The sequence below is a fragment of the Ruegeria haliotis genome (assembly GCF_013377785.1).
Classification (GTDB): Bacteria; Pseudomonadota; Alphaproteobacteria; order Rhodobacterales; family Rhodobacteraceae; genus Ruegeria; species Ruegeria haliotis.
Map to the genome: position 1 here is coordinate 1 of NZ_JABXWT010000018.1, position 57671 is coordinate 57671.

Genomic DNA, 57671 nt, shown 5'->3' on the forward strand with positions numbered 1-57671 from the left:
TCGGCCGCCAAGCGCGTCCCGGCTTTCTTGTTGCGCACGACGATGCCCATACTCTGCCAGCTCGTCAGGGCTTCGCGAGCCTTTGCCCGACCAATTCCAAGGCGGCGTGCGATTTCTACTTCCGGCGGCAGACGGTCACCAACTTTCAAACCTTCCGCATCAATCATCTCGGAAAGCGCATCCAGAACATCCCGGCTGGTGCTGCCGGGAGGTAACTCTTTAAGCGAGTTGCCTGCCTCTTCGCTCTGTTCCTGGGGTGGCAAATTTTCTGTCACGTGTGGCCGCCCCGAATCAATGTTCTTCCAACACTACACATAATGTCCGACAAAATATACTATAATGTCCGACATTATATGAAAAGGATCCTATCAACGGCTGCCAAAACAGTCTTGCTTAGATCAGAACTGAGGTAGAATGGCCCCAGACTGCACGCTTTTTTTGTTTTTGAAAGCTCAATCCCAAAATGGGAGAAATGGTGCGTCCAACTGTACGAAGCTCGTAGGTCGGCACCGCCAAGACCCGACATTCGCCAATTCGACGTGCGCGGCGATGCGGTTTCGCCAGTCCGAAGTTCACCGTAGCCAAAAAATCTGAGAGTGAGCGAATTCACACAAAGCGGGACAAACAAGCTGCTCGCGTTTCCAGAGGCAAAGTCGGCATGCAGCCCTATGCAGTTATCGACCATCTCGCAGCATTACGATCATGCTGCTTGTCAGAACTGCACCAAGCAACCATTGAATGCGCCGCCAACTAAAGGCGGAACAGGACAATCCCGGCCTGGGCCTGTACAGAGGAAGAAAGTGCGGATAGTTCAAGCTTTGCTCATGCTCGCAGCAAGAACAGAATGGCGACGCAGTGGAATTCGCTAATCCCGTTTGAGCCCGCGTATCGCGGCGCGCAGCAAAACACGTGAGTAGAGTTTGTGAAAACCCATCAGGGTGCGAAATACAAACCCTATTCCGCCTGCCTTTCCGGTTTGCGCGGGCTTCGGGACAATCGCAGATCCGAACCACAGCTTTGATGCCCCGCCCTGAGCCGGCTCAACCATCAGCCAGGTTCTTACCCGTCCCTTTTCCACCTTCATCAGCAACTCTTGCTGTGTACGCTGCACGGTTTTCCAGCAGGCTAGCTGGTCATTTTCCGCCAACGCCAGGGCGGCGACGTCTTTTGCGAACGATGGCTTGAAAGCAGCGAGTGCCAGCAATGCGCGCTCGATCCGGAAGACGGGTGAGTCAAACATCGCCATGATGTATTCGCTCGGCGATGGAACGAAACCCACGTGCGCCACAAATGCATCTGCGTGATAACCCGGCCTTTTTGCAAACTGATGCAATAGACTGCCTTCGGGAATGCTGTGTTCTTCAACCTGTCTCACTCGACCCGCGTCCTTTTTAGATATGCTGCCACGAGACTGTCGAACGCGACACCCAGCTTTTTACCTTGCGCCGGCAGATCATTCTGCCAGAGCATCTGTGTCCCGACAAACGCTGCATACTCCAGTTCAGCCAGAACCCGCGCGCTTGCTGCCTCAATCGCGGCGGATTGCGCATGAAGGCTGGCTAGAAAGCCAATGCGCTTCTCATCTATCGCTGCAAGCTTGGTTCCGACCATCCGGTTCTGGTAGCCAAACAGGCGCATGGCGATTTCGATCCGATGATCCAGATCCATGACCAGTATATTCAATTGCTCGGCCTGCGCCCCGGACGCGGCCATTACGTCGTCTGTGTGTGTCTTTTCCCAATAGGCGATCAGATCGGCTACAAATGCCGCGTGATCCTTGAAGTGAAAGTAGAACGCCCCTGTAGTGCGACCCTGTGCCTTGCACAGGTTTGCGAGTTTCACCCCATCCGGGCCAAGTTGGGCAACCTGCTCCAGCCCGGCTTTCAGCCAGTCTTCTTTTGAAAACCGCACAGCCATTAGAAAAGGCTTCCCCAAAACCCAAAGATCGCAATGGGGACAAACAACCACCCTTGCGGCAGTTCGGTGAATGTTAGATCAGCCTTCGAAAACTGCCGCAGGCCTATGCCCCAAAGGGCAAAGAGTGTGGCCATAATACTGCCCATAAAGGCAAGATCATTGCTTCCGCCCCAAAGAGCGGGCCACAGGAACAATAGACTCATCAGACCAAGGCTGATCGAGACAAGATGCCAGCAGTAATACGCCACGTATTTGGGCTGCTTTTCCAGATCGCCTGCAGCCAGCAACGGGCGCGCCACCTCAGGCCCGCCCATGAAAACGTGGATGAGGGTAATGATGGCGGACAGGCCGCCGGCTGCAAGAATGGGATATGCCATGGCAAACGCCTCTGAAATTCAACTTCGAACCTCCATAACCTAACTTATGTTTTGTTAGAAAGTGTAAATCTTCGCATCAATATGGTAAGCTCAATGCGGCAGTCAGATAGCCAAACGACCAAAAAGTGTAGCGTTTACAGTTAACGGCAACTCTCGCTCATCAAGTAACGGCCCATAGATGCCATTTGTCACTCTGACAATGTCGAAATGCAGCTTCTTCGAAGCAGACGCAGGAAAGCCGCATTGACTACGGAACCCGGGCGACCCACCATGCTGATATGGGTACTGCCAGAATGAGGAGTGCCAGAAACAAGAATGCGGTTGAGAGTGAGGAGGCATCCGAAATAAAGCCAATCATGGCAGGCCCCAGGAGAATTCCCGCGTAACCGGTTGTTGTCACCGCAGCAATGGCGATGCCAGGTGGCATTACCTTCTGCCGACCCGCGGCGCTGAACAGTACTGGCACAAGGTTCGCTGCACCCAGCCCGATCAGAACAAATCCAAAAAAAGCGGCTGGTACAAACGATGCGAATAAAACGGTCGTGATCCCCGCCATTGTGATCAATCCGCCCAGAACGAGAGTTGCGAACCCACCGATCCTGCTGACCAGACGATCCCCGGTGAGACGGGCAGCAAGCATCGCAACTGAAAAAAGGATGTAGCCGACACCGGCGTTTTCTGCGGAGGCGAGGTCTCTGTCGATGATCAGCAGCGCTCCCCAATCCAGTACCGCGCCTTCGACCAGAAAGATGATGCCTGCGAGAACCGCCAAAAGGAGAACGATGCCCCGAGGAAAGGCAGATGGTTCGGGCTCTTTCCCCGCTACATTCAGAAACCTGGATCGGGCAGCCAACATTGCAACAAGCGCAGTTGCGGCGCCAAATGACGCGCAGACGGTCGCCGGTACGGAAAAGGACAAGAGTACCGTAATCAATCCGGCCCCAAAGAAGCCACCGATGCTCCAGTGAGCGTGGAAATTCGACATCAGCGGCCGTTTCTCCTGGTCTTCAACTTCTGCTCCATGGACATTCATGGCCACATCGATCGTCCCAAGGAACGCGCCAAAACCAAACAGCCCGGCCCCCAGCGCCCAAGGTGTCTCCGCCAGTGCCAAAAGAGGCAGCATAGCGGTCAATCCGAAACCGCCCAGAAGGATCAATGGCCGCGCCCCACGACGCGCAGAGATCACACCAGTCGCAGGCATCGCGATGATCGAGCCGAGTCCGAGACAGAGCAGCAAGATCCCAAACCCCGCCTTGTCGGCCCCGACGTTCGCCTTGAAGAAGGGAAACAAAGGCGCGCAGCAGGCCATTGCGAAGCCTGCAGCAAAAAATGCGAGGCGTGTCGCCAGACGCGCTGGAGCGGTCGCCGAGAAATTCGGCGTGATGGGCGGGGTTACCGGATTCCCGCTGTCTGTAGTCAGTGTCATGTATTCAGGACCAGTCTCGTAGTGGCGAGCCGCAAGGTGCTGGCAGCATCAGGAGCGGCATCTGAGACAATCGCGTCAATCTCTGCCAGAGCAAGCGTGTGATGGCGAGCTCGTCGCCCGATTTTCGTACTTTCTGTGACGACGATTGTACGGGCGGCCGCATTGTGCATCGCTCGTTTCATTTGCGCTTCGTCATGGTCGTCGGAACTAAGGCCAAATTCCCGATCGAGTCCGCAGGCTCCCAGAACGGCGATGTCCGCCGAGACGCCTGCAACGCGATCCAATACGTTTTCGCCTGTTGCGATCCCACCCTGCGGGCGCAGAGTGCCACCGAGCAAGAAGACGGCGATCCCATTGTTTTGGCAGGCAATAGCGACCCACGGCGATGGCGTGATCACCATTCGTCGGTCCTGTGCAGGCAGGTTTTCCACGACGCCCAACACCGTGCTCCCCCCGTCCAAAAGGAGCGTTTGCGCATTACCAATTTCCCGCACAGCTGCTTTGATCATGCCCGGATTTACCGGGGCACCTTCCGCAAGCCGAGTGTGCAAGGGCGCTGCGGGTGGCGCGACCGGGATCGCTCCGCCGCGCACGCGCTGCGCCTTGCCGTTTGCCTCTAGCGCGAGAATGTCGCGACGGATCGTATCAACCGATACCCTGTATTCATGCGCTGCGTCGGCGGCCACGATTTGGTGACCATCGCTCAAACGCGCGGCAAGCTCCGCCTGTCTTGTGTCTGGTATATTCAGCTCCATGCAAATTCCCGCAAAATATTGCATGAAACTGCATAATGTGATCCTCTGATTTAGTCAACATGCTAGCTGGATAAGGTAATCGGAAATGAAACTGACGCATTTGGCAGTTTGGACTCGGGATCTGGAAGAGGCGGCTGCATTCTGGCGAGACTATTTCGATGCGGAGGTCGCTGAGCGCTACGACAGCGACAACAGGTCAGGCTTCGCCTCGCGTTTCGTACAGATCCCAGGCAACGATACGTGTATTGAGATCATGGAAGGCCCTTGGGTCACTCCACATCCCGGCGAAGCTTGCGGGTGGGCGCATATCGCGTTTTCTGTCGGCACAAATGAACGGGTCGACGCAATTGCAGATCGATTTCGCCTTGACGGGTTGCTTGTGTCCGAACCACGGCGAACGGGAGATGGCTACTACGAAGCCGTCGTTCGCTCACCTGACGGCACATTGATAGAAATCGTTGAGTAGACTGCCCTTTCGTGTGCACGGCCAAATCCTTGTGACCATTTATGAATCTGGCTCTGAGCAGCCGTGTCAGAAACGGACCAAAGCCACCGTTCATCCTCGGGTCGCAATGCTGCGGTCGCAGCCCGCTTTCCGGACATTCGCTGCAGAAGCGAAGACACAACCCCATGTCGATTTCCACGTCTTTTGGGTTGTTCTGGCGCGCGCCATTGATGCGCAAGTTTTCATATCACACCGCCGAGCGATCACCCACTGCTTGACCAAGAATCCAGTCAATACCCCGCAGAAAGCCATCTATTGTCAGGGGATTATCTTCTCCGCTGGAGGCAGAGAGTACAAACCCATGTGCGTAGTCGATCAGCACATGAACAAGAACGTCACCGCCATCGCTGTTCTCAAGATGGTCCGTGCTGGCCTTTAATTCCACAGCCACATTTATGAGGTCCGCGCTCATGAGTGTCACATCGTCCAGGATTGCACGGAGTAGATTGGCGTTCTTCAAAGCGTACCCATAGTAAGTCGCCATAATGCCGCGGGCGCGTTTGACCGGAGTGCCTCCATCCACACCATCCAGGACCCCTGCAAATGCAAGTTCTACCAGATCGGACAAAAGCCGTTTCTTACTACCTGCGTGATAGGTCACGGCCATCGGAGTGACGCCAAGCTGATCGGCAAGTATGCGAAACGATAGCGCGTAAACACCTTTGCTTTGGACGATCGGCAATGCGGCCTGCAGGATCATTTGTTTCGAAAGGCGCTGCTCGGTCTTCGGCGGCCGCCCTGGTGGAGAAGCTTTCGTCACGTGGTTCTCAGCTTGTATTCGAGATCCACCAAACCGGAGGGAAAGTTGTTGACCGAAACCAGTTCCAGATCAACGTCACCTTGTGTCTCACCAAATAACCGGATTCCGTCACCAATGAGGATGGGAACCAAGGTTATCCGCATGTCCTCAACCATCCCGGCTTTCAGGAAGGAACGAATGATGGCACCGCCATCCACATAGACGCGATTGAAGCCTCGCGCGTCAAAGTTCTTCATCAAATCCGCGGGTGCTTTGTCTGAAACCTCTAACTTATCGCGTAGGTCTTCAGGGATGTCGTTGGCTGTCATCGAGCGACTGAGAACCACAACAGGTTTTGTGTAAGGCCATTCTCCGAAGTCCCGAACCGTCCGATACGAACCAGAACCCATCACGATTACATCGACACCGTCCTGAAAGGCCACAAACCCGTGATCTTCATCCTTGGTCGGTTGCTTTTCCAACCAATCGAGCCGGTGGTCAGGCCGTGCAACAAAGCCGTCTAGGCTCATCGCCATCATGATATGTCCAGTAGGCATCGTCCGGGTCTCCTTCAATTTATTTATACAGCATATAATTTTGATCCTGAAAATGTTCAAGAGAGGGGTCATTGTCAGGATTGACCCTGAATCCAGTCAGCGAAGGCCTGCACTGCTCCGGTCGAAACGGCGCTATGCGGTTGAACCAAAAAATAGCCGTAGTCCGGCAGAGCGGTAATGGACAGACGATGAAGTTTGCCCGCCGCCAACTCATCGCTCACCAGATCATCCATGAGCGCCGCCCCCTGGCCATTGATCACCGCCTGCACCCGCACATTGGGATCGGGTACAATCAATACGTCGCGTCGCACTTGCGGCGGCAGATTGGCAATGTCCAACCAATCAGACCAGGCGTTGCTGTCTTCGCGATCGTGTAGCAACGTTAAGTCAGTGAGTGCTGTCCTGATGCCCAGTCTTTCCACGTCTCCCGCAACATCAACGTTGCCGACAGGAAAGGGCGGCATGGGCATGAAAGGAGTCACGGTGCCGTCACTCCATTTCCCGTTGCCCCACCTGATTGCAAGATCCACATCCTGCATCTCATGCTCCGAGAACTCGATCATCGGTTGAATGCGAAGCTGCACGTCCGGGTGGCTTTGCATAAATGACATCAGGCGTGGCGACAGCCAGCGTGCAGCGAAATAGGTCGAGACCCCAACAGTCAAAGAGCGCGTTGAGATCCCCTTCAACGACTGAATTCCGGTTTCGATTTCTTCGTATCGGGTCTGGCAGATGGCGAGCAGTTTTAGTCCTTCGCCGGTGAGTGTGACACCGCGCGTTGTGCGCTGGAACAGGATCATCCCCAGATCGGCCTCAAGCGTTTTGATCTGATAACTGATCGCGCCCTTTGTCATATTAAGAGCCGACGCCGACGTCGAAAAGCTGGAGTAGCGGGCGATCTCGGCAAATAGCCTGAGCAAGTCATGGTGATGAAAGCGGGCAGTCATAGGCATAGCGTATAAAATATTTGCACGCTGCGAAAAGAAAATTTCGATTTTCAAACAAATTTCTAGGGTCGAAAATCACGTTCAAGCTCGAGAAGCGAAGAGATGACGTTGGACCCTTTGAACGCAACAGCAGACAAGTCAACACCGACAGAGCAACGCAACCGTGCGCGCCGTGGCCGCTTGTCTCGTCGTAACGCACCTTCTGAGCGTGCGCCGTTCACGGGTCGCAAAATACCTGCATACAATCTGCTGAGTGACACGGCACTGACCCGGATTGAAGATCAAGCCGATTGGATTCTAAGCAAGATTGGCATTGAGTTCCGGGGAGATCATGCCGCGCTGGATCACTTCGCCCAAGCAGGTGCACGCATCGATGGCGAACGCGTGCGGTTTGAACCAGGTCACGTCCGCGCGCTTTGCGCCAGGGCCCCGAGCAAATTTCAGTTGCATGGCCGAGACCCGGCCAAAACAGTGACACTTGGCGGTGACAACGTTGTGCTGATGCCTGGATACGGCTCTCCCTTTGTCAGCGATCTCGTGAAAGGCCGACGCTATGCGACACTGGAGGATTTCCGCAATTTCGTCAAACTGGCCTACAGCGCGCCTGCCTTGCACCATTCCGGCGGCACAGTTGTCGAGCCAACAGATATACCGGTGAATAAACGGCATTTGGACATGATGCTGGCGCATCTCACCCTCTCGACAAAGCCCTTTATGGGGTCTGTGACGGCACCCGACCGCGCGCAGGATAGTATCGAGATGGCACGCCTCGTCTTCGCCCGCAACTTCATGGATCGCCACGCGGTGATGCAGGCCAATATCAACGTCAATTCGCCGCTGATCTATGATGACACCATGTCCTCGGCTTTGCGTATCTATGCAGAGGCGGGCCAATGTGTCTGTGTTTCGCCAGCGATTTTCGCGGGTGCCATGGGGCCACTTTCACCGGCGGCAGTGGCGGCGCAAACACTGGCCGAAGCAATGGTTGGCATCGCACTTGCGCAACTGGTGCGTCCCGGTTGTCCGGTGGTGTTCGGCTCGTTCCACTCCACGATGAACCTGCGCACAGGAGCGCTGACATTTGGATCGCCCGAGGCGAACATGACTACGATGGCACTGACACAACTGGGACGAAGGCTTGGCGTGCCCGTGCGCTCAGGCGGTGGGCAAATCACCGCGTCGAATGCACCGGACGGGCAAGCGATGCAGGACAGCACCGGCGCCATGTGGTCCACACTTTTGTCCGGAGCCCATCAGATCTGGCATGCGGCAGGCTGGCTCGAAGGTGGGCTTGTGATGTCCTACGAGAAATTCATCATGGATCTCGACCACTGCGGCGCGATGCTGAAACTGTTGCAGGGCTTTGCAACCGATGATGAGGCCTTTGGCCGCGACGCCTATTTCGAAACGGGCCCCGGCGAGAATTTCCTGTCGACCAGTCACACGCTTCGGCACTACACGACGGCGAATTTCGAACCACAAATTTCTGACGCTGGGCCCTATGAGACCTGGTCTGAAAATGGCGCGCTTACAGCGGATCAACGCGCCACCGCACGGTGGCATCAGATGTCGAACGAATATCAACGCCCCGAAATGAAACCCAGCATCCAAGCAGCGCTTGAGGACTTTGTCTCGGAGCGCAAGGCGCAGATGCCGGACGAATGGTACTAGAAAGGAACATCCATGACCGAAGAACTCAGCCGCACATCCGCCCTTGCCTCACGCCACACCGCGCTTGGCTCAGGGCTTGAGGGTTGGAATTGTATGGGCACGGCCTGGACCTATGACACTGACCCCAATGATGAACATAATGCAGTCCGCGAACGCGCAGGCATGTTTGATATGTCGCCTTTGAAGAAGGTGTTCGTGCGCGGTCCTGACGCTCAGGCGGTTCTTGATCACCTGACCACGCGGGATCTGTCGAAGATCACACCGGGGAAGTCGGCTTACTTATGCGTTCTTACAGAAGAGGGCGGGATCGCCGACGATGCCATCGTGTCCAACAACGACGACAACGAGTGGATGATCGTACATGGTTCGGGTGACACCATGACGCTTTTGAAAACTTCGGCGGCAGGGCGTGACGTTCAGGTCGAGTTTACCGACGATTTGCATGACCTGTCCGTGCAAGGACCAGCCTCGCTGGATATCCTCAACGCCAATGTCGACATTGACCTGGCCAATCTGGGCTATTTCGAACACGCGCCTGGTGTGCTCTTTGGTCATCCCTGCCGTATCTCGCGTACCGGATATTCAGGCGAACGCGGCTACGAGATCTTTGCCGATGGCTCGGTGATCACCGACATCTGGGACAAACTGGTGGAGGCAGGCGTCATGCCCTGTTCCTTCGCCGCTCTGGACAAGGTGCGCATCGAAGCCGGGCTATTGTTTTATGGCTACGACATGACCGAGGAAAACTCCCCGTGGGAGGTGGGCCTGGGCTTCACTGTCAGCAGGACAAAGGGCGACTTCCGCGGCAAGTCGATGGTCATGACCTCAAAGGGTGCCGAAAAAGTCAACAATGTTTGCCTGGATATCGACCACTCGGACATGGTCGAAGGTGGGGAAACCATGTCTCTTAACGGCGAAGAGGTGGGCGTGATCAACAGCCCATGTTTCTCGCACCGATTGGGCAAATCCCTTGCACTTGCACATGTTCAGCCAGGGATTGCAACTGGAACCACTTTAAAGGTCTCAGGAAATGGATTCGCCACAAACGCAATCATTGTAACAAGCCCAATTTATGATCCCGAGAAAGCTCGCACACATAGTTAGAGCGGTCCTTGCAAGCAGCGAGGGTGCTTTTGCTCTAGGTTTTCTTCGCTGCTTTCTGGCTATTACCCCAACTCGTCGATCGTATTTTGCGCTATCCAGCAGCTGCCAATAGCTCAATGACGCCCTTCGGAAATGCTGGCCCAAAGCTGCCGTTCACCCGAGGCAACCACCGCTGCGGTGCGGCCCGTCAGACCAGCCTTTCGCTGCAAATGCAAATTCTGGAGTTGGTGGAACCAACGATCGGCGGACGAAGCGGGCTTTGACTTCACTTGTTGGTCCAAGCGTTTTTGTCCTGGGCTGAGTAACCTCTCAACTGTAGTTCATGAAAATCCAAATCGGCCTTTTGGCCTGCGCACTGCAACGTCGTTCAAGGCTCGGTGCCGACCTTGGAGGTTGTCCAGAAATCCCTCACTACGGTTCGCGGAAGCCTACAAACCCTAGCTCAATCCGGACGATGAACGCACCCTCCAATTTTGGGGGGGCGGCCTCCCAAAAGTCGAACTTGATCAACGCTGCGGCATATCGGATTGCCACGCGATCGCAACGCGCAAAGTGCGGGATTACTGATGTAGCAATTGCAGACCAGCGCGACTAGGCAAGCTGGGCCACTTTAGCAGACCGATTGATGAAAACACTGGCTAGCTATCACGGGAATAATGGAATTTGGTTTTCTTGTGATCTAAATCTGCGGCACCGTATTGTGCAGAAACGCGGAGCAAAACGTGTCCTGATTCCGCAGCAATCGACGTAAACGGAATGTATGTTAAAGTCCCAAAATGACCTACGAATTCGGCGAGTTGAAACTAGACCTCGCCCGTCAGGAGCTTATCCGGGGCGGGGCCAGGGTCGATGTCGAGCCGATGGTGTTCCAACTCATACATTTCTTGATCCAAAATCGAGAACGTCTTGTGCCGAAGGAGGAACTGTTCACGCTGCTTTGGGACGACCGTGCCGTGTCCGATTCCGCCCTTTCGACCTGTATCAAATCGGCCAGGCGCGCAGTCGGCGATACCGGCAATCTGCAAGAGATTATCAAGACCGTTCACGGAAGGGGATTTCGCTGGGTTGCGCAGGTGCAAAGCAACGAGTCGGCTCATGTAAAGAAACCGCCGACTGATCTGGATGGCGGTGATGATGTTTGGGTCGAAGCGGCCCGACGTCCCTCAATCGCGATATTGCCCTTTGAAACGGTTGGAACCAATGAAGAAGCCAAGACACTTGGAGAGGCCATTCCGCACGAATTGATTGCGACCATTGCAAGGTTGCGTTGGATTTCGGTCATCGCCAGAGGGTCGTCCTTCCGGTTTCCCTCTACTTTGGACGATTTCGGAAAGATACATCATTGCTTGGGCGTGAAGTATTGCGTAACCGGCAATGTCGAAGTCTTGGGACGGCAAATCTCGATCGGAGTCGTTTTAACGGACACCGAGGACGGCGAGGTGATCTGGGCCGATCAATTCAGGTCCAGCATGGATGACATTCACGAGGTGCGCGAAAAAATTCTGGCCCAGGTGATATTCGCGATCGAAATCCAGATACCGCTGAGCGAAGCCACCAAAGCACGTCTGCGTTCACCCGAAAACATTGATGTTTGGGCCACATATCATCTGGGTCTGCAGTCTCTTTACAAATTCGATGCGAACGAAAATGACATGGCGATTTCAATGTTCGAAAAAGCCATCTCGCTGGAACCCAGCTTTGCGCGCGCCCATGCTGCATTGTCGTTCGCGCATTTCAAAACAGCCTTTATGCACTACTCTGAAAATCGCAATGTCGCTGTTAACGCAGCGCGGTCAGCGGCGGAGAAGTCGATCGAGCTTGACCCAATGGACCCGTTTGCCAATTTCAGTATGGGCCGATCTCTTTGGCTTGTAGGCGATCTTGACGGGGCCAAAAGCTGGCTGAACCGTTCAACCACACTTAGCCCGAACTTCGCGCAAGGGATTTACGCGCGCGCCTGGACTGAGACCGTGTCAGGTGCTACCAGCGTCGGACGGCGCCTATCTGACGAGGCAAGGGTTCTAAGCCCGCTTGATCCGATGCTATATGCCATGCTTGGCACACGCGCGATGAGCCACGCGATTGAAGGGCATTACGATGAAGCCGCAGATTGGGGTGTCAGGGCTGCCAACGCACCCGGAGCCCACGACCTAATCGCGATGATAGCTGTCTTCACAAATGAACTGGCTGGAAACCACAGTAAAGCGGCGGATTGGGCCAAGCGACTTAGGGCCAGCCGCCTGGGTATCACCCAAGAGCATTTCTTTCGGTCTTTCCCTTTTTCGGACAATGCTATTCGCGAGCGGTTTTCGACCGCGCTGAGTCGCCATAATATCCCCGAAATCTGAGGGCACGGCGGCATCCCTCAGCCTATTCCACACAAAATCCTCAAGAACTGCTCAAGACTGGCTTACCATTATGATGCAGGCTTGTTTGTGAACTCGGCGCTCACATTGGCGCCGGTCGGGTTAATACATGAGGGAATGCGATGACCGAAGGACAGCTCAGAACAACTCAAGGAAATGGACGCCTCTATGACAGCGTCCTGGATACCGTTGGCAACACCCCGGTGATCCGTATCAACAACCTTGGGCCGAAAGGCGTCAACATGTACGTCAAATTCGAAGCGTTCAATCCAGCGGGCTCGGTGAAGGACCGGCTGGCGCTCAACATCATCGAAGCGGCGGAACGCAGCGGTGCGTTAAAACCCGGTCAAACGGTTGTTGAAGCCACCAGCGGCAATACAGGCATCGGATTGGCTATGGTTTGTGCTCAAAAGGGCTATCCATTGGTTGTGACGATGGCGGACAGCTTCTCGGTCGAGCGTCGGCGGCTGATGCGGATGTTTGGTGCCAAGGTTGTACTGACCCCACGTGCGGAAAAGGGGCTTGGCATGTATCGCAAGGCGGTCGAACTGGCGGAAGCACATGGTTGGTTGCTTGCACGTCAGTTCGAAACCGAGGCGAATGCCGAGATTCACGCATCAACAACTGCGCAGGAAATCCTGAGTGATTTCAGTGGTAAGCGGTTGGATTACCTGGTTACGGGGTATGGCACAGGCGGCACCCTGACCGGGGTTGCGCGTGTGCTGCGCAAGGAACGTCCTGAAACAAAATTCATCCTGTCTGAACCGGCGAATGCGCAGCTACTTGGCAGCGGTATTCCCACCGATCGGAATGAAGATGGATCTCCTGCAGGCAGTCATCCCGCTTTTGAACCCCATCCGATCCAGGGCTGGACGCCGGACTTTATTCCCGCGGTTCTGCAAGAGTCGGTAGACAACAATTACTATGACGAGTTGCACCCCGTGCCCGGTCCCGATGGTGTGGAATGGGCGCGGAAACTGGCAAGTAAAGAAGGCATCCTGACCGGCATCTCGGGCGGCGCAACTTTCGCAATAGCGATGAAGATGGCAGAAAACGCGGATCCCGGTACCACGATTCTGTGCATTTTGCCGGATACCGGCGAGCGCTATTTATCGACACCGCTATTCGAGGGGATTGCCGAAGAGATGACCGAGGAAGAAGTCGCCATCTCCCAGTCCACTCCTGGCGGCCAGATGACCTAACATGTCAGACCCCCTGGACATTCTCAGAACCGGATTTGCCCATGCCGAGGCTTATCGTAAGGGCGTTTCAGCGCGCTCTTGCGGGCCGGAGCGCGATTACGCCGAGATGCTGGAGAGCTTTGGCGAGCCGCTCCCGGAGCGAGGCCAAAACGGCGAAGCGGTCATCAGCGAACTGGTTCAAAAGGGCGAGCCCGGTCTGACACCTATGGTCCACCCACGGTTCTTTGGCTGGGTGCTGGGCGGGTCGGATCCCGTGGGCGTCGCGGCGGACTGGCTGGTCAGTGCGTGGGGGCAAAACGCGGCCTTTCACGAATCCTCACCGACTGCATCGGCGCTGGAGGAGATTGCCGGGCGATGGCTGCTCGACATTCTCGACCTGCCCGGTCAGGCCGCGGTGGGTTTCGTAACGGGCGCCACGGTTGCCAACTTTACGGCGCTGGCTGCGGCGCGCGGGGCAATCTTGCGGCGGTCTGGCTGGGATCCGGATGCCGACGGGCTTTTCGGAGCGCCACCGATTACAGTGTTTGTCGGTGATGACGCACACACTTCGGTGTTTTCCGCCTTGGGCTATCTCGGGCTCGGCCGTAACCGGGTTTGCCGGGTCCGAACAGACGCACAAGGCCGGATGGAGCCGACTGATTTAGAACGGCGGGTTGACGAGACGGCAGGTCCAAAAATAATTATCGCCCAGGCCGGGCAGATCAACACGGGAGCGTTCGATCCCTTCCCCGAGATCGTGAATGTCGCTCGAGAGGCGCAGGCCTGGCTTCATGTCGACGGCGCGTTTGGCTTGTGGGCGCGCGCGCACCCAAGTTACAACCCCCTGACCACGGGTGTCGAGCTTGCAGATTCATGGGCCGTCGATGGCCATAAATGGCTGCAAACACCTTTTGACAGCGGCTATACAATCGTACGCGACACTGATGCGTTGCGACAGGCCATGCAGATCGACGCCAGTTATCTGCCTCCGCAAACCGGGGAAGATCGCATCCCATGTTTTCTGGTGCCGGAATTGTCCCGACGGGCACGCGGCGTCCCAACCTGGGCAATGTTGAAAACGTTGGGACGAGACGGGATCGAGGAACTGGTTGATCGTCACTGCAGTGTCGCGAAACAAATCTCAGCAAGGTTGGACCGTATCTCCGGTGTCTGTGTGCTTAACGAAGTTCAATTGAACCAGATTATCGTCGAGTTTGGTGCTTCGGATACCACCAACGAACAACGCGGGATGTTAACTGAGGCGGTCATTACGCGTATTCGCGACTTAGGTGTGATTTTCGTCGGTGGCGCCCGATGGAAGGGGGCCTGGGTCATGCGTATTTCCGTGATCTGTAACGCGACCGGCCCGACCGAGATCGATGCCGTCGTCAACACTATTTCTTCCGCCTGGGCGGACGTTCGGGCGAATACAGTTAAGACGGAGTTGTCGTCGTGACCGAGGCGCGCATCGACCGCAGATTGGCCGCCATCCTTGTGCTGGATGTCGTTGGCTACACACGGTTAATGGGGCGCGACGAAGAGGGCACGCTGGCCGCTCTGAAGCATCTGCGCCAGACCGTGATTGCCCCACAGGTGGCTGCCTACCGTGGCCGGGTCGTCAAGACCATGGGGGATGGCGCAATTACTCTCTTCGGAAGCGTCGTCGACGCGGTCAACGCCGCCATCGCGGTGCAGTCTGTGCTTACACGATCGGATGAGCACCATGTGGCCGGAGAGAAGATTGAGCTGCGAATAGGCATAAATCTCGGCGACGTCATACTCGAGGGTTCGGACGTTTATGGTGATGGCATCAATGTGGCGGCGAGATTGCAGACAATCTCCCCACCGGGTGGGGTCATTCTGAGCTCGGGCGCCTATGATCAGATCAAAGGCAAAGTGGCCGAGGAGTTCGCCTCGGGCGGCGAGCGGCAGTTGAAAAACGTCTCCCAGCCAATACGCACGTACTTTTGGCCTGCCGATACGATGGTCGGCATCACAGGGGAGGTTCAAGTTCAGGAATTTCCTGACAAACCTTCGATCGTCGTGCTTCCATTCGACAATATGTTAGGTGATCCGGGGCAAGACTACTTCGCGGATGGCATTGTCGAGGCGCTGACAGCGGATTTGGCGCGCATTCGAGCGTTCTTCGTGATCGCGCGAAACTCGGCCTTCGCCTATAAAGGCTCGCACAAGAATGTCGGACAAATAGGTCGGGAACTGGGTGTCGCGTATCTATTGGAAGGTTCCGTGCAGCGGGCGGCCGGAAGGTTGAGGATCACGGTCCAGCTGATAGAGACCAAGACCGGAGCCCACCTGTGGGCTGAACGCTATGACGGGTCCGAAGAAGATCTATTCGAACTTCAGGACCGGATCACTGAACAAGTGGCCGGCGCGATACTGCCATCCATTCAAAAAGCCGAAATCGAACGGGTGCGGCGCAAACCTCCGGAAAGCCTTGGGGCCTATGACTATACGATGCGGGGCATGCGGCACGTTTGGATGCTGGACAAGGACGAGGCGGCCCTGGCACTGGGATTGCTGAACAAAGGATTGGAAATCGACCCCAATTACCCATTGGCCCTTGCGTTGTCTGCATGGTGCTGGGCTCAACATTCTGTCTATAACTGGGTTACCGATATAGAGGCCGCTAAGGCCAAAGCACTGGAGCATGCAGAACGCGCGGCAGCGCTGTCTTCGGAAGACCCTCTGATCCTTGCCGTATTGGGAACGGTGCATACGTTCGCCCGCAATTACGACGACGCGCGCGTGCTGCTGGAGCGGGCCATCAACCTAGACAACAATTCTGCATGGGCCTTTTCAAGGCTCGGCTGGCTCGAAGTCTATGCGGACCGTCCCAAATCAGCTCTGCCCCATTTTGAACGGTCCATCAGGTTGAGCCCGATCGACCCGATGAACTTTAACAATTACGTCGGGATCGCCAGCGCACATCAGGTTACAGAAGAGTATGCCGCGGCGGCCGATTTCTTCCGGCGCGCCCTTATAGAGCGTCCCACAGCCCACTGGATCCACCGCAACCTTGCTCCGGTTCTTTTGGCCGCCGGGCGAGAGCGTGAGGCGATGGTATCGCGCGTTGTTTTGTTCTCGGAGTTTCCAGACCTAACGATCAAAAGCTATAAAGAAGCGATGGTGTTTTCTTCTGGAGCCCTGGAGCGGATATCGGTGTTTCTTCGGCGACTTGGGGTTCCAGAGAGATAGACTATTGGGGCTTGTTAAAAGCTTTGAAGGGACTCCCGTCATTCGCCGCGACCGAGAAATCCAGCGAAACTCATAATTACACTCTGCGTAGCATTTCCGACTTTGGATTGGCATCGAAGATCCTGCTCAAGGCACAATACGCTCACTCCCAGAAGCCTCTCCTTCACGCAAAGTCATTGTGTGCGAGGTGCCGCTTGCCTCCCGAACATCTGGAACAGCAGATGAGTGCAGCCGACCCATTGCTGCCCTTCGCGGCTGGTCTTTATTACTGCAATGCAGTTCACCAAACCAGACATCCGCTTTAGCTGAAAAGTCTAGAGTGTTTCTGCGTACCAAAATAGAGTGAAACAGGATCGACTATCTAGTTACAGTATCAAACCTGCTCACGACTTATAGGTCTTATTTTTTTCGCGCGGTAATAATGATCTCAACGCTGTAGTCGGGGGTGGCCAATGCGGCCCCTCCACACGCACGCGCGGGCGCGTTGCCGGGGGCGACCCAACTGTCCCAGACAGCGTTCATTTCAGCAAAGTCATCCATTGATGAAAGCCAGATGATCGCCTGCAGGATATGTTTCTTGTCTGAACCGGCCTCAGCCAGCAAGCTGTCCACTTGCGCCAGAATGGTTTTGGTCTGCTCGGTCACACTTGTTCCGGGCACAGCCACCTGACCGGCGAGATAAATCATCTCTCCACAGGTGACGATCTGGCTCATACGATAAGAGCTTTTCAGGCGTTGAATTTGCGACATATCTTGTCCTTTCAGGTTGATGGTCAGAAGCCAAAGCTCATGACAAACGCCACGGCGATAGCGAGAAGAAAAAGGGTTTCGGCAACAAGGATAATGCCGTAGCTGGGTTTGACGCGCAGAATGGTTGCAAGGCTGGTTTTCACCCCAAGGGCAGAGATTGCGATCACCAGACACCAACCGGACAGGGTGGCAATTGCGTCAGTGATCACCTGTGGCACCAGCCCGGTGTTTGTCAAAATCGCGAGCGCGACAAACATGACAAGAAACCACGGCAGGGTGATCTTCTGGGATTGTGCGCCACGAAAGCTCGCCATGACCACAATCATCACCACCGGCAACAACGCCACGCGCACCATCTTGACGAAGGTCGCAATCACCCCCGCCTCTTCGCTGATCGAATATCCTGCGCCGACGACTTGGGCCACGTCATGAATGGTTGCACCAATCAGAAAGCCGCTTTCCAGATCGCTCATGCCCAGGGCCCCAAACAGGATTGGGTAAGCAATCATAGCGATCGTCGACAGGGCGGTGACGCCGATTACGACAAACAACGTGTCCTGCTCACGGTCATCTTTTGCGGGCAGAACCGAGGCAATAGCAAGGGCCGCAGAGGCGCCACAGATTGCCACCGAACCGCCCGCCAGCAGGCCAAAGGCCAGTTTGCGACCGAAGAGAAAAGAAAGGACCGCCCCGCAGGCAAGCGTCGCCATGACAAATCCGACGACCGCGCCAACCGCGCCCAACCCAACGCTTTCCACATCCCCGATGCTCAGACGCAAGCCCAACAGGCCCACCCCAAACCGCAGTAACGTTTTGGCCGAAAACTCCAGCCCCGGTGTGAATTTCTGATCATCGTAGAGAAAGTGAAACGCCATGCCGATCAACAGTGCGAAAAGCATCGCGGGCGCGCCGTAATGTTCGGACAGAAAGGTCGCAGCGGCGGCGATGACGCACACCAGAAGAATGCCACCAAAGTGGGTGTCCCAGCGGGACTTGATCAGCGACACCATGGTTCGCTCCTGAATGCGGGAATGTGAAAATGGTGCGCGCAGTCAGCGTGAGGTCACGCGCACCTATTGTTTTTGGCGTTAGCCAACCCAGCGTTTGCTGTGGTCAAAGGCAGCGTCATAGCCGAAGAGAGCCGCCGAACCGCCAGTGTGCAGGAAGACGACGCGTTCGCCTTTCTTAAGGTGACCTTTGCGGATCAGATCAATAAAGCCCGCGGCCCCTTTGGCAGAGTAAACCGGATCAAGCAGGATGGATTCCAGCTCAGCAAACATTTGAATGGCTTCGATGCCGCTTTGGGTTGGGATGCCATAGCCTTCGCCGACATAATCGGTGTTGGCGACCACATCTTCGCGTTGAACAACACCAGCACAGCCCAGTTTCTCGGCCGTGGTGCAGGCCAGATTGAAGACGTTTTCTTCCTGTTTCTGCTTGGGTGCTCGTACGCCAATGCCCAACAGCGGGATCTGTGCGTTCATCGCTTTCAGACCCACAATCAAACCTGCCTGCGTACCGGCGCTTCCGGTGGCGTGAACGATATGATCCAGCTTCAGGTCGCGATCATTGGCTTGCGCCAACATCTCAAACGCGCAGTTCACATAGCCGAGCGCGCCTGTGGGGTTCGAACCACCACCGGGAATGGTGTAAACTTTTTTGCCATCTGCACGCAGCTTGTCGGCGGCGGCTTCCATCTCGGCGTTCATATCCAGACCACCGGGGCGTTTTTCGGTGGTGGCACCATGCAGGTGATCCAGCAAAACGTTGCCGTTATTGTTGTAGTTGGCGTTGTTGGACCCGGTGCGATCTTCCAGAAGGATGTGACAATCCATGCCCAGTTTCGCCGCAAAAGCTGCGGTTTGGCGGGCGTGATTGGATTGGGTGGCACCTTGTGTCATGACCATGTCTGCACCCTGAAGCTCAGCCTCGGCCATCAGGAACTCAAGTTTGCGGGTCTTGTTGCCGCCAGTAGACAGGCCGGTGCAGTCGTCGCGTTTGATCCAGATTTCCGGGCCGCCAAGTTCTGCGGTCAGACGATCCAGTCGCTCAAGCGGTGTTGGCAGGTGGGCGATGAAGCGGCGGGGGTAACGGGCGAGATGCATCGGAGACTCCTAAGTTGGTTTTTCTGCATCTTATTCTGGCGTTTTCCACACATCTAATTCGAAATTTGCGCATTAACATGCGCATCTTGCATAATCATGACGCGCTGCTATGTTGGAAATATGCAGCTGGATTGGATAGATGACATATTAGCCGTGATTGACACCGGGTCACTGACGCGCGCGGCCGAGCGGCGTTTTCTGACCCAATCAGCCTTCACGCGGCGGGTGAGACTGATTGAAGAACGGATTGGCGCCCCCCTGTTTGACCGGTCCTGCAAGCCTGTCACTATCCTGCCAGGCGTGCAGGCAATGGAACCTGAGCTGCGGGAACTTGGCGCACGGCTGCGCCGCCTGCAGCACGATTTGAAATCAGCAGCCGATGGTGGAACGCGGGATGTTACCTTTGTGTGCCAACACGCCATTACCACCACAATTTCCCCGTGGGTCGTAAGGCAACTGACCCAGTCACAAGACATTTCTGTACGTGTGCGATCAGGAAATCGGGACAATTGCCTGATGTTGCTTCTGTCTGGTGAGGCCGATTTTGCCATAACGTACGAACGCCCCGATGCCTCCGGTCCTGCATTGCCACAAGCATTTGAGATACGGCGACTGGGCGGCGATACATTGGTCCCGGTGGCGTCCCCGGATCTCGTGAACAACGCGGATGAACACGAGATGCCGTTCATTTCATATCCCCCGGATGTTTTCTTAGGGCGCGTGTTCAGTCAGTGCATTTTGCCCTTGTTACCCGAAGGTGTCTTATTGTCACCAAAGGCGGAAACCGCGCTGACCCTTGCCGCTTGCGAATATGCTCTGGATGGCATCGGGGTTGCCTGGCTGCCGCTGACTTTGGTCAAACGGCATTTGAAAGAAGGGCGTTTAAGGCGGTTGAATGACCTGCCGCTTCAGGATCTTGGCATCATGCTGATCCGCCTGTCTGATCAACAGGGCGACGGGAACGCCCAAATCTGGGCCGATCTGACAACAATCCCCGAACTGTCCGTGGGGCTATAGCGCGTTCCAGACCTGCTCGCCGGTTTCATCCAAACGGTCAAGCGAGCAGAACAATGACAGGGTCAGCGAGGCCTGCCAGTTTTCACCCCCAACCTGTATCACTTGCCCGGAGGCCAGTTCTTCCGACACCACGCTTTCGGGCAGCCAAGCAACCCCGCTGCCCGATAACATGCGCCGCTTGATGGCCTCGGTCAGCGCATCCATATAGCGCAGTGCCAACGGGGGCGACCGCGTTCCAATGATCTGATCAACCACGGATCCAAGGAAGCTGCTTGGGTCATAACCCAAATACGGGATCTGTACCCGCCCCGGATTGTCCAAATCCCAGCCCCCTTCACGGGCCGCATTGGTTTGTGCGACGGGGATCATCTGTTCAGAACCAATATCTTTGCGCGCGAAATGCCGCTCTTCGAAAACCGGTTGCACATCCTTGTGCCGATAATAAAGCAGAAAGTCGCAAGTCCCGTCCGACAGAAGCTGACAACAGGTGCTGAGGTTATCTGAATAAATCCGCACGCGCAGGTTTGGAATGCGATCTTCAAATTCAGCAATGCGGTGCGACAGGTAGTTGACCGAAATCGTGTGCAGGACGGCAAAGCGCTGAAAGGCCGTACGGCCCTGTTCCTGCGCGCGCAGGGTTTGGCGAATGTCCGTCAGGTTGGCGATTGCCTCTTGCGCGACCGGCAAAAACTGCTGACCAGCCTCTGACAATTGCACTGGATAGCTGGAGCGTTTGATCAACGGGATCCCCAACCAGTTTTCCAGCGATTTGATCCGCCGACTGAAAGCGGATTGCGTGATATTGCGTTCCTCTGCGGCCCGGGTAAAATTCAAAACACGCGCGAGGCAAGTGAAATCTCGAAGCCAGTTAATATCCAAATCATCCTCCAATTTCACCTTAACGTACTGCAAAAGAACAACTATGCAATATTGGAATGATCTAATGCTGCATTTGAGTTGGCATTGATCGCGCCGTTTCGCCTAGCGTTTGTGACAGGTCAGCCCAGACCAGCCACATGTGTCTCTGGGATGAAGGCCAAGGGTGTGGCGGTGAGGAAACCTGTCAGATAAGCCCGCTTAATGGGAGGAATATATGAACTTTTCTATCAAATCGACGACGGCTATGGCTGTCGCTTTAACCGCCGGTCTAACCGCTGGCACAGCCACTGCTGAGACCACGCTGCGTCTGAGCACCTATGTCAACGAGTCGGACATTCGATATGGAGGCTTTACGCATTTTGCTGCTCTTGTCGCAGAAAAGACCGGCGGATCGGTCAAGGTCGAGGTATTCCCGTCTGGTACATTGCACGGTTGGTCCGAGGGGGTCGATTCTGTACAAGGCGGCGTTTCGGACATCAGCTGGATCAATGCCGATAACCGTCTGCCTTGCTATGCAGTTACGTCGCTTTACCCGGCTGAAGTCAGCTTGGAAGATCAAACCGGTCTGGATGCCGCTTACGCGGGCCTGATCAAGGATGAAGCCGCAAATGCGGGCCTCGTACCGCTGTTCAATTCAAACTATTCCTATGATCAGGAATGGTGGTTCGAGGAGCCGATTGAAGATCTTGGTAAGCTGGACGGCAAGCTGGTCCGCTCGATTGGGCCTCTGGTCAGCATGATGATCGAAAGCTGGGGGGGAGAGCCGGTTTTTGTTGCCCCAAAAGAGGTGTTCCAATCTGCTGAACGCGGCGTTGTTGATGGCATCAACATGGGCGTCGCGACCTACAGCTCTTGGAAGCTTTGGACCGTTATGCCTTACATGGTCAACGCCAACCTGTTCTATGGCAACATTCAGTACATGATGAACAAATCCAAGTTCGATGGGCTGACTGCGGACGAACAAGCGGCCCTGACGGCAGCTGCGGCTGAGACCGAAACCTGGTTGCAGCCACGCTATGAAGCATGGGTTGACCAGCAGGTCGGCAACGCCGTGATGCAAGGTGGCGGTGCTGCAGTGTCCATTTCGGATGAACAGCGTGCAAGCCTGATTGCCAGCGTGAAACCCCAATGGGACGAAACGGTGAACGAGGCCTGCGGCATGGAAATGGCCGACAGCATTCGCGCCCTTCTTGAAAGCCATGCTCCCTGATCGGTGGCTTTCATCGGTGGCCCTGACGTCCCGGGGCCACCGACCCTCTCTTTCAAAAATCTGAGGTCTGTCATGGATGACGGAATTGATTACCTGATCCGCCGAATCGAACGAGCGGTCGTATGGCTTGCTGGTGCCGGTGCGGTTGTGGTGCTGATCCAGATGCTGTGGATTTCTTACGGCGTGTTTGTGCGCTATGGGCTTGGCAAGCCAGACCGCATGGTCACAGAAGCCACCGCACTTTTGCTGTTTCCCGTGGCCTTTGCCGGGTTGGCCTATGCGCTGCGCGAAGACGCGTTTCCGAAAGTAACAATGATCACAGACCAGCTGCGGCCCAGTCTGCGCCGCCTGTTTGATATCATCAATCATATCCTGATGTTCGCGGTTGGCAGCTTCTTTGCCTATGCGGGTGTCAGTGCGACGATCCGGTCGTTCAATTCCGGTGTCGCTTCAGAAATTCTGCACTGGCCCCGTTACCTGTTCTGGGCCCCCGGCGCGCTGGCGCTGGTTCTATTCTCATTCTATGCCGGCTTGCGTCTGATCCGCCTGATCCGCAACCCGGCCCCGTCAGGAGAGTTCTAATGGAGTGGTATGTTGTTGGCCTTGGCCTGCTTGGCCTGTTGATGTTGTTCATTTCAATTGGGCTGCCGATCCCCTTTGCCCTTGCCGCAGCATCTTTGCCTTTCCTGTGGCAGATCCAGGGGTGGGAGACGTCAATCGTCTCGTCAGAACTTAAGCTCTGGGGTGTCTGGATTGACTATATCCTGCTGGCCGTTCCGCTTTTTGTGTTCCTTGGTGAGCTCATAGGAAAGTCCAATATCGGTCCAAACCTTTATCAATTTCTGCACCAAGGCGTGCGGATCAAGGGGTCTGCTGCCTATGGATCTATCGGGGCAAGTGCCGGGTTTGGCGCGGTCTGCGGGTCGTCGATGGTTGGCGCGCTAACCATTGGGGGTGTTGCCCTGCCTGAGATGTTGCGCCTTGGCTATGGCAAGCGCCTGTCCAGTGGCGTTCTGGCTGCTGGTGGAACGCTCTCTGTCCTGATCCCGCCCAGCTTGATTCTGCTGTTTTACGGCATCGTGACCGATCAAAGCATCGGTGACCTGTTTATCGCGGGCGTCGTTCCCGGCCTGATCCTTGTGTCCAGCTTTGTGGTGGTGGTGCTGGTCTGGGGCATTTTGAAGCCGCAGGATATTCCCAGCAGCGAAAACGCCACAAAAATGCCGATGATGATGATCATCAGCACCGTAGGTCCCGTGGTTCTGATTGGTCTTGTGATCACCGTTGCAATTTATGCCGGTATCGCCACACCAACCGAAGCCGCCGCCGTGGCCGCCTTGTTGACGGTTGTCCTGGCCTTCTGGGTCGGTGGCCTGACTTGGAAAGGGTTCAAGGATTCCATCTTCGCCACCATGCGCACGATGGGCTACTTGGGTCTTCTCCTGTCCGCCGGTGTGCTGTTTGGCTTTGTGCTGACGTATTACCGCGTGCCGCAACAATTCACCGAACTGTTCTTGTCGTTTGATTTGTCACCCTACACGGTGCTGGCCATTGTTTTAATCTTCTACATCATTCTCGGCATGTTTCTTGAACCTGTTTCGATGACCTTCATCACGCTGCCGACGATCTATCCGCTGATGAATGCAGCAGGCTTTGACCTGATCTGGTTCGGTGTTGTCTATACCATCACGATGGAGATTGCGGTGCTCACGCCCCCTGTCGGTCTAAACTTATACGTCATACAGGCCATAGGAAGGGAACAGGTCACCATTGGCGATGTCATCATGGGTTGCCTGCCCTTCATCGGCGCCATGATTCTGCTGATCTCGATCCTGATCGTTGCGCCCGATGTGGCCCTGTGGCTTCCGGAGCAGATGCGCTGATGTCGGTCCTGCCTTATCTTCGCGCCGGGTCCGGTCCGGTTTTGGTGCTGGTGCACGGCTATCTTGGCGGTGCAGCACAGTGGGAAAACGAAATCAAAGCCTTTAGCAAAGGCTTTGATGTCATCGCCCCCAATCTTCCCGGCTTTGGGGAAGCGGGCCACCTAGAGGGGTGTGCAAGCATCAGCGGAATGGCCTTGTCCGTGCTTGAGCTGCTGGATCATCTGGGGGTTTCCGAATTCACGCTGATGGGCCATTCCATGGGCGGAATGATCGCGCAGGAAATGGCAGCCCTTCGCCCTGATGTGGTGCAAAAACTAGTGCTTTACGGGACAGGGCCCCTGGGCCTGATGCCGGACCGGTTTGAACCGATCACCGTGTCAAGCGAGCGATTGCAAAGCGATGGGGTCGCCAAAACCATCGCACGTATCGGGGCCACGTGGTTCAAGGCAGAAAAGGCGGCACCCGGCTATCCGCTTCTGATAGACATCGGCGCACAGGCCAGTGACCAAGCCGCCATGGCAGCATTGGGGGCAATGGCCAACTGGGATGGGCGCGATGCGTTGGGGCAACTAACGATGCCAACGCTAGTAATCTGGGGAGATTCCGATAAGTCCTATCGCTGGCCGCAAGTGGAATCTTTGTGGACAAATATCCCCGAGGTCTACTTGTCAGTTGTGCCCGGAACCGCACATGCCGTGCATCTGGAAAAGCCTGTGCTATTTCATTCGATCGTTGATGATTTTCTGAGGGTTTAGGTGCCAGTATGCCAATCTGAAATCGAGCGCAAACAAGTGGAATTCGACTTTGGAATGGTATGCCTGATTGTCAATTTGCTCGGCTAAATAGGCATATATGTTTAATCTCTGCATTCCGACAAACCTTGCACAATGTCTGGTTTGGAAACGTCCTAGTAAACTTTTGCACTCGCAGAGAAAGTCCGCTTTCCTGAAGGACTTACCACTACCGCGCGGTCCCGCAGTGATGACGCTTGTTCGCATCTGAATGGCCGCTTCGGCGATATCTCACAGTGAGAATGCGCCTGCGGCGAATGACCGGAATCCGCCCATTCTTTAGAAAAGCAACGTGTTCTGGCGCAAAAAGTAACGGCGCAGCCAGCTCCGCCGCACTTGTTTTGGGGCCAGCGGGATTTGGACAAGCCAAACGCCCCTGGCCATCAGGGGTAAGACGCTGCCTTCCCCCTCGGGCAACCCTATTAGACAACACCGTGTCCTCGGCTACGCCTGCGGGCCGCACCACTATTGTCGAATAGCATTGCCTCGCCCCCATCCGCGTTCGCCACGTGGCAGATCAGCAGGAACAGGCGCCTTCGGCGTATGATCTGCAAATCAGCCCTGATTTTCCCAAAAGGGAAGTCAGGATCATTGAAATCGGTCTAGGTGCTGGACGAAGGAAGTGAGGCGAAAATGGCAAGGTTCTGTCGCTGGTGGCAGAACTATGTGTCGCCTTACAATTGATGTGGAACGTCACAGACCTTTGACTCAATCGACGACCAAAACCTCAATAAATCTGAAAATCGCGTCATACAAATCTGACCCAAACGTCAAGCATTTCTGACCCAAAGCGGATAGCGACCATTGATCGACGCTGCAGCCAATGTCTCAAAGAAGCCCGATGCTGTGCATCACATAGACAGCGGGTAAACGCAGATAGCTGGCATTGGAATTGCAAGGACGGACCAAAGCGGACTTCAATTGGAGAAAGGAACGCTGCGGTGCAACTCTCCAAAAGCGGACGTTGCAAGAAGCCGCGCATTTCGACCGAAACCCACGCTTGTTCTGCGGACACCGCTACCGTTAACTCGCTACGATAGACTGGCAACCGCGCCGACAAATTCGGCCCACCGTTCGCGATCCACAAACCCATAATGTCCTGCGCCCGACCACTCATGCGCTGTGCAGTTGGGAAGTTCGGAGCAAAGGTGTCGAGGCATTTCCGGTGAGATAATGTCGTCGGCTGTCCCATAGAACATTTTCACAGGTTGCCGGATCTCCTTTGGCGAAAATCCCCAATCCCAAAGAGCCATCGTCATTTCGAAAACACCTTCCTCGTGTTGAAGGTAACCAAGACGAAAGTTCTCTTCGAACAAGGCTTGCTGCTCTGGATTGCGGAGTATTGTTTTGGCTTCGTTGGGCATTTGATCAACGACAGACTCCACATATGAAGGGATGTCTTTCAAAGCACTCTTAGCGCCCATGCGCTCTGCCCAGCGGATCAGAAAGGTCAGATGGCGCAGTTTCGCGATGGTTTTCAGATCCTTCAGTACCAGCATTTTGGTAACGCCAGGCTCATCGAATGGCGCCACAGGAGAAGCGAGAGCGACCTTGCGCACACGTTCCGGCATGTGAAATGCCACAGCCAAAGCGTGGGGGCCGCCGCCGGAATGGCCCGCTACGTTGAAGGTATCCAGGCCAAGGTGGTCAGCCAGGTTCTCCATATCGGCACCCCAATCGACCATTTTCCGATCCTTCTTCGGACTCGACCCTCCGACACCGGGCTGGTCTGCTGCAATCCATCGCACTCCAAGCGAAGCAGTTAGGCTGTCGTCGGGTTGACGAATTACGTGAGAGTCGGAAAACCCGTGGCTAAAAATCACGGGTGTTCCGTTTGGGTCGCCGTATGTGCTGAATGCGAGCGTTCTACCATCTCTGAGAGTTATGTGTTTGGTCACGTTGTTCTCCTAAACCGAAATAACCTTGAGCTGTGAGTTCATTGGACTGCCAGCATAGATTTGGTACGAAGATAAGAGCCGTTCTCACTCCTAAGCACCATAACTATTGGTGCGCATAATGAAACTCAGATGTCCGTTCGGGCTCACTCCGAACAGAGAAGCCTAATTGGTGACAACCAAATCAAGTGCTTGTGGAAAGCTCCAACTTCCTGGAGCTTTCGCCGTTATGTTTGCATTCATACCTAGTCGGAGAATGTATACTCACCCAGATCACACAGGTTCAGCGAATAATCTTCGGCTTCGGAACCATCGGCAAAGATACCACGGATATCATAGACACAGGTCGTCAGCCCGTCTGCGATATCCACACCAATTTCATATCCAGGGGCCAGATAACCACCCGCCAAAAGATTTGCTTCCCAATCGTCGGATGATGCGGGGGAGACGTTGAATTCGACCAGGTCGTCGCTGCTGTCGTTGTAGAGCAGGAATTCCAGGTCTTCCGCCTGAGCCGGCGAATGAACCGCCAATGCCGCCAAGGCTAGTGCCGCAGATACTAGAGTTTTCATTGTGTTGATCCTTTTGTTTGATCGGTAAATTGGGTGTGGGCCACCTTTGACCGTGAGTGATGATGTGAGTGAGTGGTGCGGTGGCCCACAAAAGACGGTGCGAAGGGGCCGGCACCGTCTTTGTCTCGTGGAGAAGGGTTCAGAATCGGAATTCGAAACCCAGTTGGCCAGCAACGCCATAGTCATCAGAGCTGCTGTCAAATCCGCTCTGAGCGGACACTTCCCCGAACAAAGTGGTGGTTGCCGTGATGTCCACGTGGCCACCCAGCGTCAAGGCAAGGTTGTTCCGGCCGCGTTCGGTCAGAACCGTGTCGTTGCCAAAGGATACGGACGTTTCATCATCAAACGCATAGTAGTAGTCGAACTGGCCAAAAAGGACACTGGTGCCAAACTCACGCTCAGCCCGTAGACCGATGCGCGCACTCAGAGTATCGCCGTCAGAGACCGTTCCAGCCGCACCGCTTGAAACATCATTGAGATCGTCGGCATCAACGCTGCTATAGAGAAGTTGCGCCTGAGGGATTAGGTTCAGCCCGTTGTTCAGAGCAAACACCTTGCCGACCTCGATCGAGGCGGCATAGCCATCGCCATCCGTATCGACCTCCTGTCCTCCGGCAAGGCGGGTTGTGCTGTCGAAGAACGCATAACGCAACTGGCCATCCAGATAGAGTTGACTATCGGCCAGCCACAACGCGCTCAGCGTCACATCGTAGGCGTCGGTGTCGATCTTGCCGTCGGCCAATGACGTTTCGCTGTCCGTTGAAAGTGTCGTTGCACCAAACTCGAGCCCACCAATCAGGGAACCATTACCGATCTCGGCAAATGGCAGGCTTGCGCCGACACGCAAGCCACCGCTGGTCGTTTCATTTGTGCGATCACCTGACGTATAGCGGTCGCGTCCACCTTCAGCGTTCAACCAGACCAGCGGTTGATCCGTAGAGCTGAGTTCGATCAGGGATCGGCTGACGGAGTTAGCGTCTTCCGCACCTGTTCTACCAGTCAGGCGGCGCAACGCCCCGTCCAACGCAATCTGGTCGCTGAACTGCTGGATGCCGGCCGCAAGGAACGCACGGTTCGGATTCAGGTTCACCCCACCGTTCGCAGTGAAAGGCGTGAGAATGAACTCGCCGGTTGCCGGATCGTAATCGAGCAGGAAGGTATAGGCACCTCCAACAATTGCGCCTTCTCCGCCTTTGGTCACAAAATCACCGTTCACCAGACGGAAGTCGTTGGCAGAACTCGTGTCGGAAACCGTGGCAAGCGCATAGGTCTGGAGATTTGCAAGAGTACCGGATTTCTGAACCTGCAGGCCTTGTTGTGCTCCTGCACTGTCGCCTGTCACAAGCAACTGATCGTGAGTTCCGGCATCAAAATCGACATCAAGCGCCACAGTGCCAGACCCCGTCAGGTCGCCGCCAATCGTCAGACGATCACCCCCGCGACCATCCGCCAACGTGATAAGACCATCGTTGTTGACTTCTCCTACAACACTGACCGCCCCTGATCCGCCAAACCCGGCCTGGAAACGGCTGGTCACGTCGGTCCGCAGGTTGCTGTTCAGAGACTGGTCTGCCTCCCCTGCTGCGATGGTCGATCCGTTGTTTGCCGCGAGAGAAATAATGCTTGATGCTGAACTGTCCAGTGTCAGGACACTTCCATTGTCTGCCGTCAGGTTTTCCCAATTGGTGAACAGAGCGCCATCTATATTGCCGTTGAAGGCCGAAAAGGTCAGCGTGTCCTGCGTGCCAATGCCGCCGTCGAACAGGGTTGCCGCGCTGATATCCGCACCCCCTTCAATCGTCAGCGCGTCGGTACCGTCACTCAACAGCACCTCACCGGCAATCGCTGATCCCGACCGCAGAATGACATGGCTATTGCCGCCATCACCGTCGACAATCGCCTCGCCAGACAAAGAGGAGACAGCCGCACCGCTTTCAAGAGTGATCACGCTCGACCCGGCGGTCGTCCGGGTCAGAATCCCGGCACCAGTACCGCCAGAAACAGCGCCAGACACGGTAATCGATGTCAGGCCTGAACCAAAGTTTTGGGCGTATATCCCGTTTGAAACGCCGCTGATCATACCAGTGGAGGTGACTGAAAGATCGGTACCATTTTCATTCAGTGCGATCACACCATTGCCAGTGGTGCCAGTGACATCAGACGTCGAAATCGTCAGAGCGCCACTGCCTCGGTTAACGGCTACAAGTGCGGTAGTGCCAGTGACTGTCCCCGAAGCGGTGATCGACAAGTCTGTTCCTGAGGAGCCATTATAAAGGAGCATTCCCTCCTCGGTCGCTCCTGTGACGTTGTTGACGGAAACCGCCAGTGCGCCAGTGCCCTCGTTTAGTGCGTTAATCCCTTTTGCGTCCGCATAAATCGTGCCGGTGGAGGTGACAGAAAGGTTTGTGCCATAGTTAGCCAGATTCACCCCATTCAGACTGGTTGATGTCACATCCGCGACCGAAACGGTCATAGCACCGGTGCCGGTGTTTCTTGCGGAAATCCCATTATAGTTACTCGTCACCAGTCCGGTTGTCGTGATCGAAAGATCGGTGCCTTCGTTTCCGGCGAAAATACCTGAATTGTTGGCGGTTCCGGTGACGTTGGCCGCAGAGATCACCAGCGATCCTCTGCCATAGTTACGAGCATTGATGCCGTACCCATCATCTGTGCTGATCGCGTCTCCGACGTCGATAGCTACACCTCCGGTCGTTCCGCGGCTACTTGCGTAAATTGCATCACGAGCACCCGTCACAGTACCCGATGCCGTAACCGACAAGCTGGTGCCGGAGCCATGGTTTTCCGCCCTTATTCCAGAACTGTTGGTCCCGGTGACTTCCGCAGTTGTGATCGTCAGTGCGCCCGTGCCATCGTTGTATGCGTCGATACCGGTGGAGTGGCCCAGAACCGGTCCAGACGCCGTAATGGTCAGATCGGAACCACTGTTTTGCGCAGAAATTCCTTCCGCGCCCTGGCCGACCACCTCTTCAACAGCAATCGTCAATGCGCCGCTGCCGTTGTTTACAGCCCCAATCCCCCGATTGCCTCCGATGACCCGATCAGTTGCAGTAATGGAAAGATCGGTGCCGGTATTCAACGCGGAAATGCCATCCCCTGTTGCACCTCCGGTGACATTGGTCGTCGAAATTGACAGCGCTCCGCTACCGATATTTTGAGCGAGGATGCCAAAGTCGCCGCCTGAAACGTGCCCGGACGTGACGATAGAAAGGTCGGTGCCAATCGTATTTTGGGCGAAGATGCCATGGCCGGACCCACCGGTGACTTCCGTGGCATCAATCGACAATGCACCGCGATTGTTTACGGCTCCAATCCCTCGATTGCCTCCGATAACCCGATCAGTCGCAGTTATGGAGAGACCGGTACCGGTATTCAACGCGGAAATGCCATCCCCTGTCGCACCTCCGGTGACACTTGCCGTCGTGATTGACAGCGCGCCGCTACCGGTATTTTGAGCGAGGATGCCAAAGTCGCCGCCTGAAACGTGCCCGGACGTGACAATTGAAAGGTCGGTGCCAATCGTATTTCGGGCATAGATGCCATTACCGAGGGTTCCGGAGACATCCGTTGCTGCAATCGTCAGGGCTCCGGTGCCGTCGTTTTGTGCCTGGATCCCGTGCGCAGCACCGCTGATCGTGCCAGTGGATGTGACCGACAGGTTCGTGCCATAGTTCGCCAGATTCAGCCCGTTCACGCCGGTTGAGGTCACATCCGCGACCGACACAGTAAAATCACCGCCAGCATTTCTTGCGGAAATCCCATGCAAGTGGCCTGTCACCAACCCGCTTGTCGTGATCGAAAGATCGGTGCCTCTGTTGCCGGCGAGAATACCCGAATTGTTGGTGCTTCCGGTGACGTTGGCCGCAGAGATCACCAGCGCTCCTCCGCCATCATTGTTGGCAATAATGCCGCTCCCATCAGTTGTACTGATCGCGTCTCCGACGTCGATAGTCATACCTTCAGTTCCGCGACTGGTTGCGAATATCGCATTAGTTGCACCCGTCACGGTACCCGATGCCGTAATCGACAAGCTGGTGCCAGAACCCTGGTTTGACGCGCTTATCCCAAAGCTGTTGGCACCTGTGACGTCCGCAGCTGTGATCGTCAGGGCTCCCGTGCCGCTGTTGTTGGCGTTGATACCAATGGAGTCGCCCTGAACCAGTCCAGTCGCAATGATGGTCAGATCGGAACCTCTGTTTTGCGCGGAAATTCCTTCCGCGCCCTGACCAACCACCTCTTCAGCAGCAATCGTCAATGCTCCGCTGCCATTGTTTGTGGCTGCTATACCCCGATCGCCACCGATGACCCGGTCAGTTGCAGTGATGGAAAGATCGCTACCGGAATTCGTCGCTGAAATGCCGTCGCCTGTTGCACCGGAGACACCTGCCGCCGAGATTGTCGTCGCACCGCTACCGGTGTTTAGCGCAAATATGCCAGACCGGCCCCCTGAAACGATCCCGGAGGTTGTGAGTGAAAGGTCCGTGCCACGGTCATTCCTGGCATAAATCCCATCATCCGCCGCCCCGCTGACATTCGCCGCAGTAATCGAAAGGCTTCCTGGCGACAGCACACCGTAATTTCGAGCGTAGATACCATTGCGCGCTCCGCTGAGCGTGCCGGTCGTGGTCACCGCCAAATCACCGCCGCCATAAACGACTGTCCGAAGCGCGTCATTGGACCTCGAAATGATTGTTGACTCATTGTTGTCGGTAAAGGTCACGCCCGTATTACTGAACAGGTCAATGGCGTTTGCAGAATTGAAAGGCTCAATGCCAAAGCCAGAAAGCGTTTCTACAGATATGGGCGCACCGTTGATGATCGTCACACTGATGTCGTTGATCGGATCAGCCGGCCCGGAACACAAATAGATGCCGGGGACCTCTAGACCACAGCTACCCGCAAACGCAGAGTCTGCAGTCAGTAATGTGGTCGCGCCAAGTGCCGCAGCAGAAACGCCCGAAAGTATGCGCCCTAATGCCGGAGCGTAACTTGCCACTTGTCCCTTATACTTTGTCATCCGACCGCCACGTAGAAGGATCGCTGGATAGTGTGGCAGGTTCGTGCTTGGATTTGTCTTACTCATTATGTCCGTACCAATTTTGATTTTATTGTTGAGTTTTCTATGTTTGCTTCGACAGGGTGATCAGCGTTGCGGCCTCAGAGGTGCCGGGCGCAACGGCCATAGGGCAGAGATGGCCTGGCAGAAGCTCAAGGTCGTAGAGCTCAGCCACCGCGCCATCTATCCGTAGCCAGTCCACACATGTCCTGGTCTCAAGATCTATTATCTGGATTCCGCACCATGGCGTGCTGTCGGCTTCGGTCAGACGGGCCTCAAGCTCCAGCCCCTCGAACCGCTTGTAACGGGGCTTGGACAAGCCGACGAAGGCGTGACGACCATGCACGGCCAGACCACGGGCAAAACCGGGACAAAAAACATGCGGCTCAAAACGGCCCTTGCCGTTCCAGTCGAACTCCACTGTTCCCAACTCGCCACGCCCGGAATTCAGCAGCCACAACCGTCCGTCATACCATCGCGGCGAATGCGGCATCGACAAGTTGTCGCAAATGATATCCCCCGTCTCGACGTCAATAACGATGCCCCCATCCGCACGTCGGTCGCGCCAGCCGTCGATAGTGTCCGACCGGCTGACAGCTGTGACGTATCGGGGGTGGCCGTCCTTCATCGCCAGCCCGTTCAGGTGGCAGCGGTCCTCATCCACTAGCGATGAAATAAACGGGGGCCGCCAGACTTCACGAAAGCTGTGGCGCGAGTCCGGCGTTGCGAGGCAATTGTATCGCGTGTTGACGAAGATCGCACTGCCCGAGGCGTCAATGCCTAGGTCGTGCAAATCAAGCTGCCCGGTAAACTCGCTCTGACGCGGCATGAAGGCGGCGTCGAACAGATCATTCACGCGCTCTTGCGGGTCCAGCACGTTCTGCAAGTGCAGAATCTGATCGTCTGCTGCCAGCGACAACCCATGCACTCCATGACGGTGAATGCCCATTGGTCGGGGGAAAGCCATCTGATGGATGTTGATCCCACCACCCGGCTTGACCCCCACCATGTAAAGGAACCCTGACTGGTAGGAGGTAAAGGCGATGGACAGCCCAAGCCCTCCAAGCCGGTCGGCCAGACCCGCTGAGACCGAATAGTCAACTTTGGGTGTCGTCGGAGAAGTATCCGCTGTGTTATTTTCAGCGGCTGCGCCAGACTGAAATTGTTCGCAGAGAACATCGCTCATCGCGCGTCCTCCGGCAGAAACCAAGCCGCAACGGCAAGGTTGTGTGAACCAGTGTTGCCGCCTCTTATGCGGCCGAAAGATGACCTGCTGCGTCGCATCTCAAACCCCTGAGTACCGGATCAGCATCCGAACCAGTAAATCCATTGCCGTAGAACGGATTGGGTTTCGAGCAGGCATTCGCGGAGTTGGACGCAGCGGTACCATTTATGAACGGAATGAACTTCGGCCTTGCGTAGGATACCAGATACAGGCGAATGCACTTTGTGAGGGCAGGAAATTTTAGCACCCATCGAAACCGTGAATACGTAGAATTCAAACTAAAGGTTCGACGAGAAATCCATCTCGCAGGAAGGCAGTTGTCCTCATTCAGTGGCAATGTGGCTCAATTATTTTGAGGCCCTCGACCGCCGGTCTGGAGACGCAACTGACGCAGACGAAAGACTAGACTTGGAGCGGGCCCCGAGCCGTAAAAAAGCAGTGCTTTGAGTTGGCAGGAACTGTTGAGAGTTTCATAGCTCACAACTTTTACCTTCCTGTAGGTCCGGTGAAAATCCAGTTTCCCGGCTTTAGCCTAATGCCGCCGCCTGTAGCGACGCCCTAAGCCTCTCCCAGTCCCTTTCGGTCGGTGGGGTCGTCCCTTGAAGCTCAGACTTTCTTTCCCGCAACCCTTCGCGATAGTCTGTCGGGGAAACGCCGTAGTGTTCCATGAACGCTCGGGAAAATGCAGGGCGAGTAGAGAAACCTGTTTTGTAGGCAACGTCACCAATATTGCAGTTGGCATCGGCCCTTAACAGGCTCGCGGCTTTTTCCAATCGTATCAATCGAATAAGGCGCTGGGGCGCGTCCATTTGCTGGCAAATCTGGTACAATTTAGAACGTGATATTCCGATTGCCTTGGCAATCATTTCCGGTGTCAGGTCACGACGATAGAAGTTCCGATGGATGAAATCTACTATGGTGCAAAGGACGGTTTCATCCCGGATTTCGCGCGTTTCGAGTTCCTGTATCCACTGGTGTCGGAACGCATCAACGGTGAGGCGATAGAGCGTATCAGAAAGCGTTTCGATTTCGCGATCATCCGCGTGCTTCAACTCCCTGAACACGCCAGTAATTGCAGTTTTGAGTATTCTGGTGACCGGGCTGTCACTCAAGACCATGTTGTGTAGCTGCGAGATTCCGGGAACCTCTTCCGAAACCTTCTTCCGGTTCAGATTCAACGTGTAAACCGTCACCCCTTTGTGCTGGTAGAAAAACGTTCGCTCGGTGTCGAGCGAACGTAGATCCCCTGTCCTGGTAAGCGCCAAACCTTCGGAAAGCGGCGTCGACAGATCTTCCCCCTTGATCCGATAATGCACACCAAATGCGTTCATTTCCGTGCGTACCATCCCACGCTCCGATCTGTGGAAGAAGCACGGCGTATTGCATTGGTATCTGTAAATCCAGAATTTCGGAGTTCTGTTATATTCGGCAATGAGGCTAAATGGGTTATCAGCAGGTCCAGGGCGGTCGACTTCAAGCCCTGCCGAGTCGAACAGTTGCTCGCGGAAAAACGCGTACTGCTGCTTTTCGGGCAGCAAGTTGGTGTCGAATTTGAGGGAGGTTAACGTGCTTTGCTCTACCATCAGTAACCTTAGGCGACAGTACCTTCATCACTTTGAGTTCGGAATATACTCAATTCTTCAAGACGGGCACAATAGTGCAGCGAGGGAGCAAAGAGTATGTCCAATTCACAGGTTGGGCTCTCCACTGCCATCGATGTACGCCCTGTATGCAAACCTGTGAAGTGAGATCGCCCCTTGAGTAAGGCCATCGTCGTCTCAGTTGCACACGCTACGGTGCAACTGAGACGAAGCAGACTTTGGACCGGGTACTTCATTCAACCTAGCCGCCAACTCGAAGGTGTTTGGCTTTAAATGTGTAGACACCCCGCTGGCCTCAATGTGCCATAGTGGGCAGGTTATCGTGCATGCCTTCGTTCGGTATGCCCCCATCATGGTTTGAGCAGAAGGTTAGGGGCTTCTTGGGACAAAGCGAAAAAACAGATGAAGTCTTTTGAAGGATAGGCATCCGTTTGATGCTTGTTGCGCGAGAATTGCGATGTGCGACAAGACAGATCGCTAGATCTTTACGCTCAAGAATGATTGCGGATATGCGGTAAGAGCCCTGAGCTGCCCTTGATCGCACGACTGATTTTGCCAGCGCAGCACGTCGAGAACAGCAAATTCCGGACATTCTAGATCATGCCTCAGATGACTGTTGCGCGGACAAATCTGCCATTCGGCCTCGCGGTCCGAACAGCAGGTTTTTTCCAAGCAAGTTTGATTAGCTCATAGCGTTATGCATAGTCAGGCGCGTCCAACGTTTCGCCGTTCATGTTCCCTTCGATGGCAGCGACGTAGGCCTTTGCAGTGTCTGCCGCCGATAAGCCCGTGCTTGAATCCATGCCCATCATCTCCATCGTTTCCTTGACGAAGACCGGGCTGACGGTGTTTACCCGTAGGTCGCGATCAAGTTCGAGTGCCGCTGCCTTGGCAAAGGATTCCAGCGCCCCATTGGCGATGCTGATCACCACCGAGCCCTGCATCGGTTCTCGTGACAGTATGCCGGCAGTGAGCGTGAACGATCCAGCATCGCTGATATGTCTCTGTCCAACGCGGACAAGGTTGATCTGGCCCATCAGCTTGTTGCCAAGCGCAAGATCGTAAGCCGTGTCGTCCAGCTCGTTGAAGGGCGCAAAACCGGCAAGCCCGGCGGTGCTGATCACGGCGTCCACGGTGCCGATGGCCTGGAACATCGCCTCGATGGAGGCTTTGGAACCAAGATCGACCTTCACGTCACCGTCGCTGTATCCGGCGCTGATGATTTCATGGTTGGCCGAGAGGACATTTGCGACTGCGCCGCCGATGAGGCCGGTTGCGCCTACGATAAGGATTTTCATGGGTATTCTCCGATAGTGAAGGGCTTCGCGTTGCTGCGTTTTGGTCGCAACGCGAAACCGTGAGCAGGGTTAAGGTTTGACGCTGTAGTCCAGTTCCAGAGGGGCTGGTCCTTCAGCCGGACCGACGAGCTGTTCGATTTGTAGGCGGAAACGCTCGACCTGATCGCGCTTCAGCATGAACCGGTGGAAGTCTGCGGGAGAGGTGTTGTAGTGCAGGTGAGATTTGTAGCCATCGGGCGATTCAACATCCATGCGCACCGGGAATTGCAGCCACTCGCCCTGGAATTCCTCAGAGAGCATCCAGTTCAGGTAGAGCTTGGCCGCCGCCTTGTTCTTGGCATCGGTCGGGATGGCCGCAGTCTGGAACCAGGTCAGGAAATAGTCTTCTTCCGGCAGCACGAGGCGGGTGTCGCTGCCTTCAAATGGCACGAATGCCCAGGATGTTGTGAAGCTCGCACCGTACCAGCCATTGTCAATCGCAACATATGGCATTGACGTACCGCGCACCCAGGTCGGCTCTGTCGCGACGAGTTTTTCCAGATAGTCCCAGCCGTATTTCTCTTTCAGATTCCAGAACTGGTACAGAACCGCATCATCGGTATGCGGGTAGGTCAGGATGACTTTACCTTTCAGCGCGGGATCCAGATAATCCAGCGCATCGCGTGGAGCGTCATCTTCATTGATCAGGCCGGAATTGAATACATTGGTGAAGGCCACGCCGAACAGGCCGATCCAACGCCCGTGCGGATCTTTATAATCCGGGTAGACCTTCTCCCAGTTCTTCGGCTTGTATCTTTCCAGCAACCCGTGCTCAGCATAGTAGTCGTAGTCATGCAGTGTTTGCAGTTGGATGATGTCCGGCACTTCCGACTTGTCCGCATCATTGCGGGCGTTGTCGTAACGCGATGCATGATAGAAGCTCAGATCAACGCTGTGTGTGACTTTGATTTTTGGAAAACGTTCTTTGAACATATTCAGATAGTAATCAGCCTGATCGTCCTTATCGCCACCCGCCCGGATGACAAGTTCACCGCCTTGGGCAACGGCGTTGGCATATAGCTCGTCAAGCGACTTGGTTTCGATTTCTGTTGCAAGCGCAGAACTTGCGAAAAGCAATCCTGCAACAGCACTCATGAGCACGTGTTTCATTGGAGGCTCCTTTCTATGGGTTGGGGGGCTACGCTGCGATTTCTTTGCCGGTGGCGTATTCGTAGGACCGGCCAAGGATGGATTTGATGATGGCCAATTCGGCCTCGTCACGTGGCGAATAGACCATGACCAACCCGACAGGGCGGCGGCCCAGATCGACTAGGGTGTGATGTTCACCCCAACCTTTCTTGACCACTTCCAATGCGTCAGCTCTGGGCAGTTGCACATGCATGCTGCCATTGTCGGGTTTGGGATGGATGTGGGCGAACTCGCGCCCGATCATGAAGGCATCATGATTGCAGGCGGCACCGTCGTGCATGACCATCGCGCGAGCGCCGGGAACCGACACAAGGCTGTGGGCTTCATCAACGCCGGGAAGGGAAAACGCCCAGTCGCGCATCTGGTCAACGATGCCGTCAGATCCGTGTTGAGTGACTTGAGCGTGCGGCAGGCCATGTGTGGTTTCCGGCTTGGGACCAACACGCTCAGGCAGGTTCAGGGAAGTATTCATCTCGTGTCTCCATTGTTCGCTTGAACAACAGATAGCTTGTTACAATGCGCAAATTAATTCACAGTTCAAGCAAGGAGAGCTTGCATGAATGCACAGAAAATCGACTGGAGCGATGTCCCTTTTGTCCTTGCCGTATGCGAGGCAGGCAGCCTGTCTGGCGCGGCGCGCCAGTTGGGGGTCAACCATTCGACCGTTTTTCGCAGGATTGAAGGAGTTGAAGCCCGGTTAGGCGTCACTCTGTTTGAACGGTTGAGTCACGGCTATATAATGACAGCGGCTGGGGAACACTTCTTCCGAAACGGGCTTCACCTGCGCGATGGTATGAACAGTATCGAACGGGAGTTGGGTGGTCAGGACCTGCGATTGGCAGGCGCGTTGACAGTGACAACAACGGATACACTGCTCCACTGTCTGACCCCGGTGTTTTCAGAGTTTCAACGAAAGTACCCAGACATAGAATTGCGGCTCTTGTCTGGCACGCGCCCTCTGGATCTGATGCAGCGTGACGCAGATATTGCATTGCGCCCGACAAGCGCCCCGCCGGAACACTGGATCGGTCGCAATCTGACCAATCTCGCCTATGCTGCTTATGCGAGCGGAGATTACCTCGATGCAATGCGGGATCAGCCGACAAGCGAGCACCGATGGATCAGACTGAACGACAGTCTCAACCAATCGCCGATGAGCCAGATCACCTTGCAGCACAAAGCCGAGGGAGCGCCGGTGACTGTATCCAGTTCTCTGATGGGTGTCTTCGACCTGGTTCGCGGCGGCCTCGGTTTTGGAGCACTGCCATGCTACTTGGGCGACGTTTACTCTGACCTAGTTCGGGTTCACGATCCCGACGAAAAGTTCAATTCAAATCTCTGGATGCTGGCACATCCTGATATCCGCAGGAGCGCCCGAGTTCATGCCTTCTTCGAATTCGCAACAGCAAGAATTCGTGAGGCTTTAGCTTACACTGACGAATCGTGAAGCCGACATTCACTGCAATGCAGAACATGGAAGAGTTGGGCTCACTGTCAGATTTCGCCGCCATCTATATGAATGGCTGCTGTCGCTGACGCGTCACAAAAGGGTAGGCCCGCAGAAGACAGGCACCTGTGACAGATTGCAGTGTCGCAAATGGGTCGAATTACAGCTTATGTGACACTTTCTTGGCCGGATGGACCCTAAAGTTTCAGGCTAACTGTGGCGTTTTCGCTTCATGTTCTTAATAACGCCCAAATATGCAGCTTCGGACCAGTTGGGCCTAGGCACCGCACAACCCCCGCGGCCTCCTCCTTGTCAGGGTTTTCCAACGCGAGCCACGGTCTGCACAAGCCGATATCGCACACCATGGCCCGCATCGAAAAACCTTAAACAAAGCACCATTTCGCTTCGTTTGATCCAAGGGCTGAAATGGCGCGCTATGCGGACATTGCCATATCCAACTCCTGCAAAAACTCAGTCCGACGCCCACACTGGCGATTTGCCGATCTTCTCGATCAGATAATCAATAAACACCCGAACTTTAGCGGTCAGCACGTTGGATTTTGGATAAACCAGCCACAACACAGATTGATCATCGACATCAAACTCCGGCAACACTCTGACAAGTGAGCCTTTGCGAATTTCATCGTGAACGCTCCACATCGAGTTCATGGAGATGCCAGCCCCTGCCACTGTCGCTGCTTTTTGGCTCAGACCGTTGTTGAGAACCAGCCGACAGCTCGCCGATTGTGGGTCAAAGACGCCTGTCTTTCCGTCCGCAGTTCTCAGGTTGCGCGCAGATTGGTCCTGAAACCCGATCAGCGCATGATCTTCCAGGTCAATTGGCTGTTGCGGTGTACCGTGACGTTGGAGGTAATCTGGTGACGCGCAAAGAATGCGGCGGTCATCTGCCAGCTTGCGGGCCTTGAGGCTGGAGTCCTCCAAGGCAGAATTGCGCAATGACAGATCAAAACTACCTTCAATCAGCCCGACCATACTGTCGGAGAGGTGCAAATCGAGCTTTACGTTCGGATGGGTGTCCAGAAACTCCGGCAGTATTGGCGCGACATACATCTGTGCGAAACTGCTGGGGGCTGTGAACCGCAATGTGCCGCTGGCTTCGGAGGTTTCCAGTCCGAGGGCTGCGCGTGCCGCTTTTTCCTGTGCGAGAAGTTCTCTGGCAAAAGGCAAAAACTCGGCCCCCTCGGTGGAAAGACTGACCTTGCGTGTCGAACGGTGCAACAAATCAGACCCGAGGTTTTTCTCAAGTTTGGCAAGTCTCGTGCTGGCAACCGCAGGGGCTAACCCGAGACTGCGACCTGCCTCGCTGATGTTCAGCTTCTCCGCTGCCCGAACAAAAAGGCGAACACTTTCAAGATCCATGATTATATCCAAAATGCGAATACTGAACTCACTTATATGCTGTTTCATCAAAAAATGAAGAAGCTATGTTTGCTTTAATCGCGAACAGGAGATCATTCATGGCGTACGACGGCTTCACAACATTCAACGTATCTACCCAAAACGGAATTGCTTGGGTGACCTTTGACTATCCCCCGGTCAACATTCAGGGTTTGCCCATGTTGGAGGACTTGAGCAAACTGGCAGATGCGCTGGAGCAGGACCGCGATATTAAGGTCGTCGTGTTCAAATCTGCGCATCCTGAGATCTTCGTGGCGCACGCTGATACCAATTTCCTGAAGGACATGTCGACCACAGCGGTGGATCGCGCCGAGATCGAGGTGATGGATCTACAAGCGACACTGGATCGGATCAGCAAGCTGTCCCAGGCGACCATCGCTCAGATCGAGGGCTTTGCGCGTGGCGGAGGCCATGAGTTTGCCTTGGCTTGTGATATGCGATTTGCGGCACGCGGTAAGGCCAAGTTCATGCAGATGGAAGTCGGCATGGGCATCCTGCCCTGTGGTGGGGGCGCGTCACGCATGGCCCGTCAGGTTGGACTGGGTCGCGCACTTGAGATCGTTCTCGGCGCCGAGGATTTTGATGCTGACAAGGCCGAAGCCTACGGCACGATCAACAAAGCGCTTGATGCGGACAAGATTGCGGATCACGTCAAAGCCCTCGCTGAACGGATCGCCCAGTTCCCTGCCGAGTCCATTGAGGCCTGCAAACGCACAGTCTATGCGTCAATCGATCTGCCGATTACCGAAGCGCTGAAGGAAGAGGCTTATTGGCTCTATCAGTCGATGAGCAAGACACCGGCGCAAAAGCGGTTCCAATATGCCGATGACAACGGTGCGCAGTTCGACATGGAAAACCAGCGTGCCTGGAACGATCTGGTGATCGGCATTCAGGATGTGAAGTGAACACGAACACAGCAGCGTCAGGCTGACAACCGGCCTGACGCGCAAACATCAACTCACAGGATAGTGCAGATGCCACGGACTGGAACCGTCAATTATCATGTTCACCGCGACACACGGCAGGCATTTCATATTGATGCCGGAGGTGTGGTCGGAAAGCTGATTTCACCTGAACTTGTTGCGACAGATATCAACGTCTGGGATGTGCGCAACGGTCATACTGCGGTGACGTTCGCCACGGATTGCGTCAGCTTTGTCCAAGAGCCGACGCAGGTAGCTGAGTTTACCGAAGATCAACACTGGAAAACCGACTATGACCGCGAACTGACTGAGCTTCTCAAACGGGAAGTCGAGGCAAAAGAGGTGATCGTGTTCGATCACACCGTACGGGTAGACGATTCAAACTCAGACCGTAAACCCGCCTGCAATGTGCATAGTGATTACAGTGCGCAAGGTGCGCAACAACGCCTGGTCGACATTCTTGGGCCTGACAAAGCAGCGGAATGGAGCTCAGGACATTATGGGTTCATCAATGTCTGGCGACCTATTGAGACGCCGATCAACAGCGCACCGCTAGCATTTTTGCGCCCCTCAAGCGTGGCGGACGAGGATTGGATCCTGATCGACCTAGTTTACCCCGACCGTCTTGGTCACATCATGGGGCTTGCTGCAAACGACAGGCATGAATGGACTTATCAATCAAAGATGACGCCCGATGAAGTGACCTTCTTCAACATCTACGACAACAAGGGCCTCCCCTCTATCGCACATAGCGCGATTGATCTGGTCGAGGATGACTGCCTTCATGTGATCCGCAAAAGCATCGAGAGCCGCACACTGGTTCGGTATTGACCGATTCGCGCAGGAGAAACCTTATGCTCGACACGACGCAACAAGAGACTTTCCCGGTTATCAATTGGGCCTACAATTCCGTGTTTCAGAAAGACAAGCTGACGGTCGGCTTGGTCGCGCCGCTGGAGACCTATGCCAACAGCGCCATCCCAACCATGCGCAATCAACTCGCCCGCATAAAGCTGGCGGAAGAACTGGGCTTTGCCGCCGTGTGGTTACGTGATGTCCCTTTCAGCGTGTCGAGTTTTGGCGATGCAGGTCAAATTTTTGATCCGTGGGTGTATCTCGGGATGTTGGCGGGTCAAACGCAGTCGATTGCTTTAGGACTGGCCAGCGCCATTCTGCCCTTGCGCCACCCTGCACATGTGGCCAAGGCGGCTGCCAGCGTGGATGTGCTGTCCGGTGGCCGCATGCTGCTGGGGGTCGCATCCGGCGACCGGCCCGACGAATATCCGGCGCTCGACATGTCCTTTGGTGATCGTGCTGATCGGTTCCGCGAAGCCTTCGCCTATATCCGCGAGATGGCCAAGGATCGCCCGGTGCATCAGGGCGGCCATGGCGCGCTTGACGGCTCAATCGACATGCTCCCTAAGCCCAGTGGCGCAAGGCTTCCTATGTTGGTTACAGGCGCCAGTCAGCAATCTCCGGAGTGGATCGCTAGCAACGGCGATGGCTGGATGTTGTATCCGCGGGATACGCCCACGCAGGCAAAGATCATCGCCGATTGGCGCGCACGCACTATCGACGCTGGTCGAGACGAACAGCCGGTGATGCAGCCGTTATATGTCGATCTGGTTGAAGGCAGCCACGCGCCGCAGCCCATTCATCTGGGCCTCAGACTTAGTGCGCATGATCTGGTGGCCTATCTGAAATCGCTTGAGGGCATCGGCGTCAATCATGTCGCCCTCAACCTGCGTTTCAATCAGGCCGATATGACAACCACGCTGAACCGGTTGGCCACGGGCGTGCTGCCGGGCTTCACCTATTGAGGGACATACCAAATGACAAAGACCATCCTCATCACAGGCGCGACGGACGGCATCGGGCTGGCTACCGCCCGCGCTATCGCCGCGCTTGGGCATACTGTCCTTTTGCATGGGAGAAATTCTGAAAAACTGAATGCTGTGCAGATGGATTTGACACGTTCAGGACAAGTCGGTCCTGTTCACAGCTATGTTGCTGATCTCTCACGCATGGAAGAGGTCGAAAACTTGGCTCGGACCGTGGCCGACAATCATCAAAGCCTTGATGTGTTGATCAACAACGCGGGGGTCTACGAAACCCCTGTAACGCGAACGGTTGATGGGCTGGATACCCGATTTGCCGTCAACACCTTCGCGCCATACCTGCTGACCAGACGCCTTTGGACTCTGCTTAGTACGGCCAAGGGGTCTCGGGTTGTAAACTTGTCTTCGGCGGCACAGTCCCCCGTTCAGATCGACGCTCTACTGGGTAAGTCCACCCTGTCTGCGGGCGCTGCTTATGCCCAAAGCAAGCTGGCGCTGACTATGTGGTCATCCGAGATGGCTTTAGCTTCGGACGGTGAAGGCCCAACTGTCATTGCGGTCAATCCGGGTTCTATGCTCGGCAGCAAAATGGTTAAACAAGCCTTCGGGGTTGCGGGTGGCGATATTTCTCAAGGTGCGGACATACTTGTTTGCGCGGCCCTGTCCGGTGAGTTTGCAGAGGCTGACGGAAAATTCTTCGATAACGACACGGGCAAATTCGCATCACCTCATCCGGACGCACAGGATCGTGGGAAATCCAAGGCCGTGATGGATGCGATAGATGGGTTCCTCGCGAAGTGACTCAATTGGTCTTTTGATTGACCAACGACTGCTAGCTGAGCAGTCCTACCATTCGGGCAGGCTGCAGTATCGGTCAATAAAGGGCTCCCCTTCATCTCTCGCGGCGCGTTGTCCGAACGCTGGCTGCCGAAGCGCGAATGTCGGCGCATCGAACAAACACAGATAAGTATCAGAGGGATAGCCCGCAAAGCCAACGGCGGGTTTCAAACTGCCCTCACCCTCGATCACGCTGCACCGGCATCGTGCAGCAGTGAGCCCACTTTGACCGATGCTGCAAGCTGCACGAATGGCGTCTCTTGGGCTCTGTGGAGTATAGGCCGAGCTAGTTTTGTGGGTTCAGTCCTAGTACCTTGCGTAACTGATCACGCGTATGATCTATGAAATGGAACGCGCGCCATCCGCAACGAACTGCAGCTGGGACGTTCTTTGGACAGTCATCGACTAGAAGCATCTGTTTTGGTTCCACTTCAAGAACATCTGTCACATGTTTGAAAAACGCCGGGTCCGGCTTACGAACGCCCATTCGACCAGATGCGAACACATGCTCAACACGGTTTCCAAAACCCATCTCTCGCTCGATGAAGGCTGCCCGGCGGGCCTCATTATTGGTTACAATGATCTGACGAACGCCGCGGCTGCTCAGCATATCCATCGCCATTGTAACTTCCGTGTCCGGCAAGGCGTCATTCTTAAACCAATATGAAATAAGCGCGTCAGCGCCTTCGGTATAGTTGACGGTGCGGGCCCACTCTTCGATGCGGTCACGCAAATCCACCTTGCCGGTGATGACTTCGTCAAATCCGTTGCGGAAGATTATTTCTGTAAAGTCATTCAGCGAATGACCAATATCGATCTCGAACCTATCAGCCCAGATGAATCTGCCGTTCACAATGTTGCGGTTTAGCACGCCGTCGAAATCCCAGGCGACAATGGTACGGGTGTCAAAAGTTACACTCGGTTGATTCATACTTTGAGGCTAAGTGACTGTTGAGACGAACACCAGAGAGAGCACGAGGGCGCGGAAGCGGACTTTTGCTCGGTAGCAGTGAACTGCGGCTCTGACCGCCTCGCTAATTGCCTGACGAAGTCTCGCTGCGCCCGGCACGAATGGCCGCTCTTTACGCTGAATTGCCGTGCACAAGATGATGCGCACGCGGCAAAATCTGTGGTGCGAGAGCGCGCAGCGAAGAAATCTAATTCACAGGTTGGGCTCTCTCCTGACCTCGAATACGGCACGGCATCTGGTCGGTAGCAGCGTTGGTGGCAACTAGGACGGCCCAAAGGAGACCTTGCGCAACCTCATCGATGCAACGCTGCATTCTCCAAAGAGGACGTCGGTCGATCTCGCAGCGATGGAGCGCCCCAAACAAACGCTAGGCCGACTTTGCCACAATACAAAAATTCGCAAAATGACTAATTTACCGCTCTCAGCTATGTCAGCGACGCGAAAAACGCGTCCAGAATTTCGAGGTGGTCCTCGGGATCGTCTCCTTCTGAAACGGCAAGTGCGGCCCTGTCAAAAAGTGCAGAGAGTTGGACGGTCAGGGCATTGATCGGCAGGTGTTTGATCTGCTGCGTTTCCATCGCTTCTGCTAGGCCCAGCCGCAATGTGTCGGCCGAAGTTTCCCGGTCGATCTTGTCAAGCTCTACTTGCCCAACGACAGCCGGACCATCAAGTAGCATGATCCGAACACGGCCCTTGTCTGACATCGCCTGTAGATAACCGCGGCTGCCCTGCCGCAAGGCGTCAACCGCTGAATCCGGTTCTGCCTTTACCGAAGCCGTGATCTCGTCCGCGACCGCAATATACTCTTCCCTAACAACTGAACGAAAGAGCGCCAACTTGTCCTCGAAGTGATGATAGAGCGCGCCGCGCGTGACCCCCGCCGCTTCAACGATCTCAGGCGTCGAGGTTTCGGCATAGCCTTTGTCGGAAAACAGCTTTCTCGCAGCGCTCAAAAGCGCTGACCGGGTTGCTTCCGTGCGTGCCTGATTTGATCGCGGCTTACCTTTTTGTTGCATGCATACAGCCTGTATGTTTATAATACTTACTACATACAGACTGTATGTATCATGATCGGGAGAAGCAACATGAAATGCACCCAGTACTATCCAGTGATCCAAACCAACGACGTCACAGCGACGAAAGCTTTCTATGTCGACAATTTCCGCTTCTACGTGAGCTTCGACGCAGATTGGTACTGCCATCTCCAGTCAAGCGAAGATCCGAAGGTCAACATCGCGATCCTCAAAGGAGATCACGACACCATTCCGACCGAGGGGCATGGGACGATCAATGGCTTAATCCTGAATTTCGAGGTCGAGGATGTCGATGCTGAGTTCCAGCGCGTTCAGACAGCAGGTTTGCCCATCCTCAAGACTTTGACGGACGAAGACTTCGGCCAACGACACTTTATCACACGCGATCCGAACGGGGTGTTGATAGATGTCATCAAACCGATTTCACCAGTCGGCCAATTCGTCGATCAGTATGCGTCCGAAGCGCTGCCCACATAGAATGCCAGCGTAAGTTACGAGATCCGCCTCTCACTGCCGGTTCTCGCATTCAACTGCAAACATTCGCACGTTGTGCAGCTTCGATCACAAAGGCTCTTAGCCGACCTCCGATGTTCAGCGGCATCTGCGGCTAACGAGACCTCTACGCAGTCGTTCGCGGCCACCTCTTGCCTACTGTGGCCGCCATTTGAATTATGAGTTCGAAAAGAATCGCGAAACTCCCTCGATTATCATCTCATGTTTGGCGGCTCGCACAGCGCCACCATTTGAACAGATAACCTCATCACCGGGTTCCACTTTCGCTAGAAGCTCATAACCTCCGGGCTTGCACAGGCCCAAAAAATCAAAATGCGAAAGTGTTTCCGGCTCAATATAGAGTGTATTGGCCTCTGGAAGGGCCGCAACTAGAGCGCGAGATTCAATGTCGAGCGTCAAACCTGAATTCATGATAGGGGCCCCGAGCACCAACATAGGTCGGTCAATTTGACGAATGCTCGTTTTGGAGAAGCTCTGTGTTCCACCAAGATCAAAAACTGCAAATGCCTTGATCCGGGGGTCGGACAGATCAGCCTCCATTTTGACACGATCTTCGGGTGTTTGCGCGATTTTCCAATCCGAAAGAATACCACAGGTCAGCTCGTCTGGCTGAGTTTCGCAATACCTCTTTAGCCCAGCCGTGTCATACCGCGCACCGGCCAGTTCCATAGCCGTGAACCCGCCCAGTGAATGCCCCGCCATGTATATTCTGTCTGGATCGACATTTCGCGCAAAGTCTGATGATCCGATTGCATGATCAATGACACGGGAAATATCCTTCGGTCGCTCCCATAGTTGACGCGTTTGATCGGGGTCGCGGGACCAAGTTGATGTACCAGGGTGGCTGATTGCGGCCACAACGTATCCGCGCTGTGCCAGGGCATTGGCGAGCCAAGCCTGATTGTATGCATTGCCAAACATACCATGCGACAAGACAACGAGCGGGAACTGTTGCGTTACCGGAACTGCATCCTTTACAACTTTGTTCCCAACCCATACTTCGCTTTCAAAGTCGTAGGTTACGGGGTGGGTGGCGTACGTCGGATACCAAAGAAACCCGGAAAGATTGCGTTCCCCTTCTGCGTCTGGGATTTCCAGATCAGTCATTGCAGGCTGATACGGCTGAGCTTGGGCAACAACGCCATACGCAGCCAAGACTCCGGCAAGTAGATATGAAATTTTTCTCATCGAAAGCTCCGATCATCGTTCAATGTAGGATCGAAGGTGGGTCATAGGTCTATTTGAAACAATGAGTTGCACTGTCTATATCTGTCCTTGATCCTGATTGAGGACAGGTCGCGATAGAAAGAGGACAAATGGACAGCCCCGGGTTGATCAGTTTCCCTTTGCCACTGGCGACTGCGTTGCTTTGCTGTGTGCTTGCCATTCTGGTTTGGCGTTTGGATCTGAGACTTCGGCGCGCCAACATAATGTTCTCAGCCTTTTTTGGGTTAGGTGCTTTCTCGTCTCTGTTGGTCGGTTTGCGATTTGGATATGGCGTCGAGCAATTGATCCCGCTACAACGCACGCTGCCCCTGTTTCTAGGGCCGCTAATGTATCTGGGCTTCGCCTCCATGGCCGTCGACAAGCGAGGCATTGCCAGGATCATGCTGTTGCATTTGGGCGCGCCTTTCCTGTTGATCGGGTTGTTTCTGCTCTTCGCCGCCGATCTGAGAATTCTGGATTGGGTTATCAGTGGCAGCTATCTATTCTATAGCTTTGCGCTCTATTTGCTTTGGCGAAAGGGCCCCGACGCATTGAGTCATGCGCGGGTCGATGCAACCCGCGGTCTCTCCGACTGGCTTCTACGCGGCATCGGATTTCTCGTTTTCTTACTGGTTTTGGACAGCGCGATCGCACTCGACTTCGCTATCAATGAGGGTGCCAATGCCTCAAAGCTGATCTCTTATGGGACAGTTCCCTTGATCCTGCTTCTTCTTGTGACGTTAGTGACGCTGCCATTGATGTTCTCCAAGGAGCATATTGTGACGACGACAGTGCCGGAGGTTTGTACCGAAGACACCGAAATCACGGATCGATTACAGAGATTGATGGATGAGCAGCAGCTTTATCTGGACCCAGATATTACGGTCCAACGACTTGCCAAACGCCTGAGCCTACCGGCCCGCAACGTGTCTTCCGCGATCAACAAAACTCAGGGCATCAACATGTCGCAATACGTGAACAGGTTTCGATTGACACATGCAGCCCAACTGCTTGCTGACACTGATACAAGTGTCGCAAAAATCGCAGCTGAATCCGGGTTCATGACGCGATCTAACTTCTATCGTGAGTTCCAGCGAGTCTACGGGCAATCACCAATCGAGTACCGGACACAAAGCAAAGCAAAAAAGAATTCACCGACAACGATCTAAAAAACTCTTAACCAAAATTGATCCAACTCAGCACAAATATCCGATCTCAAGTCAATCATCGGTGACCTCGGCCGATTGTTTTGAATAACTCAAAAATCTGATGACTGAAGTCTTCCGCCAGAATCTGTTGCACCGGCTAAATTGAAACCCTGTACCTAGTAGAGGCCCTAAGAGCTCCGGATATTGCAAACGCAGGTCTTAGGCCGCCGCCCCCGGCGAATTTTCGGAAAGGCATCCTACCGGCAAGTTTTTCATCCATCTTCACGAAAATCGGAGCTGTTAAGCATAACCGGCCCAAAGCCGACATCCAACAACCCATTGAGATGCCGCGGTTGCAGCCCACAAAGCCGCCATTCGCAGAAATGACCGCGCTCAGGCGCAATCTACTTCATTGCCAGGTGTCACTACCCCAAAGAAATGGGGTCAGCGTGTTGACCACGTAATGGAACGCTGCCAAAGAACCTTTGATGTCGGTTTCCATACTTCCGCACCTCGCATCGAAATTGCGAATTATTCAAGGTCGTTGGATGCGAAACATCGCTTGATCAGATTGTCGTCGTGACCTTGTTTAGTCCCTCGGGCGCATCGGCATTTTCACCCAATTCAAACGCCAGCCGCTCTACGAGCTTGTAGAATGCCAGGATCTGGATAAGGGGGGTGAGGAATGCGTTGCCTGTCTCCGGTACGGCAAGGTCAGCGACGTCATCGCTGGAGATCAGAAACGTATCTGCGCCCTTCTTGCGAATGCTGTCGGCCGTGGAGCGTACCGACGAGGCAGATTGGTCGCTCGGGTCAAAGACCAGCGCCGCAAATTTACGCTCTGCCAGGACCACAGGACCATGTAAGACCTCTGCCGAAGAGAACACCTCGGCATGAATGCGGCAGGTTTCCTTGAGCTTCAATGCGGCTTCGGCTGCGACGGCCAAGCCGGGCCCCCGGCCTACGGTAAAAACAGACCCTGCACGGGCAAGCGCGAATTGCACTGCGGACCAATCGCATTCCAATGCTACGCGTGCTAGCTTTGGCACATCCCGCAACGCGTTTTCCAGATCGCGATCCCCGGTATAGCCCGCGACAAATCCGAGGATGGCAAAGAGCGAACTGACGAAGGATTTTGTTGCCGCCACCGCTTTTTCCGGCCCGGCCAGCACAGGTAATACCGTGTCTGCGTCACGTCCGACCGGGCTGTCAGTCTCGTTCAAGATGGCAAGGGTATGGGCGCCACCCTGACGCGCGGCGCGTTGCAGGGCGACGAGGTCGGGGCTGCCGCCGGATTGCGAGATTGTCACACAGGCAAAATCCGTCAATTTCAGAGGGGTTTTGTAAACCGAAGCAATCGAAGGTCCGATTGATGCGACGGGCAAGCCGGTCTTCATCTCAATCAGGTATTTGAAAAACGTGGCGGCGTGGTCGGATGTCCCGCGTGCGCAGGTCACAAACCCACGCAAATTCAAGGTCGATGCATGTTGACCGGCCTTCAGATACAGATCCAAACCTTCAATGATCTGGCGTGAAAGAACATCGGGGATTTCACCGATTTCCCGAGCCATAATGGTTTTTGCATTTGCGTTGTTCATGTCAGGCAACCCCGGTGATCATCGAAACGATCTCGTTCTTGTCGGCCTTCGCGGTCTCACGAATGCCGATCTGCTCTCCGCGGCGCAGCACGCAAATTCGGTCCGACAGTTTGAACACCTGATCCAAACTGTGGCTGATGATCAGAATGGCCAGGTTCTTTTCCTTGAGGCTGGCGATCAGATCTTCGACCTTGCCCGTCTCAGCCACCCCGAGTGCTGCCGTGGGTTCATCCAGCAAGACAAGCTTGCTTGCCCAATGCGTGGCGCGCGCTATCGCTATGCCCTGCCGCTGACCACCGCTAAGGTCGCTGATGGTTGAACTGGCCGACGGAATACGCACATCCAGATCGTCCACTAGCTCTTGCGATTCACGTCGCATGCGCGCCTTGTCGAGCAAACCAAACGGAGGTTTCGTCAACTCGCGCCCCAGGAACATGTTCATGAAAACCGGTTGCTCATCGGCAAGTGCCAGATCCTGATAGACAACCTCAATACCATTACTACGCGCCGCGCTGGCATCGCTAAACGATGCTTCTTGACCATCCAGTTTGATTTCCCCCGAGGTCGGAGTGTAGACGCCTGAGATGATTTTGATCAGCGTGGATTTGCCCGCACCGTTGTCGCCGACAAGTGCCACGATTTCACCGGCCTTCAAATCCAGCGAGAAATCCTGAATGGCAACGATGCCGCCAAAAGCCTTATGGATGTTTTTCAGGGACAGAACATTGAGTTCACTATTCATGACAATGCCTTTTCCGGCCAACCTGTGACCTCTCCGAAAATGTTTTCGATGGTTGTAACAGCGGGGGTGCCGCTGGCGACGCCGGACACACCCACAATATTAGCGCGGGTGACGAAGGCCTGTCCGCGGAAGCCAAACACGACGGTATCGCCGGTCTTGGGTTGCACGGGGCCGGTCGCGTCGATCATTCCATAGTAGTCGATGGCCGAATAGTCAGGGATTTCAACACTGGCCAGCGCCTTGCGCGAAGAAGTCGGTTCCGAGGCGATCAACGCATGCACATCGTATTTTGGAAAAACCGGATCGACATACAATCCGCCCCCAAAACAGAACGCATTGCCACCGTGGTGGTGCGACACTTCGGACAGATACAACACTGCTGGGTCCTCGGGCAGGTCTTCGACCGCATGTAACGGGGTTGTTCCATGCAGCGCGTTGCCCGGTTCGCATTGGGTGGCCCCGGCTTCTGCCAGAGCTGATAAAACGACGCTTGAATTGGTGCCTGGCGCGTTCACCTCTATCTCGCTGCGCCCAGCGGCGGCCAATGCCTCACGTGCTCTGGCCAGAGTTTGCAAATTGGGCGTCGGGATCACCTTGCGGGTCTCCTGATCGAACAAAAGCGCAGGGAAAGTCGTGATCCCGGCAAAGCCCGCGCCGTCTTGCGCGTCAAACTTATCCGCGACGGCGCGTATGTCTTCGGCTGCAAAACCGCCCTCATGGCCGCGATAGAAGGTATCGCCCTCGGTTTGAATGCGGGCCAGCAGGTTTTGAACGCGCCCAGCCTTGTGGGCTGCGTTTGCAGCCTCGCGCATCTTGTCGTCGCTAAACACCGTCCAAAAGTCAGGCTGCAACTGGCTGGCCGCAAAATTTGCATTTCCTCCGGGCACCTGCACCAGATGGCCCAAGTGACCGGTTTTCATTCCAACCCGGTGACAAGCCACGGCGCAATCCAGATCAACAGCGACGGACTTTTCAATTCCGCCGCGCATGGCCGCCTGACAGAACCCTGAATGCCGGCCGACCTGTTTAGTCATGGCAAAGGTTTTCAAACCAAGTTTGTTGGCCTCGGTCGAGAAATGTCGCGCGTTGCGTTCGACCGCGTCCAGATCCAGCACATAGGAATTTGGCGGGATTGCACCCTGTTGGTGCAGCGCCATTGCGGCTTCGACAAAGCCCGGGTTTCGGCGGATCAATACATCCAGAAACATCTGTTTGCTCCTCTTTATCGGCTGCTGTCGCGTAGCGACACGGCCACGGCGAGCAGAATGATCAAGCCGCGCACAATCATCTGGTCTGAGACCTTCAGGTTCATCAGGATCAGACCGTTGTTCAGCATGCCCATCAGCAGCGATCCAAGCAGCGCCCCGATCACTGAGCCTTTGCCACCATTCAGAGCCGTTCCGCCCACGATCACGGCAGCGATCACCGTCATCAGATCGCTTTCGCCGAGGGTATACTTGGCCGCTTGCAGACGTCCTGCATAAAGCAGCCCTGCCAGCCCCGCCGTACCGCCGCAAATCATCATCACATAGAGGCGGACACGCGGCACCTTGATCCCTGTCACCTGCGCGGCGCGTGGATTGTCGCCGGTGGCCAGCACATGGGCACCAAACCGTGTGTGTCGGTAGAAGATATGCCCTATGGCAACGGCAACAACTGTCCAGATCAACAGCGACGGGACTGAGAACAGTTTGCCCGAGCCAAAGAACCCGGTGAAGGCTTCGTTCATGACAGGTACTGAGCGCAGATCGGTCATCGACCGGGCGATCCCAGCAAACAGTCCCATCGTGGCGAGCGTTACAAGAAATGAGGGCAGCTTGAGATACGCCACCAGAACGCCGTTCAATGCGCCAATGAGAATGCCGACGCCCAGTCCGGCCGCGACGCCCATGATTAGGGGATAATCGCGCAGAACTACAGCGGCGGTCAGGGCTGAGACAGCTACAATAGAACCGAAGCTCAGGTCGATTTCGCCCGCTGACAGCGCGAAGACAAGACCAATGGCCATGATTGTCGCTGGCGCAGTTTGCAGGAAGATATTGGTCAGGTTGCGTTGGGTCAGAAATCCATCGTCATACAGTGTCACTGCAAAAAAGATGAAGATCGCAATAAATCCGATATAGACAACCATATTCTGGAAGTCGAAACCGGAGAGACGTTGTTTTACGGCGGTCATGTCAGTCTTTCGATATCCGGGCGTTTAAGGAACGAAAGCGCGCGAACGCGCTTCCGCAGTTCGGGTCAGCGCAGTGTCTCGGGTGCTTCGCTGTTAAGGGATTTCATCCAGCCTTCGGCGATTGAATCCGCGTCGATGGACAGCGCGTCGACCACTAGGAAGGGATCGACCTCACGCCCCAAAAGACCAGCGGCAGCGGCGCGTGCGGCATAGACTCCGATATTGTAGGTTTCGTCCGCAACGATCCCGGCGATGTTGCCCCCGTTTTTCATGTCCAAAGCAGCGGGTTCGTTCAGGTCAATCGTCACCACTTTGGTATGGTCATTGCCCTGCTGACGCAGAACCGAAATCACCCCCAGCGCCGGTTCTGCCCAAGGCGTATAGATGCCGTCAATGTCGGGATTACGTGACAGCATTCCACGAGCGATGTCTTCGGCATTGGCCGGATCTGTCATGCCGGATTCCGTTACGATTGTGATATCAGGATACTCGTTTTCGATGGTCCATTTGAACGCATTGTCGCGTTGGTTGGTCACCGGGAAATCGGCATCATGATACATGTAGCCAACTTCGCCTTTGCCACCGATGGCCTCGGCCAATGCGATGGCGGCCTTGTTACCGATCTGGAAAAGGTCAGCGGAGACAACCGTCACATAGTCCTCACCATGGGTGAAACCGTTGACTGCATTGTCGATAAACACAAGCTTTACGCCCGCGTCACGGGCGATGCCGTACACTCCAGACGCAGTCGGCGGATCGATGGGCAGCGACAGGATGATTGACGGGTTCCGCGCCATCACCGTTTCCACATCGGATTTCTGGCGCGCTGAATCGAACCCGGCATCGGTTTCTGCTATCACTTCGATGCCTAGGCGCGCGAATTCATCCTTGGCCCCCTGTGCAACAGCATTGGACCAGTCATATAGCTCGTGCCAGACAAGGGCTGCGGTGTAAGACCCTTGCGATACTTTGGCGATATCCTCGTCACTAAGCGAGAATTCAGAGACAGGCGTCGGGGCTTCCCCATTGGGCCCTTTGGTCAGCGGTTTGTCTGCCATCGCAACGGAGCCAGCCAAAACCAAAGCGACGGCGGCCAGTACTGTATGCTGGAAAATCATTTAAGTTTCCTCCCTTTACGTGTATGCCGCCAAGTGCGGCCTTAGTGCTGCGAACTGTCTTTGGACGAGACGGTAGGGGGTCCAACGAGAACGCAGCTTCTCGTTGGACCTTGACTGCAAGCGATCAGTCTTTCGTCACACTCTTTGGGGCATCGATGTGCAGGGACTGCATCCAGCCTTCGACCACATTGTCAGCCGTTACGGTTACGGCCGGTGCGACCACAAATGGCGGTACGTCCTGATCCAGCAGATCAAGGATTGCAGCAGCGGCCATCGCGCGGCCCAGCTCATAGGCTTCATCCGCCACAATCGCGGCTACGTTGCCACCACGCACCATGTCCAACGCTACAGGTTCTGAGAGATCGAGTGTGACCATCTTGGTGGTTGTGTTGCCATTGGCGCGCAGCGCGGCCAGAACCCCCTCAGCCGGACCAGCCCAAGTGACATAGATTCCACCGATATCCGGGTTGCGCAGCAACATCGCGTTGGCGATGTCTTCGGCGCGGGCCGGATCGCTGATGCCTTGCTCCGCTACAATCGAGATGTCGGGATAGTCATTTTCAATGGTGGTCTTAAAGGCGTTGTCGCGCTGGTTGGTCACGTAGTATGCGGCGTCATGATAGATCCAGCCAACTGTGCCTTTGCCACCCATGGAGGCGGCCAGTGCGTCAGCGGCTTGCTTACCCATCTGAAACAGATCGTCGGTGACGATGGCGGCATAGTCGGCAGGGTGTTCGTAACCAGAAGGCAGGTTCGACAGGAAGACTAGCTTAACGTCATTGTCGCGGGCTTCCTGAAATGCGGCCGCAGATGTCACCGGATCAAGCGGCAACGAAAGAATAATGCTGGGGTTTTTGGTCAGTGCCGTTTCAATGTCGCTACGTTGTTTGGCCGCGTCAAACCCAGCGCTCGTGGTTGCCACGACTTCGATACCCGCCCGAGCCAGTTCATCCGTCGCACCGGCGGTCACCGCATTCACAAAGTCACTCTGGTCATGCCAAAGCAGGGCTGCTGTATGACCGCCCGCGCGGATGACCTCCAGATCGGCCTCAGCCACCATCACTGATGCGGACGGAGTCGCCGTCTCTCCCTGAGGTCCGACGGTTTCGGCCAAAGCGGACGTCGCAAATGCCAGCGCCGCCCCTACAGCCAGTTGGGTTATGTAGCGTTTCATGATTTTCCTCCTGGGTTAATCGATAGTTCCGCAATACCGCACCATGAACAGCGCAAAGGCGCGGATCGCAGCGAGGTATTCTTCAACGGAGATGCATTCTTCGAACGTATGGGCGACGCTGATGTCACCCGGAGCGCAATAGACCGCCGGACAGCCGATCTGGTCCACCAGAAATGGGTTTTCTGACCAGTAGGGTGCGCCCCCAATCTCACCTCGCCGGCCAAACGCCTCCTGCACGCAAGCCCCCAGAGCCACTGCATCCGGGTAGTCAGAATCGATTTCAACCGGTGACCCGCCCAGCGAATGGTCGCGTCCTGCGGGGTAAGTGATGTTGACCGTGATACCGTCTTGCAAATCAGAACAATTGACGGCGTCTTCGAACGCCCGTGCGGTGTCTTCAAGGTCTTCGCCCGGACGCAATTTACGGATCAGTGACAGCCTGCATTCGCCGGGAACGGCGATGTATCCGCCACCATTAATGTCGGTGACAAGAATATTGGATGCCCCAACCAGATCATGCTTCGGACCTGCTGCCAGATCTTCTTCGTGACGCCAAATGGCCGAAAGCACCTGATGCGTGGCTTTCAAGGCGTCGACACCCTTTTCCGGCGTACCGAAATAAGCGGATTTCCCGGCAATGGTGATCTCGGCGATAAAGAACCCGATTTGCGCCGTGTAGACATCCAGCCGGGTCGGCTCGACGTAGACGGCAAAATCAGGCGTGGCTATCTGACCCGCCTTGACCCGCCGCACCAGATCCGCGGCACCAGAGCTCACCCCGGTGCCCGGTTCGCCACTTTCCTCATCTCCGATAAAGGCAAAAGAAACGCTGCCCTTCAGCTGAATGCCCGCTTGGTTCAAGAGGCGCACCGCCGCCAGAGCCGCACAAATTCCGCCCTTAAGATCACAGGCTCCGCGGCCCCAGATCTTGCCATCAATCACAGGTGCTCCGAACGGGTCTTCCCGCGCGGCCCCGGCCCATTTTTCAGCCCATCCACGGACATGCACTGTATCAGTATGCCCAACAAACATGAGCGTCGGACCATCGCCTGATCCTGTCTTTTGCCCCCAAACATTCGGTCGGCCAGGCAGAAAATCACCACGGCCCGGATCAAGGCCTATGTCAGTCATTTCATCTATCAGAAGCGCGGCGAAATTCGCCTCATTTCCGGTGACGCTTTCCCGTCCAAGTGCACGCTGAAGCAACAGGACATCCGCTTCGGCATTCTGGGACGCGCTCAACCTGTCATTCAAGGGGCTGCTCATGCTGCACCCT

The 57671-nt window shown here is 55.2% G+C and carries 52 protein-coding genes (1 of these 52 running past the window's edge); 19 read left to right on the forward strand and 33 right to left on the reverse strand.

Going from position 1 to position 57671, the window contains the following annotated elements; translation table 11 throughout:
• The 6 genes from HW561_RS24050 to HW561_RS20030 all read right to left on the reverse strand — a co-directional run.
• On the reverse strand, nt 1–275 hold a 275-nt coding region (locus HW561_RS24050; protein ID WP_328803316.1), incomplete at its 3' end, for a FadR/GntR family transcriptional regulator.
• Between the two features lie 590 nt (nt 276–865).
• On the reverse strand, nt 866–1246 hold the full coding sequence (locus tag HW561_RS20010) for a hypothetical protein (protein ID WP_176867129.1): 381 nt from the start codon (nt 1244–1246) through the stop codon (nt 866–868).
• 125 nt (nt 1247–1371) lie between these two features.
• Entirely contained in the window at nt 1372–1917 is a 546-nt protein-coding gene (locus tag HW561_RS20015; RefSeq protein ID WP_176867130.1) for a TetR/AcrR family transcriptional regulator, read from the reverse strand.
• Nucleotides 1917–2294, reverse strand: coding sequence for a hypothetical protein (locus HW561_RS20020; RefSeq protein WP_176867131.1), 378 nt, complete (start codon nt 2292–2294; stop codon nt 1917–1919). The genes HW561_RS20015 and HW561_RS20020 overlap by 1 nt, the downstream gene beginning before the upstream one ends.
• Before the next feature lie 247 nt (nt 2295–2541).
• Entirely contained in the window at nt 2542–3723 is a 1182-nt protein-coding gene (locus HW561_RS20025) for an MFS transporter (RefSeq protein WP_176867132.1), read from the reverse strand.
• Complete coding sequence (locus tag HW561_RS20030; protein WP_176867133.1) at nt 3720–4478, reverse strand: DeoR/GlpR family DNA-binding transcription regulator; 759 nt, start codon at nt 4476–4478, stop codon at nt 3720–3722. The genes HW561_RS20025 and HW561_RS20030 overlap by 4 nt, the downstream gene beginning before the upstream one ends.
• An 85-nt stretch (nt 4479–4563) precedes the next feature.
• On the opposite strand from HW561_RS20030, the gene HW561_RS20035 reads away from it, so the two are divergent.
• Nucleotides 4564–4944, forward strand: a complete 381-nt coding sequence (locus HW561_RS20035) for a VOC family protein (RefSeq protein ID WP_074736125.1) — start codon at nt 4564–4566, stop codon at nt 4942–4944.
• A gap of 226 nt (nt 4945–5170) precedes the next feature.
• Here the strand turns inward: HW561_RS20035 and HW561_RS20040 are convergent, their stop codons facing one another.
• The 3 genes from HW561_RS20040 to HW561_RS20050 all read right to left on the reverse strand — a co-directional run bounded on the left by HW561_RS20040 (nt 5171) and on the right by HW561_RS20050 (nt 7226).
• Nucleotides 5171–5743 carry a TetR/AcrR family transcriptional regulator gene (locus tag HW561_RS20040; RefSeq protein WP_176867134.1) on the reverse strand — a complete coding sequence of 191 codons (573 nt, stop codon included), beginning with the start codon at nt 5741–5743 and terminating at the stop codon, nt 5171–5173.
• Nucleotides 5740–6279 carry a dihydrofolate reductase family protein gene (locus tag HW561_RS20045; protein ID WP_176867135.1) on the reverse strand — a complete coding sequence of 180 codons (540 nt, stop codon included), beginning with the start codon at nt 6277–6279 and terminating at the stop codon, nt 5740–5742. Before HW561_RS20045 ends, HW561_RS20040 begins: the two co-directional genes overlap by 4 nt.
• 74 nt (nt 6280–6353) lie before the next feature.
• Complete coding sequence (locus HW561_RS20050) at nt 6354–7226, reverse strand: LysR substrate-binding domain-containing protein (protein WP_176867136.1); 873 nt, start codon at nt 7224–7226, stop codon at nt 6354–6356.
• A gap of 102 nt (nt 7227–7328) precedes the next feature.
• Between HW561_RS20050 and HW561_RS20055 the strand changes: the two genes are divergently transcribed.
• The 6 genes from HW561_RS20055 (at nt 7329) to HW561_RS20080 (ending at nt 16764) form a co-directional block, all read left to right on the forward strand.
• The gene (locus HW561_RS20055; protein WP_176867137.1) at nt 7329–8897 is read left to right on the forward strand and encodes a trimethylamine methyltransferase family protein; all 1569 of its coding nucleotides are present in this window, start codon (nt 7329–7331) and stop codon (nt 8895–8897) included.
• A 12-nt stretch (nt 8898–8909) separates the two neighbouring features.
• The gene (locus HW561_RS20060; RefSeq protein ID WP_176867138.1) at nt 8910–10001 is read left to right on the forward strand and encodes an aminomethyltransferase family protein; all 1092 of its coding nucleotides are present in this window, start codon (nt 8910–8912) and stop codon (nt 9999–10001) included.
• A gap of 776 nt (nt 10002–10777) precedes the next feature.
• Nucleotides 10778–12349, forward strand: coding sequence for a winged helix-turn-helix domain-containing protein (locus tag HW561_RS20065; RefSeq protein ID WP_176867139.1), 1572 nt, complete (start codon nt 10778–10780; stop codon nt 12347–12349).
• A gap of 140 nt (nt 12350–12489) precedes the next feature.
• Nucleotides 12490–13569: a PLP-dependent cysteine synthase family protein gene (locus HW561_RS20070; RefSeq protein WP_176867140.1), complete on the forward strand. Its 1080-nt coding sequence runs from the start codon at nt 12490–12492 to the stop codon at nt 13567–13569.
• Nucleotide 13570: 1 nt separating this feature from the next.
• Nucleotides 13571–15004: a pyridoxal phosphate-dependent decarboxylase family protein gene (locus HW561_RS20075; RefSeq protein WP_176867141.1), complete on the forward strand. Its 1434-nt coding sequence runs from the start codon at nt 13571–13573 to the stop codon at nt 15002–15004.
• Nucleotides 15001–16764 carry an adenylate/guanylate cyclase domain-containing protein gene (locus tag HW561_RS20080; protein WP_176867142.1) on the forward strand — a complete coding sequence of 588 codons (1764 nt, stop codon included), beginning with the start codon at nt 15001–15003 and terminating at the stop codon, nt 16762–16764. The genes HW561_RS20075 and HW561_RS20080 overlap by 4 nt, the downstream gene beginning before the upstream one ends.
• A gap of 399 nt (nt 16765–17163) precedes the next feature.
• On the opposite strand, the gene HW561_RS20085 is transcribed toward HW561_RS20080, so the two are convergent.
• The 3 genes from HW561_RS20085 to cuyA form a co-directional block, all read right to left on the reverse strand.
• Nucleotides 17164–17514: a RidA family protein gene (locus tag HW561_RS20085; protein WP_176867143.1), complete on the reverse strand. Its 351-nt coding sequence runs from the start codon at nt 17512–17514 to the stop codon at nt 17164–17166.
• Between the two features lie 23 nt (nt 17515–17537).
• Nucleotides 17538–18524, reverse strand: a complete 987-nt coding sequence (locus HW561_RS20090) for a YeiH family protein (RefSeq protein ID WP_176867144.1) — start codon at nt 18522–18524, stop codon at nt 17538–17540.
• 78 nt (nt 18525–18602) lie between these two features.
• Nucleotides 18603–19619, reverse strand: coding sequence for a D-cysteate sulfo-lyase (gene cuyA / locus HW561_RS20095; protein WP_176867145.1), 1017 nt, complete (start codon nt 19617–19619; stop codon nt 18603–18605).
• Between the two features lie 120 nt (nt 19620–19739).
• On the opposite strand from cuyA, the gene HW561_RS20100 reads away from it, so the two are divergent.
• The gene (locus HW561_RS20100) at nt 19740–20636 is read left to right on the forward strand and encodes a LysR family transcriptional regulator (protein ID WP_176867146.1); all 897 of its coding nucleotides are present in this window, start codon (nt 19740–19742) and stop codon (nt 20634–20636) included.
• Here HW561_RS20100 and HW561_RS20105 read toward each other — a convergent pair.
• Nucleotides 20631–21515: a LysR family transcriptional regulator gene (locus tag HW561_RS20105; RefSeq protein WP_176867147.1), complete on the reverse strand. Its 885-nt coding sequence runs from the start codon at nt 21513–21515 to the stop codon at nt 20631–20633. The genes HW561_RS20100 and HW561_RS20105 overlap by 6 nt on opposite strands.
• A gap of 214 nt (nt 21516–21729) precedes the next feature.
• Between HW561_RS20105 and dctP the strand changes: the two genes are divergently transcribed.
• The 4 genes from dctP (at nt 21730) to HW561_RS20125 (ending at nt 25363) form a co-directional block, all read left to right on the forward strand.
• Entirely contained in the window at nt 21730–22725 is a 996-nt protein-coding gene (dctP, locus tag HW561_RS20110; protein WP_176867148.1) for a TRAP transporter substrate-binding protein DctP, read from the forward strand.
• 72 nt (nt 22726–22797) lie between these two features.
• Nucleotides 22798–23307: a TRAP transporter small permease gene (locus HW561_RS20115; RefSeq protein WP_176867149.1), complete on the forward strand. Its 510-nt coding sequence runs from the start codon at nt 22798–22800 to the stop codon at nt 23305–23307.
• Entirely contained in the window at nt 23307–24608 is a 1302-nt protein-coding gene (locus tag HW561_RS20120; RefSeq protein WP_176867150.1) for a TRAP transporter large permease, read from the forward strand. Before HW561_RS20115 ends, HW561_RS20120 begins: the two co-directional genes overlap by 1 nt.
• Nucleotides 24608–25363, forward strand: a complete 756-nt coding sequence (locus HW561_RS20125; RefSeq protein WP_176867151.1) for an alpha/beta fold hydrolase — start codon at nt 24608–24610, stop codon at nt 25361–25363. The genes HW561_RS20120 and HW561_RS20125 overlap by 1 nt, the downstream gene beginning before the upstream one ends.
• Before the next feature lie 1067 nt (nt 25364–26430).
• On the opposite strand, the gene HW561_RS20130 is transcribed toward HW561_RS20125, so the two are convergent.
• The 8 genes from HW561_RS20130 to HW561_RS20165 form a co-directional block, all read right to left on the reverse strand.
• Nucleotides 26431–27297, reverse strand: a complete 867-nt coding sequence (locus HW561_RS20130; RefSeq protein ID WP_176867152.1) for an alpha/beta fold hydrolase — start codon at nt 27295–27297, stop codon at nt 26431–26433.
• Between the two features lie 242 nt (nt 27298–27539).
• Nucleotides 27540–27866: a hypothetical protein gene (locus tag HW561_RS20135; RefSeq protein WP_176867153.1), complete on the reverse strand. Its 327-nt coding sequence runs from the start codon at nt 27864–27866 to the stop codon at nt 27540–27542.
• A gap of 139 nt (nt 27867–28005) precedes the next feature.
• Nucleotides 28006–32901 carry a beta strand repeat-containing protein gene (locus HW561_RS20140; RefSeq protein WP_176867154.1) on the reverse strand — a complete coding sequence of 1632 codons (4896 nt, stop codon included), beginning with the start codon at nt 32899–32901 and terminating at the stop codon, nt 28006–28008.
• A 103-nt stretch (nt 32902–33004) separates the two neighbouring features.
• Entirely contained in the window at nt 33005–34126 is a 1122-nt protein-coding gene (locus tag HW561_RS20145) for a TIGR03032 family protein (protein ID WP_176867155.1), read from the reverse strand.
• Nucleotides 34127–34692: 566 nt separating this feature from the next.
• A complete protein-coding gene (locus HW561_RS20150) occupies nt 34693–35748 on the reverse strand; it encodes a helix-turn-helix transcriptional regulator (protein WP_176867156.1) in 1056 nt (351 codons plus the stop codon).
• Between the two features lie 713 nt (nt 35749–36461).
• Complete coding sequence (locus HW561_RS20155) at nt 36462–37064, reverse strand: short chain dehydrogenase (protein WP_176867157.1); 603 nt, start codon at nt 37062–37064, stop codon at nt 36462–36464.
• A gap of 69 nt (nt 37065–37133) precedes the next feature.
• Nucleotides 37134–38213 (reverse strand): ABC transporter substrate-binding protein, encoded by a 1080-nt coding sequence (locus HW561_RS20160; protein WP_176867158.1) that lies wholly within the window; start codon nt 38211–38213, stop codon nt 37134–37136.
• 28 nt (nt 38214–38241) lie between these two features.
• Nucleotides 38242–38724 (reverse strand): luciferase domain-containing protein, encoded by a 483-nt coding sequence (locus HW561_RS20165; RefSeq protein ID WP_176867159.1) that lies wholly within the window; start codon nt 38722–38724, stop codon nt 38242–38244.
• Between the two features lie 84 nt (nt 38725–38808).
• Between HW561_RS20165 and HW561_RS20170 the strand changes: the two genes are divergently transcribed.
• Complete coding sequence (locus HW561_RS20170; protein ID WP_176867160.1) at nt 38809–39699, forward strand: LysR family transcriptional regulator; 891 nt, start codon at nt 38809–38811, stop codon at nt 39697–39699.
• 471 nt (nt 39700–40170) lie between these two features.
• Here HW561_RS20170 and HW561_RS20175 read toward each other — a convergent pair whose 3' ends face one another.
• Nucleotides 40171–41079: a LysR family transcriptional regulator gene (locus HW561_RS20175; protein ID WP_176867161.1), complete on the reverse strand. Its 909-nt coding sequence runs from the start codon at nt 41077–41079 to the stop codon at nt 40171–40173.
• Nucleotides 41080–41177: 98 nt separating this feature from the next.
• Here HW561_RS20175 and HW561_RS20180 point away from each other — a divergent pair, with 98 nt between their 5' ends.
• The 4 genes from HW561_RS20180 (at nt 41178) to HW561_RS20195 (ending at nt 44680) form a co-directional block, all read left to right on the forward strand.
• Nucleotides 41178–42023, forward strand: coding sequence for an enoyl-CoA hydratase/isomerase family protein (locus HW561_RS20180; protein WP_176867162.1), 846 nt, complete (start codon nt 41178–41180; stop codon nt 42021–42023).
• 69 nt (nt 42024–42092) lie between these two features.
• Nucleotides 42093–42872, forward strand: a complete 780-nt coding sequence (locus HW561_RS20185; RefSeq protein WP_176867163.1) for a CmcJ/NvfI family oxidoreductase — start codon at nt 42093–42095, stop codon at nt 42870–42872.
• 23 nt (nt 42873–42895) lie between these two features.
• On the forward strand, nt 42896–43861 hold the full coding sequence (locus HW561_RS20190; RefSeq protein ID WP_176867164.1) for an LLM class oxidoreductase: 966 nt from the start codon (nt 42896–42898) through the stop codon (nt 43859–43861).
• Between the two features lie 12 nt (nt 43862–43873).
• Nucleotides 43874–44680, forward strand: a complete 807-nt coding sequence (locus HW561_RS20195) for an SDR family NAD(P)-dependent oxidoreductase (protein ID WP_176867165.1) — start codon at nt 43874–43876, stop codon at nt 44678–44680.
• A gap of 322 nt (nt 44681–45002) precedes the next feature.
• Here HW561_RS20195 and HW561_RS20200 read toward each other — a convergent pair whose 3' ends face one another.
• Nucleotides 45003–45647 carry an HAD-IA family hydrolase gene (locus tag HW561_RS20200; protein WP_176867166.1) on the reverse strand — a complete coding sequence of 215 codons (645 nt, stop codon included), beginning with the start codon at nt 45645–45647 and terminating at the stop codon, nt 45003–45005.
• Between the two features lie 464 nt (nt 45648–46111).
• Entirely contained in the window at nt 46112–46639 is a 528-nt protein-coding gene (locus tag HW561_RS20205; protein WP_235963009.1) for a TetR/AcrR family transcriptional regulator, read from the reverse strand.
• Between the two features lie 132 nt (nt 46640–46771).
• Between HW561_RS20205 and HW561_RS20210 the strand changes: the two genes are divergently transcribed.
• Nucleotides 46772–47197, forward strand: coding sequence for a VOC family protein (locus tag HW561_RS20210; RefSeq protein WP_176867168.1), 426 nt, complete (start codon nt 46772–46774; stop codon nt 47195–47197).
• Nucleotides 47198–47389: 192 nt separating this feature from the next.
• Here HW561_RS20210 and HW561_RS20215 read toward each other — a convergent pair whose 3' ends face one another.
• Nucleotides 47390–48421 (reverse strand): alpha/beta hydrolase family protein, encoded by a 1032-nt coding sequence (locus HW561_RS20215; RefSeq protein WP_176867169.1) that lies wholly within the window; start codon nt 48419–48421, stop codon nt 47390–47392.
• Between the two features lie 128 nt (nt 48422–48549).
• Between HW561_RS20215 and HW561_RS20220 the strand changes: the two genes are divergently transcribed.
• The gene (locus HW561_RS20220; RefSeq protein WP_176867170.1) at nt 48550–49608 is read left to right on the forward strand and encodes a helix-turn-helix transcriptional regulator; all 1059 of its coding nucleotides are present in this window, start codon (nt 48550–48552) and stop codon (nt 49606–49608) included.
• A gap of 545 nt (nt 49609–50153) precedes the next feature.
• Here the strand turns inward: HW561_RS20220 and HW561_RS20225 are convergent.
• The 8 genes from HW561_RS20225 to HW561_RS20260 form a co-directional block, all read right to left on the reverse strand.
• Nucleotides 50154–51185 carry an SIS domain-containing protein gene (locus tag HW561_RS20225; protein ID WP_211198711.1) on the reverse strand — a complete coding sequence of 344 codons (1032 nt, stop codon included), beginning with the start codon at nt 51183–51185 and terminating at the stop codon, nt 50154–50156.
• A 1-nt stretch (nt 51186) separates the two neighbouring features.
• Complete coding sequence (locus HW561_RS20230) at nt 51187–51927, reverse strand: ATP-binding cassette domain-containing protein (protein ID WP_176867171.1); 741 nt, start codon at nt 51925–51927, stop codon at nt 51187–51189.
• Nucleotides 51924–53135: an alanine racemase gene (locus tag HW561_RS20235; protein WP_176867172.1), complete on the reverse strand. Its 1212-nt coding sequence runs from the start codon at nt 53133–53135 to the stop codon at nt 51924–51926. The genes HW561_RS20230 and HW561_RS20235 overlap by 4 nt, the downstream gene beginning before the upstream one ends.
• A gap of 14 nt (nt 53136–53149) precedes the next feature.
• Nucleotides 53150–54103, reverse strand: a complete 954-nt coding sequence (locus HW561_RS20240; protein ID WP_176867173.1) for an ABC transporter permease — start codon at nt 54101–54103, stop codon at nt 53150–53152.
• Nucleotides 54104–54168: 65 nt separating this feature from the next.
• On the reverse strand, nt 54169–55221 hold the full coding sequence (locus HW561_RS20245; protein ID WP_176867174.1) for a substrate-binding domain-containing protein: 1053 nt from the start codon (nt 55219–55221) through the stop codon (nt 54169–54171).
• Between the two features lie 124 nt (nt 55222–55345).
• Nucleotides 55346–56395, reverse strand: coding sequence for a substrate-binding domain-containing protein (locus tag HW561_RS20250; RefSeq protein ID WP_176867175.1), 1050 nt, complete (start codon nt 56393–56395; stop codon nt 55346–55348).
• A gap of 15 nt (nt 56396–56410) precedes the next feature.
• Nucleotides 56411–57661: a M20 family metallopeptidase gene (locus HW561_RS20255; protein WP_176867176.1), complete on the reverse strand. Its 1251-nt coding sequence runs from the start codon at nt 57659–57661 to the stop codon at nt 56411–56413.
• Nucleotides 57658–57671, reverse strand: the 3' portion of a protein-coding gene (locus HW561_RS20260; protein WP_176867177.1) for an ROK family transcriptional regulator. 1201 nt of this gene lie beyond the right edge of the window; 14 of the gene's 1215 nt are visible here — the last part of the coding sequence; its start codon lies beyond the right edge, outside the window; its stop codon occupies nt 57658–57660. Before HW561_RS20260 ends, HW561_RS20255 begins: the two co-directional genes overlap by 4 nt.

Bases quoted from the DNA above. Each gene is read 5' to 3' on its own strand.
- HW561_RS20010 (WP_176867129.1), bottom strand. From the start codon at position 1,246: ATGGCGATGTTTGACTCACCCGTCTTCCGGATCGAGCGCGCATTGCTG.
- HW561_RS20015 (WP_176867130.1), bottom strand. From the start codon at position 1,917: ATGGCTGTGCGGTTTTCAAAAGAAGACTGGCTGAAAGCCGGGCTGGAG.
- HW561_RS20020 (WP_176867131.1), bottom strand. From the start codon at position 2,294: ATGGCATATCCCATTCTTGCAGCCGGCGGCCTGTCCGCCATCATTACC.
- HW561_RS20025 (WP_176867132.1), bottom strand. From the start codon at position 3,723: ATGACACTGACTACAGACAGCGGGAATCCGGTAACCCCGCCCATCACG.
- HW561_RS20030 (WP_176867133.1), bottom strand. From the start codon at position 4,478: ATGGAGCTGAATATACCAGACACAAGACAGGCGGAGCTTGCCGCGCGT.
- HW561_RS20035 (WP_074736125.1), top strand. From the start codon at position 4,564: ATGAAACTGACGCATTTGGCAGTTTGGACTCGGGATCTGGAAGAGGCG.
- HW561_RS20045 (WP_176867135.1), bottom strand. From the start codon at position 6,279: ATGCCTACTGGACATATCATGATGGCGATGAGCCTAGACGGCTTTGTT.
- HW561_RS20050 (WP_176867136.1), bottom strand. From the start codon at position 7,226: ATGACTGCCCGCTTTCATCACCATGACTTGCTCAGGCTATTTGCCGAG.
- HW561_RS20055 (WP_176867137.1), top strand. From the start codon at position 7,329: ATGACGTTGGACCCTTTGAACGCAACAGCAGACAAGTCAACACCGACA.
- HW561_RS20060 (WP_176867138.1), top strand. From the start codon at position 8,910: ATGACCGAAGAACTCAGCCGCACATCCGCCCTTGCCTCACGCCACACC.
- HW561_RS20065 (WP_176867139.1), top strand. From the start codon at position 10,778: ATGACCTACGAATTCGGCGAGTTGAAACTAGACCTCGCCCGTCAGGAG.
- HW561_RS20070 (WP_176867140.1), top strand. From the start codon at position 12,490: ATGACCGAAGGACAGCTCAGAACAACTCAAGGAAATGGACGCCTCTAT.
- HW561_RS20075 (WP_176867141.1), top strand. From the start codon at position 13,571: ATGTCAGACCCCCTGGACATTCTCAGAACCGGATTTGCCCATGCCGAG.
- HW561_RS20085 (WP_176867143.1), bottom strand. From the start codon at position 17,514: ATGTCGCAAATTCAACGCCTGAAAAGCTCTTATCGTATGAGCCAGATC.
- HW561_RS20090 (WP_176867144.1), bottom strand. From the start codon at position 18,524: ATGGTGTCGCTGATCAAGTCCCGCTGGGACACCCACTTTGGTGGCATT.
- cuyA (WP_176867145.1), bottom strand. From the start codon at position 19,619: ATGCATCTCGCCCGTTACCCCCGCCGCTTCATCGCCCACCTGCCAACA.
- HW561_RS20100 (WP_176867146.1), top strand. From the start codon at position 19,740: ATGCAGCTGGATTGGATAGATGACATATTAGCCGTGATTGACACCGGG.
- dctP (WP_176867148.1), top strand. From the start codon at position 21,730: ATGAACTTTTCTATCAAATCGACGACGGCTATGGCTGTCGCTTTAACC.
- HW561_RS20115 (WP_176867149.1), top strand. From the start codon at position 22,798: ATGGATGACGGAATTGATTACCTGATCCGCCGAATCGAACGAGCGGTC.
- HW561_RS20120 (WP_176867150.1), top strand. From the start codon at position 23,307: ATGGAGTGGTATGTTGTTGGCCTTGGCCTGCTTGGCCTGTTGATGTTG.
- HW561_RS20125 (WP_176867151.1), top strand. From the start codon at position 24,608: ATGTCGGTCCTGCCTTATCTTCGCGCCGGGTCCGGTCCGGTTTTGGTG.
- HW561_RS20135 (WP_176867153.1), bottom strand. From the start codon at position 27,866: ATGAAAACTCTAGTATCTGCGGCACTAGCCTTGGCGGCATTGGCGGTT.
- HW561_RS20140 (WP_176867154.1), bottom strand. From the start codon at position 32,901: ATGACAAAGTATAAGGGACAAGTGGCAAGTTACGCTCCGGCATTAGGG.
- HW561_RS20145 (WP_176867155.1), bottom strand. From the start codon at position 34,126: ATGAGCGATGTTCTCTGCGAACAATTTCAGTCTGGCGCAGCCGCTGAA.
- HW561_RS20150 (WP_176867156.1), bottom strand. From the start codon at position 35,748: ATGGTAGAGCAAAGCACGTTAACCTCCCTCAAATTCGACACCAACTTG.
- HW561_RS20155 (WP_176867157.1), bottom strand. From the start codon at position 37,064: ATGAAAATCCTTATCGTAGGCGCAACCGGCCTCATCGGCGGCGCAGTC.
- HW561_RS20160 (WP_176867158.1), bottom strand. From the start codon at position 38,213: ATGAAACACGTGCTCATGAGTGCTGTTGCAGGATTGCTTTTCGCAAGT.
- HW561_RS20165 (WP_176867159.1), bottom strand. From the start codon at position 38,724: ATGAATACTTCCCTGAACCTGCCTGAGCGTGTTGGTCCCAAGCCGGAA.
- HW561_RS20170 (WP_176867160.1), top strand. From the start codon at position 38,809: ATGAATGCACAGAAAATCGACTGGAGCGATGTCCCTTTTGTCCTTGCC.
- HW561_RS20175 (WP_176867161.1), bottom strand. From the start codon at position 41,079: ATGGATCTTGAAAGTGTTCGCCTTTTTGTTCGGGCAGCGGAGAAGCTG.
- HW561_RS20180 (WP_176867162.1), top strand. From the start codon at position 41,178: ATGGCGTACGACGGCTTCACAACATTCAACGTATCTACCCAAAACGGA.
- HW561_RS20185 (WP_176867163.1), top strand. From the start codon at position 42,093: ATGCCACGGACTGGAACCGTCAATTATCATGTTCACCGCGACACACGG.
- HW561_RS20190 (WP_176867164.1), top strand. From the start codon at position 42,896: ATGCTCGACACGACGCAACAAGAGACTTTCCCGGTTATCAATTGGGCC.
- HW561_RS20195 (WP_176867165.1), top strand. From the start codon at position 43,874: ATGACAAAGACCATCCTCATCACAGGCGCGACGGACGGCATCGGGCTG.
- HW561_RS20200 (WP_176867166.1), bottom strand. From the start codon at position 45,647: ATGAATCAACCGAGTGTAACTTTTGACACCCGTACCATTGTCGCCTGG.
- HW561_RS20210 (WP_176867168.1), top strand. From the start codon at position 46,772: ATGAAATGCACCCAGTACTATCCAGTGATCCAAACCAACGACGTCACA.
- HW561_RS20215 (WP_176867169.1), bottom strand. From the start codon at position 48,421: ATGAGAAAAATTTCATATCTACTTGCCGGAGTCTTGGCTGCGTATGGC.
- HW561_RS20220 (WP_176867170.1), top strand. From the start codon at position 48,550: ATGGACAGCCCCGGGTTGATCAGTTTCCCTTTGCCACTGGCGACTGCG.
- HW561_RS20225 (WP_211198711.1), bottom strand. From the start codon at position 51,185: ATGAACAACGCAAATGCAAAAACCATTATGGCTCGGGAAATCGGTGAA.
- HW561_RS20230 (WP_176867171.1), bottom strand. From the start codon at position 51,927: ATGAATAGTGAACTCAATGTTCTGTCCCTGAAAAACATCCATAAGGCT.
- HW561_RS20235 (WP_176867172.1), bottom strand. From the start codon at position 53,135: ATGTTTCTGGATGTATTGATCCGCCGAAACCCGGGCTTTGTCGAAGCC.
- HW561_RS20240 (WP_176867173.1), bottom strand. From the start codon at position 54,103: ATGACCGCCGTAAAACAACGTCTCTCCGGTTTCGACTTCCAGAATATG.
- HW561_RS20245 (WP_176867174.1), bottom strand. From the start codon at position 55,221: ATGATTTTCCAGCATACAGTACTGGCCGCCGTCGCTTTGGTTTTGGCT.
- HW561_RS20250 (WP_176867175.1), bottom strand. From the start codon at position 56,395: ATGAAACGCTACATAACCCAACTGGCTGTAGGGGCGGCGCTGGCATTT.
- HW561_RS20255 (WP_176867176.1), bottom strand. From the start codon at position 57,661: ATGAGCAGCCCCTTGAATGACAGGTTGAGCGCGTCCCAGAATGCCGAA.